Consider the following 41,898-nt stretch of genomic DNA (forward strand, 5'->3'; position numbering starts at 1 on the left):
TTACCTGAAAAAATTCGGGTACGAGGATTAGATATGAGATTTGAGACGTGAGATATGAGAACAATAAAATTGATTAATTATCTCCACATCAAAACTCAAAACTATAAATTGGATGCGGATTTTGATTTGTGCAGTTCGGTCTCACATCTCAAATCTCACATCTCAAATCTAAACAAAATGAGCAATATAGTAGCCATAGTAGGCAGGCCGAATGTAGGCAAGTCGACCTTATATAACCGTTTAACCGAAACCCGCAAGGCCATTGTGGATGACTTTAGCGGCGTTACACGCGACCGTCATTATGGTGTTGCCGAGTGGATCAACAAGCCATTCACGGTGATTGATACCGGTGGTTATGTGGCTAACTCTGAAGATGTATTCGAGGCTGCCATACGCGAGCAGGTGATTATAGCCATTGAAGAAGCTACTGTGATCCTTTTCCTGGTGGATGTAACTACCGGGATTACCGATCTGGATGACGAAATAGCAGCCTTGTTACGTCGCAGCAAGAAACCAGTATATGTAGTAGTGAATAAAGTGGATAATAATGCGCTTCAATCAGATGCTACCGTGTTTTACAGTCTTGGTCTAGGCGATATCTACAATATTTCATCTATGACGGGTTCTGGAACCGGTGAATTATTGGATGAAGTGGTGACGAATTTTACCGATGAGCCACTGGAAGAAAATACATTGCCAAAATTTGCCATTGTTGGTCGACCTAATGTGGGTAAATCATCCATCATCAACGCTTTTGTGGGTAAGGAAAGAAATATTGTTACTCCAATAGCCGGTACTACACGGGATTCAATTCATATTCATTACAACCAGTACGGGCATGATTTTATGCTGATCGATACTGCCGGATTGCGTAAAAAGACCAAGGTTAAAGAGAATATCGAGTTCTACTCTGTGATGCGTACCATCAAAGCTCTGGAAGAAGCTGATGTTGTGATATTGATGATCGATGCGGTTGAAGGTATTGAGTCGCAGGATATCAATATTTTTCACCTGGCCGAAAAGAATAAGAAGGGTATTGTGATCGTGGTGAATAAGTGGGATTTGATCGAAAAGAATAATAAAACCAGCAAGGTTTTCGAGGAAATGATCCGTAACAAGATCGCGCCATTTACAGATATCCCGGTTGTGTTTACTTCAGTTACCGAAAAGCAGAGAGTATTGAAAGTAATTGAAATGGCTGAAAAGGTGTATGAAAACCGCCGCAAAAAAATATCTACCTCAAAACTGAACGAGGTGATGCTGCCGATCATCGAAAGCTATCCGCCGCCATCAATCAAAGGCAAATACGTCAAAATAAAATACATTACCCAGCTGAACGGTATTGCCCCTATGTTTGCATTCTTTTGTAACCTGCCGCAGTATATTAAGGAGCCTTATCAGCGTTTTCTGGAAAACAAGCTTCGCGAAAATTTTGATTTTACGGGTGTGCCGGTACAGATATTCTTCAGACAGAAATAATTTGATGTGCAAATGTGAGGATGTGCAGATATGCAAATTAGAAGATGTGCAAATGCGAGAATATGCGGATGTGCAGATTGCTTTAAAATTACTCATCTGCAAATTTACTCATTTGCATATCTGCACATCAAAGACATCTGCACATTCACGCATCTGCACATTTGCATATCAGTTAATGGTTGCAATGGCTTTTTTCAGCGTTTCGTCATCTTTGTTCAATGCCTGGTAATAGGCGCCATCACCCCATTTAAAGCGGGCTGCAAAAGCTTTTAGGTATAATTTGATATCGGCTTTTGAGGTCTTTATCTCTTTGGAGTCCATCTCCTTTAGTGTTTTGGAGGCATAAAGGATAAAGTCATCAAACTGGTTATCGCTTACGGTATAATTGCTCAAAAAACTGTCATCGTTTTTATAACTGTTTAGTATGCCTTGCATTTTATCGATCACAAAAGCATTGAATAGCTGTTGATTGCCCAACTCCTGTATCAGCATAGTATTGCCGGTAGTATCTGCCGGAACAAAAACATCAGGCATAATGCCGCCACCACTAAACACTTTGCGACCCGATGAGGTATGATAAACTGCTGCCTTTTTAAATGCGCTGTCTTTTAAATAATTCTCTTCTGAGAATAACTCCCCTTTTTGTACCCGTTCATTTACCTCATTGCGGTAATTTTCGGCACCGTCTTTATAGGATTTTTGAATTGACCGTCCTGACGGAGTATAATATCTTGCCACAGTAAGGTTCACCGCAGACCCGTCATTAAAAGTAAACTGCTGCTGAACTAATCCTTTGCCAAATGAACGCCTGCCTACAATTGTCGCACGGTCAAAATCCTGTAATGCCCCGGCTAATATTTCGCTTGCTGATGCAGAATACTCATCTATCAAAACAGCCAACTTGCCAGTTTTAAATAGGCCCGAATCTGTTGCCAGGTACTCAGCACGTGGTTCATGGACACCTTTGGTGTATACAATTAGTTTGCCTTTTTCAAGGAACTCGCTGGCCAGTTCGGTAGCTGCGCTCAGGTAACCGCCTCCGTTTCCGCGCAGGTCGATCACAAGCTTCTGCATACCTTTTGCCTTCAGTTTTTTAAGCGCATCACGAAAATCAGGATCGGTAGTTGCAGCAAATTTGCTGATCTTGATATAACCGGTCGAAGGTGTAACCATATAAGATGCATCCAAACTGCTCAGGTCGACGTGGCCGCGTTTGAGGTGATAAACTTTGATGGAGTTATTGCCAGGCGTTAATACGGAAAGTGATATTTGAGAATCTTTATCGCCTTTGAAAGCCTTATTTACTATTGAAGGAGTGAGATTAGTGCCCGAGAATTTCTTATTGTTCACTTCGATCACTCTATCGCCGTCCGTGATACCCGCCTTTTCGGCTGGTCCGTCACCATAAACCTGTGTGATTATTAAAGTGTCGCGAAGTATCTGGTATTCAATACCGATGCCATTAAAGCCGCCATCCAGTTTTTCATTAATAGATTCTGCCTGTTGCGGTGGCAAATAAAGCGAATGCGGGTCGAGGTTTTGAAGCAGGTTGTTTACGGCAACACCCTCAATGCTGTCTACATTCACCGAGTCTACATAATTATGGTGCACCAACTGCAATACCCTGGATATTTTGCTGGTACCCGGAAAAGTGAAACCACGACGCGGACTTTCGGCCAGGTATAAACCAATGGCTATACCTAACAGAAGGAGAATCGTTGACCTGAAAATAATCTGCGCCGCTCTTTTCATACCGTAATCACAAAGTTAATCAATTGAAAGTTAAGGCAAATAATTATATACCCGCTTTACTTACATTTAATGATTTTTAACGAATTTTGTTAAAATAAGATATACCAAATGGAACGGACTACCGAAAAAGACTCTCACTACAACAACCTGGAGCAAATGCCGGTGTCTGAGATACTTAAAAACATTAATCAGGAAGACCATACCGTGCCCGATGCCGTAGCCAAGGCATTGCCGCAGATCGAGAAGCTGGTTGAAATTACGGCTGAAAGAATGAGAAACGGCGGACGCCTTTTTTACATCGGGGCCGGAACCAGCGGTCGCCTTGGGGTGGTTGATGCCTCCGAATGCCCGCCAACATTTGGTGTACCATTTGATATGGTTGTCGGACTGATAGCGGGCGGCGATGGCGCGATACGCAAGGCAGTAGAATTTGCCGAGGATGACAGGGAACAAGCCTGGAAAGACTTATCAGCTTACGATATCACTGATCATGACGTGGTGGTGGGCATTGCTGCATCGGGCACTACACCTTATGTGATCGGCGGTTTGCGGATGGCTAACGAAAGAAACATTACGACAGGCTGTATTGTATGCAATACAGGCAGCCCGGTGGCAGCCGAAGCGAAATATCCTGTTGAGGTGATAACCGGTCCTGAATTTGTGACAGGCTCTACCCGTATGAAAGCCGGAACGGCACAAAAGTTGGTGCTGAATATGTTGAGCACAGCGGTAATGATCCAGCTGGGCCGGGTAAAAGGAAACAAAATGGTGGATATGCAGCTGACCAACCACAAGCTGGTCGACCGCGGCACACGTATGGTAATGAACTATACCGGGCTGGGTGAAGCAGCAGCAACTGAGCTATTGTTGAAGTACGGAAGCGTGCGCAGAGCCGTGGAAGTGCACATGCAAGGAGAGTAGTGGATGTGCGGATATGCAAATGAGTAAATGTGCAGATGTCTTTGATGTGCAAATATGCAAATGAGTAAATTTGCAGATGAGTAATTTTAAAGCAATCTGCACATCCGCATACTCTCGCATTTGCACATCTTTTAATTTGCACATCTGCATATCCGCACATTTGCACATTAAAATTTTAAGAAGGACAGGAATATGCACGATATAGAGCCATATTACAAATGGAGGGACGACTACATCGCGTCAGAAGATGAGTTTTCACCTTTTTATGCGACGGAGTATAGCGAGTTTGAGTTTGATAAGCAGGTGTATAACTATTTGCTGCATCCGCAGTGGGATTCTTTCGGCTCTAATACCTTATACCTGAAAGTGCTTTTTGTCGATTATGAGCGTGGGTATGCCATCATAGAGTTTATTGGCGAATGGAACGATGCCATCAGTAACGACATTATGCTTCTGAAGCGTGAGCTACTGGAGTTGATGATGGATAATGGTATCAATAAATTCGTTTTGATTGGAGAGAATGTCCTTAATTTCCATTCGTCGGATGATTGTTATTATGAGGAATGGTTCCAGGAAGTGGAAGATGGCTGGATAGCAGGAATCAACTTCCGCCAGCACGTGATCGACGAATTTAAACAGAACAATATCGACTACTACATCAACTTTGGCGGCGAACTTGACGATATGGTCTGGCGCAATCTGAAGCCGCTGCAGTTCTTCAAAAAGGTAGAGGAGCAGCTGGTTAAGCGGCTAAACTGATGTGCAGATGGTTGAATGTGCAGATATGCAGATGGGTAGATGTGCAGATGATTTTAACTACTTATTTGCTCATCCTCCAATCAAAAAATAATCTGCACATCTGCATATTTTCACATCTGCACATTTTTTTCAGTACTTTCGTATAAATAAAAAATCAATTTTTTAGAAAAATGGAAAATCAAAACCCGGATTACACTTATCAGAATGTAGTCCAGATAGAAGACGCGGACCAATCGCGCAAATTTATAGCGGGTGTATTTTCGTGGATGTTTGTAGCATTAGGTATTTCCTCAATTGCTGCTTATTTATTTGCTAATACCCCATCTTTATTACAATTATTATTTGATCAGGCTACCGGACAGGCCACAATTTTATTTTACGTAGCTATGTTTTCACCATTGGCATTCGTACTGATCATGAGCTTTGGTGTTAACCGTATATCTTATTTAGGGCTATCGCTGTTATACATCGCTTATTCAATAGCTACAGGTATAAGCTTAAGTTTTATCCTGTTAGTATATACTTCATCGTCAGTATCGGGTGTGTTTATAACCTCGTCGGTAGTATTTGGCATTATGGCTATTGCCGGCTATACTACGAAAACCGACTTAACCAAATTCGGATCATTAATGATGATGTTGCTGGTAGGCATTATAGTTGCCAGCATAGTGAATTTCTTTTTGCACAGCTCAGGATTGAGCATGCTGATCAGCTATATCGGTGTAGCGGTATTTGTGGGCCTTACAGCTTACGATGTACAAAAGTTGAAAAGAATTGGCGCTGGTTTAGAGTATGGCGACGCATCAGCCAGGAAGATGGCATTGATAGGCGGTTTAACGCTTTACCTTGATTTTGTGAACCTGTTCTTATTCCTGCTGCGCATTTTTGGCAGAAGAAGATAAACGATATATCAAGAAGATTAATAAATCCCGGTTATGTATAATGGTCGGGATTTTTTGTTGGAATTTATATAATTCATAGCGAGGTGCTTATTAAATAATATCACCTATATTTAAATCATATTTAACCTTAAAACCCATGAAGAAAATTTTGTTAATCTGCTGTTTGGTTATCGGAATAACGGCAGCACGCGCCCAGGGAACTCACCCAAATGTTGGCACCCCGGAAGAAAAAGCCAAAGGTTTACAGAAAGAGTTAAAACTGACCGATAAGCAGACCGAAAAAATTCAGGCCATTTACAAAGAATCGTCTGAGAAATTTGAAAAGATCAAAAAAGAAGAGCATGGTAATACGGATAAAATGGTAGTAGCTGTACGCCCATTGCGCGAGGCTACTGTAAAGAAAATAAAGGCAGTATTAACTCCTGCACAGGCAGTTAAATACGACAAAATGGTAAAAGATACCAAAGGCGGCGGCAATGGCTGGAGTGATGGGTGGAGCGCTACGAATTAACAAAAATTAATATATAAAGAAAATGCCCCGAAAGGGGCATTTTTATTTCTTGTCAGTTTGCTGCTTCTTTAGTTTAGATAACCTGATAATAATTAGTACAACCGGTATGATCATAATAACCGATGATCCGGCAGCGATCGCAATGCGCCAGGTCTTATGTTCTTCAATACCACTGATAATGCTGTTTACATTCACGATCATCATCCCAACGAAGATGACCATGATGAGTATAAATAATGTCTTTGGCGATCCCATATAAATCTTAATATCAAAACAATCATGTCATTTCGAAACAACGGCGATAGGCGGCGTCTGAGGGTTGGTGAGAAATCTTATGCGCTTTGTAAGTCGAACCTGCATGGTGTATAAGTTTTCTCCTCGCCCAGGCACGCTAACCCCTTTCAGCTCGTCGAAATGACATAGTTTTTTATATTCTAATATACAAAAACAAAACCCCGATTAATTTCATCGGGGCTGTAATATTTTCTCAACTCCCTCTCCCCTGGAGAGGGCCGGGGTGAGGCTACTTCGTAATGTACATCACCTCTTTTACCGCTTTGATCACGCGCTCTGCATTTGGCAGGTATTCCTGTATCAAAGTTGGAGCATAAGGAAGCGGAACATCGCCGCCCATAATGCGCAGGATAGGAGCATCTAAATAATCAAATGCATCTTTCTGAACTTTGAAAGCAACTTCAGTAGCGATTGAACCTAATGGCCAGCTTTCTTCAACAAAAACCATACGGTTTGTTTTCTTAACCGAGTTGATCACCGTATCGTAGTCTATAGGGCGAACAGTACGCAGATCGATCACTTCAGCATGGATGCCTTCTTTTTCCAACTCGGCAGCAGCAGCATTTACCACTTTCATTATCTTACCGAAACCAACGAGGGTAACATCAGAACCTTCTTTAGTTACGTGGGCTTTACCCAGCGGGATATAATAAGTTTCTTCAGGAACTTCGCCTTTATCGCCATACATCAATTCTGATTCCATGAAGATCACCGGGTCAGGATCAAGGATAGAAGATTTTAATAAGCCCTTCGCATCATATGGATTCGATGGAACAACCACTTTCAGGCCCGGACAGTTGGCATACCAGTTTTCAAAACACTGGCTGTGTTGTGAACTCAACATACCTGCGTTACCGGTAGGGCCACGGAACACGATTGGCACAGAAAACTGGCCACCGCTCATCGACATGATCTTGGCAGCGCCGTTAATGATCTGGTCGATAGCCACCAGCGAGAAGTTGAAGGTCATGAACTCGATGATCGGGCGCAGACCGTTCATTGCTGAACCGATGCCGATACCGGCAAAACCTAATTCAGAGATCGGGGTGTCAATAACGCGTTTGGCGCCAAATTCATCCAGCATACCCTGGCTTACTTTATAGGCACCGTTATACTCGGCCACTTCCTCACCCATCAGGTATATTTTATCGTCCTTGCGCATCTCTTCGCTCATAGCTTCACGAAGCGCTTCTCTGAATTGTATTTCTCTCATTATTATTTTAAATGAATTTTTGCGAACGCAAATATAATCACTAATGTCTTAATTGCAATTGAGCATGCTGACCGTACAATTTTTTTACAATTAACAGTAAAAAGACTGCCAACTGCCACTGCAAACTGTCAACTACTTCCGCTCACCTTTCATCTTCGACGCGATCTCCAAAGCCAACCGTGCATTCACAATGCCTCCAGTTTTACAAAGCGTAGTAAAGTCAACCTTTTCTTTTGTTCCTGGCTTTAATACCATCACACCTTTTAGCGGAGTGGCAGATTCCATAATGGCTTGCTTCACTTGTTTAGCACTTAATGAAGGATAATATTCCAGAATCAACGATGCAATACCAGTAACTATAGGCGCAGAAAAGCTGGTACCATCTTCAGTATTGGTTTCAGCATCGCTGTCTATCGAGGTCACTTTTACGCCCGGAGCAAACACATCAACATTCTTTAGGCCATAATTACTGAAGCTGGCAGCAAGACTATCACCCAGTTTTAAACCTGACGCACCCACATTAATCACGTTATCCATATCAGTAACTGAACCATCAGCAAATGTGTCGTTCGGATAATCGGGTTTTACATCTACGTCCTGGTTATCGTTACCTGCTGCCTGTACCAATAATACGTCGTGGTCTGCTGCGTATTTAAAAGCTTCATCAAGCCAGGCTTTATGCGGAGATATTTTCTTGCCAAAGCTCATATTGATGATCTTCGCACCATTATCAACTGCGTAGTGGATGGCATTCACCTCATCCTTGTCATATTCGTCGCCATTAGGTACGGCTTTCAGGATCATCAGCCTCACGTTATCGGCAACACCGTCAATACCATAACCATTATTGCGGATAGCACCAACCAGACCTGCTACTCCTGTACCATGTGAAGCATCACTAAACTTCAGTTTATTATTACCATAAGGTTTGTGATCCAATACATCCGGATCATCGCCAACAATACGTTTACGGGCATCCAGATCAGGGTTTAATGAATTGTTGAGCTTAGTCATATATTCGCTCAGCTCTTTAAGCACTTTTACATTGGTGGCGGTCGATACATCTTCGCTGAAGGCGATCATCCACAGATTCTTTACTTCGGCAAGTGTATCGTTGGCTGCCTGCATGCGTTCCACATCAGCTTTAGTAAAAGTCTGGTTCGATTTCAGGTTTAAAGCATGCCTTACATAACCGCTGGTTTCAACCAATGCATTCAGGATGGGTGATAATTGATTACTTTCATTGCGTGCTTTGGTTACTGTGGAATCATACTCCATTTTCACCTTTGTCCAGTAAGCAAATTCCTTTTTATCAGTTGCTGTGGCTTCAGTTAAGGATAAATACTTTTCTTTCAGGCGTTGATATTCCCTTACTTCCTCTTCGGTTTCATTGAAATCGCATTTGCCGCTTGCTCCACCAAGAAAATCCCATCCGTGAATGTCATCTACGTAACCATTATGGTCATCATCTTTTCCGTTTCCGGCTTTTTCTTTGGGGTTGGTCCATAAAACGCCTTGCAGGTCTTTTTGCAGGGTATCCGCACCGCTATCGATAATACCTACAATTACAGGTTTGCTTTTCTGACCGTTAATGAATTGATAGGCCTGTTTAAGACTAACGCCAAAATAACCATCAGTTTTTTGGTCGAGTGCAAACCAATCCTTTGGAGGATCGGGTTGTGATGGCGGTAATGTTTGCGCCGAAGTACTGAAACCAGTAAATAAACAAGCTAATAACGTGCAGCTTATCAGGAATTTTTGGGGTATACGCATCTATTTATTAAGTATATAAGCTACAGGTCGAATTTAATGCCTTGCGCCAGTGGTAATTTAGTTGAATAATTGATTGTGTTGGTTTGCCTTCTCATATAAACTTTCCATGCATCCGAGCCTGATTCGCGGCCTCCCCCTGTTTCCTTCTCCCCGCCAAATGCGCCGCCTATTTCGGCACCGGATGTACCTATGTTTACGTTGGCAATGCCACAGTCAGAACCAGCAGATGACAAAAATTGTTCTGCCTCGCGCAAATTATTCGTCATAATGGCCGATGAAAGCCCCTGAGGAACTGCATTTTGCATTTCGATCGCATCCTCTAATGAACTGTATTTTATTAAATATAGTATAGGAGCAAAAGTTTCGTGCTGAACTATTTTGTAATGATTCTCTACTTCAGCGATGCAAGGTTTTACATAACAGCCTGATGCATAATCACCGCCTTCCAGCTTTCCGCCTTCAACAACAAACTTTCCGCCTTCGGCTTGGCATTTTTCAATAGCATCCAGGTAAAGTTTTACAGCGTCGGTATCGATCAGGGGTCCCATATGATTATGCTCATCCAACGGATTACCAATACGAATCTGTCCATAAGCTTTCACTATTTTTTGTTTGAACTGATCGTAAACACTCTCATGTATAATGAGCCTGCGGGTAGAAGTACAACGCTGACCCGCAGTACCCACGGCACCAAATACAGCACCGATTAACACCGTATCCAAATCAGCATGCTGACTTACGATAATGGCATTGTTTCCGCCAAGCTCCAGTAAGCTTCTACCTAAACGTGCACCTACTGCAGCACCCACTGCCTTACCCATACGGGTTGAACCCGTAGCGGATACCAGAGGAACACGAGTATCATTCGACATTAATTCGCCAACCACTCTGTCGCCGATAACCAGGCAGGATACACCTTCAGGCACATCGTTTTTAGCAAATACTTCCTGGGCAATATGCTGACAGGCAATAGCCGTTAAAGGGGTTTTCTCAGATGGTTTCCAAACGCACACATCGCCGCAAACCCAGGCCAGCATAGCATTCCAGCTCCAAACGGCTACCGGGAAATTGAAGGCCGATATAATACCCACAATTCCCAATGGATGATACTGCTCATACATGCGGTGCTCAGCACGTTCCGACTGCATGGTGAGGCCGTATAACTGTCTGCTTAAGCCTACAGCAAAATCACAGATATCGATCATCTCCTGCACTTCGCCATAGCCTTCCTGCAAACTTTTTCCCATTTCGTAGGATACCAAAGCGCCTAATTCCTGTTTTTTGGCACGCAATTCTTCGCCAACCTGGCGTACAATTTCTCCGCGTTTTGGGGCGGGTATGCTACGCCATTTTTTAAATGCTTCAGTTGCTTTCGCAATCACTTTATTATAGTCTTCCTCCGTAGCCAGCTTCACCGAAGCTATCTTTTTACCATCTACAGGTGAGGTAATAACCTTCACATCAGCCCCGGCGCTGCTACCCCATTGACTGCCTGTACTATAGGCATCATTATTGTCGTTGATATGTAAATGATTAAGGATCTCTGAAATATTAAGGCTCATAAATCGTAAATTTGTCAAAGGTAAAATCTTTAGGGCAATTTATTTCACTCATCTTTTGCCAGGCTAACAGCGCCAAAAATGTTTGTCATTTACTATCAGGCACTTGTAAATAACCTTGTTAAGAATGTTTGAATGTTGAAAACTTGATACTATGAAGGATGGTTACTAATCGTAATTTGATCTCAGCAAAGGCTAATTAGACCTAAAAACCCCGATGACGTCGGGTAGATCAATGGCAGCTGGCGTTCTTAAAAATATTATTGAATGGAAGAAGAATTTGAATTTGGATTCACTGAGGACCCCAAGTTCTCAGTGGAGCGTTACGAAGAAATGATTCGTAATCATGACCAGTATTTTTTTGATGCGCAGGCGTTTGAAAACATTATCGACTACTACATCGAAAAGAATGACCCGGCGAAAGCCCTGCAAGTGGTAGAGTACGCGTGTAACCAACATCCATTTGCAGCAGTATTTTTGATCAAGCAAGCCCAACTTTTTGTTGTCACCAATCGTGTCAGCGATGCATTCGTGTCGCTGGAGAAGGCGGCCATGCTCGAAGCTTCGGATGCGGATATCTACATTATCCGCGGTAATCTGTACGAAAGCATGGAACGCTACTCAGAAGCGCTGGAGAACTATGAAAAGGCCCTCGAGCTTGCTGATGATACCGACGAAATTTTGCTGCACCTGGCTTACGTGTACCAAAACATGGGCGACTATGACACTGCCATCAATTACCTGAAGCAGTGTCTGCAGCAGAACATGGAAAACCAGGATGCCCTTTACGAACTGGCTTTTTGCTACGACGTAATGGACAACCAGGAGGAAAGCGTGCAGTTCTACATGCAGTACATTGACAGTGAGCCCTACAGCTATGCTGCCTGGTACAACTTAGGAAATGCATACACCAAGCTTGGTTTATTTGAAAAGGCCATTGATGCGTACGACTATGCTATTTTAATTAAGGACAGCTTTGCATCGGCCTATTTTAATAAGGGCAATGCTTTGGTGAACCTGGAAAAGTATGCTGAAGCGATAGAAGTATACCGCCAGACATTTGAGTACGAACAGCCTAATGCTGATACTTATTGCGCCATTGGTGAATGCTACGAAAAGCTGGAGCAAATGGACGATGCGCGTGCTTTCTACAAAAAGGCTGTTAAAATGGACTCCAAATTAGCTGATGGCTGGTTCGGTATAGGCGTAACACTTGATTTTGAGGAACGCTATTTTGAAGCATTACACTTCTACAAAAAAGCACTCGATCTGGATATTGCCAATGCCGACTATTGGTTTGCTATTGCTGATGCCGAGTACAAGCTTGGACACATAGCCGAAGCAGAGCAGGCTTATGAAAAAGTTGTGGAGTTGAACCCGGTTGACATAGATGCATGGCTGGATTATTCGTCTGTTTTGTATGAGCAAAGCAAGCTTGCAGAAGCCATCGAAGTGATGTCGCAGGCGATAAAGAATAACCCTGATGCTGCTGAATTGTACTACCGAATGGTGGCTTATTTGTTCGCTTCGGGTAATTATAACGAAGCATTAAACTTCCTGGAATCAGCTTTAGCGGCTGATCCGGAAAAACATTATATACTATTCGATTATCTGCCGCAGTTGCAGAAAAACAAGGTGATACTCGATATCATCAATAGATACTGCAAGTAGATGTGCAAATTTTTTGATGTGCAGATGAGAAGATGTGCAAATATGCAGATGTGTGAATGTGCAAATTAGCTTTGCATATTTACTCATCTGCATTTAATTCATTTAATCATTTGACCCAATCATTTGCACATCTGCATATCCCCACATCTGCATATCTACTCATCTGCACATCCTCGTATTTGCACATCTGCACATCTGAATTCGCATCTGCACATTCGCATATCATTGTAAAAAATCCGTTTCCTAAGTAATTCGCACATCCGCACATTTGCACATCTGCGCATTTATTCTGACCTTTGCGGCGTTAAAACTTTTTGTTATAGTCTATAACTAAAATAAATAATGATGAATTACCCTTTGAATAATATTCCGGAACGCACTGTTAAACCCCGAAACAGTGGCATTACGATGGTAATGGATAAGGGGTTAAGTTTGCGCCAGGTTGAGGATTTTATAGAAGTAGCCGGTCCCTATACGGATATAGTGAAGCTGGGTTGGGCAACATCGTTTGTTACACCGAACCTGGATGAAAAGTTGAAACTCTATCGCGCAGCAGGTATCCCTGTTTATTTTGGCGGGACTTTGTTTGAAGCATTTGTTATACGCAACCAGTTTGACGACTATCGCCGAACACTGGATAAATACCAGATGGAACATGCCGAGGTATCTGACGGCTCAATAGAGATTGAACACGAAGTAAAATGCGATTACATCCGCAAACTGAGTGAGCAGGTAACAGTGATTTCAGAAGTAGGCTCTAAGGATGTAACAAAAATATTTGCTCCTTATAAATGGATCAAACTGATGGATGCCGAAATTCAGGCTGGATCATGGAAGGTGATAGCTGAAGCACGTGAGAGTGGTAACGTAGGTATTTACCGCGATTCGGGAGAAGTAAGACAGGGTTTGGTGGATGAGATATTGACACAAATACCCGAAGAAAGAATTATTTGGGAAGCCCCGCAAAAGGCACAACAGGTGTGGTTTATTAAGTTGATAGGCGCCAATGTGAGTTTGGGTAATATCGCTCCTGCAGAAGTGATCCCGCTGGAAACACTTCGTTTAGGTATCCGCAGCGATACTTTCGATCATTTTTTGAACCTATAAATACATCTGCATATGTTAGCGAGGCCTTCGGATTTTCTGGGGGCTTTTTTGTTTTTATATAAAAATTAACGTCATGCCGAATTTATTTCGGCACCCCACAGGACATTCGGATATGCTTAGTCTGCAGTTAGCGAATCGCAAACCAAGCAAGCGCATACCTTTATGATGGGATGACCGAAATAAATTCGGCATGACCTGCCTTTATTGTTTTTGCTATCTTCGGACATAAATTATGACCACGTCCAAGCTCATCAATTCCGATATAGACGATTTTTATTCAAACACTTCCGAAGAAGGACGACTGCAATTGGGCCTCGGTCCACTGGAGTTTGAGCGGAATAAGGAATTGATAAGTCGCTATCTTCCTAAAAAGGGAACCGTAATAGACGTCGGTGGTGGACCCGGAGTTTATTCTGAATGGTTGGCCGGCTTAGGGCATGAAGTAATCCTGATCGATCCGGTAGAAAAGCATATCCGCCAGGCAACTAAACGATCGAATAAGTTAAAGAAGCCTTTTAAAAGTCTATTAGGCGAAGCGCAAAAACTGGAGCTGGCAGATAATATTGCAGATGTAGTGATCCTGCACGGACCGCTTTATCATCTTCAATCTAAAGTAGATAGAATCCGCGCAATAAGCGAAGCAAAAAGAATTGTAAAGCCTAAAGGAGTTGTATTAGGCTTTACAATCAATTATACCGCCTCAACAATTGCAGCTTTGTTAAATGGCTTTATCCATGCACCTGAGATATTTGATATGTGCATGAAAGAATTAAAAAGCGGCATCCATACGCCGCCTAAAAATATGCCGGGCGTATTGCCATCAGCTTATTTTCATCGCCCTGATGAGCTGAAAGCTGAATTTGAAGAAGCTGGTTTAACCTACCTGGATACTTTTGCTGTTGAAGGCTTGATCTGGATGGACAAAAACTATTTTGAAACGCGTTCGGATTCAAAAAAGAAGGAAAAGATAATGCAACTGATGAAAGTTACCGAAAGCGATCCGGGATTACTTTCATTAAGTCCGCATATGATGATAGCCGGGAGGAAGTAAGTTATGTATAAGGCCTTATATTTTATCGCTCTGCTGTGGCTGACAACCAGCTTTACTTACAAAAATGATCAGGAGGTGAGAAACTATTATAGTATCCCCGAAATATTGACATTTGGTAATGTTCAATACAAGCTTATGGCGAGCTATCACCCTAATGACATGTATTATAAGCAGGAATATATTCCGGCTGGTGAATCTATCGATCACTTCAACAGGATGATTTTTATCGACATTGCCATTGTTGATGCGACCCCCCGCGAGATGCTCGATATAAAAGCAAACGAATTGCAGGACCGCAAAAAAACCGACCCCATCGTGAACTATGAGATCCTGGAAAATAAGGATAAAGCAGAATGCATGCTGGATTTTATCCTGAGTGATGGGGCAGGAAATAAAACTACCGTGGTTGAGCGCAATGTTTATCGCTATAAAAGCTATTCAGATAAATCAGGCCACAGAGGGGTATTATTATTTTCCATTTCTCAGCGAGGTTATGATAAGGACATTCCTTCGTTTCTAAAGAACCTTAAAACTACCCGGGTTGATGATCTTAACAAAGTGGGCCAGTACAATCTTCCTGATATCGGGATCAAATAAACAATCCGACATTATTTTTACTTATTCCGTTTCTTTGTATAATATTACAGCATAAAAGTATCTCATATCTCAATACTCAAATCTCATATCTAAAAATGAAACTGTACGGGCTAATAGGCTTTCCGCTTTCTCATTCGTTTTCCAAGAAGTTCTTCACTTCAAAATTTGAAAATGAAGGTATAACCGACAGCAAATACGAACTTTTCCCTATACAGCACATCACGGAGCTGCCTGCTTTATTGAAAAATAACCCTGATCTGTGCGGCTTGAATGTGACTGTTCCTCATAAAATACATGTGCTTAAATACCTCGACTGGATCGAGCACGATGCCCGTACGGCAGGCGCAGTAAATTGTATACGCATTACGGCTGAAAGTCCGGTAACAGCCGCCTTTACCGGTGAGATTGGCGTAAAAGGACATGATTTTAAGTTAGAGGGCTTTAATACCGATATCTATGGTTTTGAGCACTCACTGAAACCCTTGCTAAAACGCCGGCATGACGAAGCGTTGGTTTTAGGCGACGGCGGCGCAGCCCAGGCAGTTAAATGCGTGCTGGACAACCTGGGTATCGCCTTTAAAGTAGTTACCCGCAAACCTGCACCCGGACACATTTTATTCAGTGACTTAAAGCCACATCATATCAAACAGTATAAGCTGATCATCAATACAACTCCCATCGGCATGTCGCCAAACGTGGATGAATGCCCGCCGATACGATATGAGGCAATTACGGATGACCATTTGCTTTATGATCTGATCTATAATCCTGAGGAAACCTTATTTTTGAAAAAAGGGGCCGAAATGGGCGCTACTACAAAAAATGGATATGAAATGTTAGTATTGCAGGCTGAAAGATCCTGGGAGATATGGAATTCAAAAAAGATATATCCATGAAGAAATTATTATGGCTCCTGCCTGTTTTAATGCTGATGGCTGCCTGCGATGGCAATCACGACTATTCACCAAAGCCGCGTGGCTATTTCCGTATCATATTTCCTGAAAAGGCCTATCAGCAATATAACAGTCAATATCCGTTTACCTTTATTTATCCAAAATATGCGGTAATAGAAAAGGATACCAATGTTGCACCAGAAAGAAAGGATAAGAAGCTGTACAATATGAAGTACTTGCTCAATATGCAGTTCCCGCAGTTTAATGGCACCCTTCACCTGAGTTATGAAAGCATCACCTCAAAAAAGGTATTCGATGAGCTGACTGAAGATGCCCGGAATTTTGCTTTCAAACATACAGTAAAAGCCACGTCGATTGACCAGGCTATCATACACAATCCTGACCGCAAAGTTTATGGTATTTATTATACCATTGATGGAAATGCTGCATCCTCAATACAGTTTTTTATCACCGATAGTGTAAAAAACTATATGCGTGGAGCGCTTTATTTCAATAGTACCCCCCGCCTGGATTCAATACAACCTGTATTGAAGTTTGTGAAGAAAGATATCGATACGATGATTAAAACGTTCAAATGGAAGTGAGCTGATTTCGGAATTCGGAATTTGGATTTCGGATTCTGATATTTGCCATGGCATCGAAACAATTTTAAAATATTTTATTCGGTTTAAATCCGAAATCGAAAATCCCAAATCCGAAATCAAATGATCCGAAGTTTCATAAATAATCCTTACCAGGAGAATACATACATATTATTTGATGAAACCCGTGAGTGCGCGATCATCGATCCGGGAATGTACACGGCTTCGGAGCAGAATGCTGTGGTGAATTTCATCAAGGATAACCAATTAAAACCTGTTCTGTTGCTCAATACCCACTGCCATATCGACCATGTGCTGGGCAATAAATTCATCTTCGATCAATACGGGTTAAAACCTCAGTTTAATGAGGGCGAATCCTATGTATTGGCCTCTGTTCCTGCCTATGCGCCGCAGATGGGTTTTCAGTATGAACTATCTCCGTTGCCGGATCATTATTTGCCTGAAACCGGAACGGTCTCTTTTGGCAATACCGAGCTTCAATTAATTTTCGCTCCTGGCCATTCACCCGCACACCTTTGCTTTTATGACGAACCAGCTAACATACTGGTAGGCGGCGATGTATTATTCAGGGGAAGCATTGGCCGCACTGATCTGCCCGGCGGAAATTATGATCAGCTAATCACCAATATCCGCGAAAAACTCTTCACCCTGCCAGAGAACTGCGTGGTTTACCCAGGACATGGTCCTGAAACTACTATCGGCTTTGAGAAAAAGCATAACCCATTTTTTTAAGTTATACGTTTGAAGTTAGACGTTTTACGTAGTTTAGCCCCTAAACGCACCACGTTCTACGTATAACCCAATGAATACTGCGATCTACATAGCCAAACGGTATCTTTTTTCAACCAAGAAGATTCATGCTATCAACATACTTTCGGGTATATCGATGCTGGGTGTGTTTATCGGAAGCGCCGCGTTGGTAATCATTCTGTCGGTATATAACGGGTTTGAAAAAGTGATCCTTAATCTGTACAGCAACTTTACGCCCGAATTAAAGATCGAACCCAAACAGGGCAAAACTTTCAATCCGAATACCGCCTACTTTAATTCCTTGCACCACGATCCCAAACTGTTTTCCTATACCGAAGTGCTGGAAGAAAAGGCATTGATCCGTTATGGCACTACAGGCCAGTTTATCGGTACCGTAATGGGTGTGAGCGATGAATTTCTCAATAATAAGCAACTGGATAGCACTGTAGAGAAGGGCTCATTTACGCTTAAGGATAACGGACATTCGTATGCGGTAATAGGGGCCACGGTACAGGGTAAATTATCTGTTAATATTCATGATCAGCTTTCACCTTTACAGATATATACCCCGCGTCGGGATGCAGCCAGTGGAGCCGACCCATTAAGTGCTTTTGAGGTACGGTATATTTACCCATCAGGCATATTCAATATCCAGCAGGACTTTAATGGGCTAATCATTACACCTATCGATTTTATGCGCGACCTGCTGAATGAGCCAACCAACGTTTCGCATATCGACCTGAATTATAAAAAAGGTACCGACCTGGAAACGGTTCAAAGTAACATTAAGGATAAAATAGGCGACAAATTCACCGTTAAAAATCGCTATGAGCAAGACGCAGATCTGTACAAAACTTTAAGATACGAACGCTTATTTATTTTCATGATCCTGGTGTTTGTGATGATCATCGCCATATTCAATATTATTGGCTCGCTGACCATGTTGGTGATCGATAAGCAAAAAGACATCGCCATATTAACCAGCCTGGGTGCCGATAAAAAACTGATACAAAGCATCTTCTTTTTTGAAGGAATGATGATATCCATCATTGGTTGTATTGCAGGCATGGTTATGGGTTTGATCTTTTGTATTTTGCAGGAACAGTTCGGCTTTATCAAGTTTGGCGATAACCTGACTGCAATTGATGCATACCCTGTCGCGATGAAATTCATGGACTTTATTCTGGTGTTTTTAACTGTAACTGCCATTGCTGCAATAGCATCCGGAATTAGTGCACGATTAAGTGTTAAAAGACTCGGAGAGATCAAAGAGGAATTGTAGATTTGGGTGGCGCACGGCGCAAGACGGTTGGCGGGTGTAAAACAGAATAAGCGATTTAGAGTTTAGTATTTAGAATTTAAGGTTTAGGGTTTAATTCAAAAAACATGGAATCGAAACGTCAGCAGAAATTTGCAGGAGTAATACAACAGGATTTGGCAGCTATATTTCAGCGCGAAGGCTTGAACCTTTTGCCAAATGTATTGATCACCATCACCAAAGTAAGGGTGACACCCGATCTGGCGATCGCACGTGTTTTTTTAAGCTTTTTTAATACCAGCGATACCAAACTGGCACTGAATACCATAAAGGCGCATGCATCTGAGATCCGCTACAAACTTGGCGCCCGCATAAAAGACCAGGCAAGAATAATCCCTCAACTCGAATTTTTTGTAGACGATACCAGCGAGTACGTTGAGCGTATGGATAAGATTTTCGATAAGATCAGCAGGGAAGAAAGACAGCCCGATACAGAGTAAAGCAAGTCGCTGTCATAACAAGACTGTTCAAAGTGCGGATTAGCAGCTTATTATCAGGTAACTCCTATGGAGTTTAACTTTTCACTTATATTTTTCTATAAACAGGTAGCTCCTATGGAGCTGCATTTTATATAATAAAGTCCCGTAGGGACTTTATTATATAAAATGTACAAAACAGATTCGAGCTCCATGGGAGCTTCCTAACTATCAAAGGGATATATTGAATCACATTAATGGATAAGCATGTTCTCTTATCAAACTATATCCAAGCACATCCCGACAGGATAGGCAAAGTAGTTAATTATAGTCCCGAAACAGACCGATTTTTTCAATTCGATTTTACTTCGTCAAATGCCGAATTAAGTCCGGAAGATGTGTTGGATACAGAGAAATTCAGTGCTTGGGTAAATTTCAAATTGGCGAAGAGTAATTGTCGCTATGGTATTGGTGGTTATATGGAGCACCGTACGCTGTACGCTCGCAGCGAATTATTCAATACCGAAGAGGAACCCCGCCGTTTACATTTAGGTGTCGATATCTGGGCTGATGCAGGTACACCCGTTTATACACCAATCGACGGTATTGTACACAGCTTCCGGGACAATGATCATTTTGGTGATTATGGTCCGACTATTATATTGCAACACGACTTAGATGGACTCACTTTATACACCCTTTATGGTCACTTAAACCGCGAAAGCCTTGTCGGATTAACAGTCGGGAAAGCCATCGCAAAAAATGAACAAATAGCCGTTTTTGGCAATCAGGAGGTGAATGGGCATTGGCCGCCACATTTACATTTTCAGTTGATGTTTGATATGGAAGGTAAGCAGGGTGATTATCCAGGAGTAGGTTATTATTCAGAAAAAGAGAATTACTTGAGGAATATTCCGAATCCCAATTTGATCCTGAAATTTCAAACCAAATAAAAAAGGGATGAATTTCTTCACCCCTTTTTAAATATTATCATTTGAGATTATTGTTGATCGGAAGGACCGTCATCAGGTGTGCCGACAATTTTGTAAACTTTTTGATTGTTATTGTCGCGTGCTTCCTGGTAGTAGTAACCGTCTTCGGATACGTAATATTTTTCACCGTTCAGGCTGATCTTTCTGCAGTTCGGAGGCAATGCCTGAACAATATCACCGATCTGCGGCATTTGCTGATCCATATCGCCATTTGGATTGTTGGTGTTCAATTCACCGTCTTTACCGGCGATCTGGTAGCTGGTGCTGCCATCATCTTTAGTGATTGGCTGATAATAAACGCCATTGGCTTCATAATACTGTTCGCCATTGATCATGATAGATTGTGCATTTGATGGCAGACTGGTTACTTCTGCACCAACCGGTGGCTCTACCACGGTATATTCATTATTGTCGTATTGATAGAACAAACCACCGCTATAGAAGAATTCGGCGTCATCGTAGTAGAACGGATAGTATCCATAAGGTAAAAATCCGATGCTGAAACCTAAACGCGGCGCGTAGTAAGTGCCATAGTAGCCATGATTATAGTGGTAATAACCACGGGTTCTCCAATAAGACGGGCCATAAAAACCATGACCGCCGACACCTACCGAAGCACGGCCGCCTTCGCCAATATAACCGCGAGTACCTACATAGCTACGTGCTGTGGTAGCACCGCCATAAGCGGTTACGCCCGGGTTTACAATACCTACCCTATGAGTAGGGGCTGTAATACCATACCCTGGATTTGCAAAACGTTGAGGAGCTATAGCCACACGGCTATTTGGGTTAACTCCGGGTCTTGCATACCCGACACCTGACGGCCTGTAACCAACAGACGGCCTGTTAACACCGCTTACAGATGGTCTGAAACCGCCATTTGATGGTCGCTGCACAAAGCCACCGTTTGACGGACGAAAACCACTGTTTCCTGAACTGCTTGCAGATGGCCGGAAACTTGATCCACCACCTGACGAACCGCTGCTACGTGAACCGCCGCTGGACGAAGAACCGCCTCCGCCATCCCTGTGCTGGGCATCGGCTGAAAGGGCTATAAATGAACATAATAAGCCATTCACAGCCAGGGTAACCAAATATTTATATGTCTTTTTCATGATTTTGAGTAATGATTATCGTTTTGATAACTGCGCTGGGGTTTGGCTTAGTTATTAGTATGACTAAGTTTAAAATAAAAGGTTTAATGTGTCAGTTAAAAAAATCAGCAAATGTGGCCTTTTACAATAATTAAGTTTTACCCCAAATTTTGTAAAACGTAAATATACTAAACAAGTTGGAATTCTTTTTGATTTACGTGAAAACAATGATTTTGATTTAACAAATTACTGCGAATAAGGGAAATATTGTCAGATCTTTTCGGCAATAAACAAAAAAGGCGTTTCATCAAACCGCAGGCTGAAAAAGCCATCCTGTGTAGTAGTAAATTGATGGCTGCCAAGAGATTCCAGTCCACTATATCGGACCTCATGCGTATGTGTCAAAATTTCGATTTTATCGCCAGCGGGTTTCCACTTGCTAAAACCTGAGTGAACAGGATAAATCTTCTGATCATTATGAAATATCACCAGGTTGATCTTATCAGCAAAAAACAGATAATCCTTTAGTTGCAGATCATCGCAAATGACATTTACTGCCGGATAGTTGTGTGTAACCAGGTATTTTAAAGCCGCCTCGGCGGGAGTATCATTGCCGACGGGCATAAACTTTACATCCGATTGAAGGCGACTATAAGGCTTATCGGTAATCACCCAGTCGATCTTAATACCAAAATCGATCAACTGCTGCGCTGTCTCCCTGGTGGTGATCACAGTAGGGTTCCATTCCAGCAATTGCCCGAGCATCTCCGCCGGAAAAGTATCCAGGCCCAGCACCAACAGTGCAGGTTCCTGTTTTTCGCGGACGATGTGATGGGATGACACTTTTTGGGTGATTAATTGATCAGTGATTAGCGACTAGTTTTTCAACCGAAAATTAAGCAAATAGTTTGGTATTAGAGGTTAGTTGATTATTATAAAAACTAAAATCCCCCTCCGAGCAGGAGAGGGATTTGAAATTATTTTAATGCCTCTGTGATCGGTTTGCCGATACATCCGTTTGGTGCCTGTATGTGCAGCAGGGCTGCAACTGTAGCCGCAATATCCGTCATATGAGTTTCGCGATTCAAATGACCATGCGGAATACCCCAGCCCATAAATACCAGCGGAATGTGTGCGTCATAAGGGTTCCAGGTGCCGTGTGTGGTACCGGTTTTACTGTAGGCATCAAACCATCCCGGTTTCAGGATAATCTGTATTACACCACTATGCTCGATATTATAACCATTGATGATACGGGTGCGTAGCTCTTCAGGTATGTTAGCGGTTTGCGCTTTCGCCATATCGACCGCAAAGGCAACACCTTCCTGCTTGCTTAAAAAGTCGATACAATCTTTTTTGATCGCTTCTTCATCCAGGTGTATATATTTAATAGCATAATTATTCAGGTTAACCTGGTAGTTCGTGAAACTGAGAACCACATTCTCAATCTTATATTTAGTTTGTAAATATTTGTTTAGTTCGGATCTCACAGCATTACCATCCCACATCCCGGCGGGAATATTATGGTCGAGTAAGAAATTTGGATTATGTGCCGCACCATGGTCAGCAGTTAAGAATACAGTGTAGTTACCTTTCCCCAATTTCGCATCCAAAAATGTAAAGAATGAAGCAAAATCACGATCGAGTTTAAGATAAGTATCCTCTATCTCAACAGAATTCGGCCCGAACTGGTGACCAACATAATCAGTAGACGAAAAGCTTACCGCCAGGAAATCGGTCACATCACCCTGCCCCAATTTTTCGCCATTGATGGCAGCAATGGCCATATCCAGTGTTAAGGTATTTCCATACGGGGTTGATCTGATCAGGCCTAAGTTGTTTTTATATAGCGCCGACGTTTTTACCGGTAGACTTGGCGTATCGGTACCTTTGAATTTACCTTCATATCGGTTAATATCAGGTGTACTTTGTGTATATGAATCTATCGGATAGGCAGGTGTCCAATCCTGTTTTAAATAGGTTTCAGGCAGTTTCTGATCATTAAAATCTTTCACCCATTGCGGTAGATCCTCCATGTAATAAGTGCTGGTGATCCAGTTGCCAGATTTATCCTCGAACCAATAGGCTGCATTGGCAGTGTGACCAGCCGGTAAAATGCCACCACGGTCTTTCAATGCGATGCCAATTACTTTTGACCTGAAATTAGTTGCCAAGCGGAGCTCATCAGTGACAGTGGTGGTCAACAGGTTGCGTGGTGAATTTTGTCCTTCCACAGCAGGAGGGCAGCCTACAGCTTTAACTGACGTATCGCGTGTGCAATAAAGCGATTGCCCGGTAGCCTGAACGATAAAATCGTTTCCGGCAATGCCATGCAAGGCAGGCACCGATCCGGTGTAAACACAGCTATGACCGGCAGCGGTTACGGTAGGAATATAGTCGATCAGCGTATTTTCACAGGTAAAGCCTTCATTCAGCAAACGCTTAAAACCATTATCCTGGTAACGGTCGTAATAACGATATAAAAAATCCCAGCGCATCTGGTCAACTACGATACCGACTACCAGTTTTGGATGGGGTATGCTGGTTGCAGGCGCAGTGGCAGCTGCAGTAACAGTAGTAGGCGTAGGAACGGGTTTGGCTGTGGTTTTCTTTTTTGTGGTTTGTGCCGAAAGATTTATCGAAGCAGCTGCAAGAGGTATTAAAAATAGATGTTTTAGCTTCATCTGTGATCAGTTTAATGAAACGCAAATATCAGCAAAGCAATAAAAATTCAATGTGATATTTGCGTTACGCCAACTTAAAATTAATGAAAAGCTGAAAGCCCAAAGCTAAAAGCTTAATCTAATGTTATGATGTCAAAAACGTGAGCAGTGAATGCTGGCTAGCAGTGTGAATATCGCGCCAGGTTTTATTGATCTCCGATTCAGGGTTGGCAGCCTGTAAACCACAATAAGGATAAAGCTGATCAACACATTCCCGGGCTGTTTTGGCAAGTTTTCGGCTTGTTGAACTGACGGCTTGCAAAGCTTGGTCATTGTCATCATCCCATGAACGGTCAACGGCGATATAAAATTCCAATCTTGCCATCTCCAGCTCATCGTGCGATCGTGTCAGGGTTTCCTTTAAGATATTTTTTTGAGCTTCAGAATATTTGTCCTGACTCAATTTCTCCTTGAATATTTCCGGGCAAAGATCCATAAAATGAATCGCGATGCCCGAAATATTGGCCGCCAGTATCGCCTCTGCCAACTGTAGAAATGGATATTGATATAAAGTACCATTTACAACTGCTGCCATAGGATCGATCTTAAAACAGCAATCGGCATTCACAGAAAGGTTAGTCACTTTAAAAGCATCGCTGCCTGTTCCCATCATCCCGACATATTTCCATGCGGGGAAAACTTCAACATCCTTACTATTAAATATAAAAGGCAGGATTAAAGGACCACCGTCTTCACCCATTAGGGTTTCATCGCCTTTTTTAATGATGCAATTGGCAGTAAAGTAAGTAGCATGATGCGCGCCGCTTGCATATTTCCAGGTGCCGTTGATGATATAGCCATTTTCACTGATTGTTGCGGTTCCAGTCGCAGCGCCACTTCCTGCAAGGCAGACTCTTGGATTGCTGAAAACTGCCTTTGCCTTTTCCGGATCCAAAAATCCGCCAAACCAGCCTGCACCGCAACAAAGCGTAACAACCCAGCCTACGCTTCCATCGGCCCAGCTGATGCTTTCTTCCAGGCGAATCAGTTCCGGAAGGGGCAGTTCGCGACCGGAGTACAAAGCAGGTACCAATATCTTAAACCAACCCTGTTCGTAAATAATGGCCAATTGATCCGGATGGAGCTGGGCCATGCTTTCTGCTTCAGCTGATCTGTCCCGGATGATCTTAACCCAGTCAGGCTGTAAATAACAGGAAGGATGTTTGATTTCCATTTTATGCTGATATTACAGGGTGAGCAAATAAAGTTGATTTCTCTTTTTTAAGAATATTCTTCCATTCAAAGAATCCCCAAAAGGCAACAACAAACAAGAACAAGGTCAGCACAGCGAACATCGGCAGCCCTTTATAGAAAAGTAAAGGAATGGCGAACAGGTTGGAAACATTTAAAAATATCCAGTTCTCAATCTTTCTCCTTGCTAATAACCACATGCCTGCCCATGCAGTTGACGATACCCATGCATCCCAAACCGGAACGTTGGATGGCGTAAAGTTTTTGAGCAGAAGATATAAAACGAGCCAACCCACGAATGTTATAGCAAAACTGATCGTCCATTCCCTGCCATTGCACCAGGTGATTTTCACCGGCGGTTCGTTTTTCCTTTTTACCCAGTAGACCCAACCATAAACACTCATCACAAGGTAATATAGGTTAAGGACGGACTCGGCATATAACTGTACCATCAATAACAAATAAATGGAGATCAGGATACCTGCTATTCCGGTTGGATATAACCAGATATTATTCACACGCGCAAACAATACCTCAGCTACACCAAGTAAAACTGCTGCCCACTGTAACCATGTAGTCTCCCTTATCTGTTCTTCAAAAAGCGATATCCAATATTGCATGACCGTTAAAATTTAAGGTTCAGCGAAGCCAGGAAATTGATCGGCGCCTGCGGGAAGAAATAGTTATAGTTTACCACCTTGCCGCCTTCTATATCAGGGTAGGTAGCACCGTCCGACTCATATTTTTTGCTAAAAATATTGTTAACCAATAATCCTATTCCCACATTCTTAATGCCTTTTATGCTGAAGTTGTAATTCAGACGCACATCGTTTACAAAGTAACCATCTAGTGATCGGCTTTCAGTGGAGGTATTATCCAAATATTGCCTGCTCACATATTTGCTGATAAAAGCGATTTCGGCATTTTTTACAGGACGATAGCTGATTGTGCTTGATCCTACAAAATCAGGTGAATAGGCAATATCTGTCTTTTTGTACTGAACTAAGTCCACATTCCCGGTATCATAGTTTTGAAGATACTGCGGGAAATTCTTCACCTTATTGGTGCTTACAGTAGCATTTACTGACCAACTTAGCGGTTCAGCAATTTTCACCCGTGCGCTTGCTTCAATACCTGCCCGGTAGCTGTCTTTGATATTAGTACGAATGGCTTCGCCTACTGTATCCAGTTTACCAGTCAGTACCAACTGATTTTTATAAAGCATATAAAAGCCATTGATACTGGCGCTGAAGGTCGGTTCGCTATAACGATAGCCAATCTCCAGGTCTTTCAGGTTTTCTGGTTTTGGACGGTCCTGCGGTGATGATCCGGTGTAATCACTTCGGTTAGGTTCGTGATTGCCCACAGCAATTGACGCATAAACATTGCTATGCTGATCGATCTCATAAGTAACACCCGCCTTCGGGTTAAAGAAATTCAACTCAACCGATTGCTGAGCACTATTCAAAGCTGCATCGAAACCCAAGAAAGAATAGTAAATATGCCTGTACTGCAAATCACCATAAAACAGCACTTTGCCCACATGATATTCAGCACGACCAAAAATGTTGAAGTCAGTTTTCTTAGCGTTGTCCCGTTCATATTCATAATCCGGCGGAACATTGGTGCTTTCCTGCGTCCATTCCAGGTTGTTATAGTGTGCACCCTTGTACTCGTTATAAGCACCGCCGAGGGTCATGTTTAGCTTATCGTCGGGCTTATAGTTTAAATTGTAGGTTGCCCCGTAAAAATCATTGCTCAGCCATAAACGACGTACCAGATCAGTTGCTTCTATTGTAGTTCCGCCAACGGTAACGGGCGTGATGCCATAATTTTTTAACGAATCGGCATTCTTATATTCTTCATAATAGCCTGAGCCTTTGGTATAATGCAATGCCCCGCTAAATGACAGCTTGCTGCTGATCTGCTGATCATAAAGCAACTGGTAATAGTTTTGAGTGTAATTGTCGGTCTGATTTTTATAATAGCTATTGCTTGAGGCAATATAACCCAGTTCGTTATATCTGCGGTTGCCGGCTTTTATGCTATCCTCAGGCACGCCATCCCAAGCCTGGTAAGTTTGTTCATAACCGGAGAATATATTCAGGCGCAGCACACTATTTTTACCATAATATGCACCGCTTAAAAAGTAAGATTTAAGATGAGAAAACGCCCGGTCGATATAGCCGTCCGAATTGGTTCTTGATAATCGTCCGTCAAAACTAAAATGACCGCCAAGCAAGCCTGTGCCTACATTGACTGTGTTTTTAACCGTTCCGTATGACCCCGCAGAGTTATTCAGCTCAGCATAAGCCGTATCATGGCGGGTTGTAGTTTGAATGTTTATACTTGCTCCGAAGGCTCCCGCACCATTGGTGGATGTACCCACACCACGCTGAACCTGTATATTATCAACCGACGAAGCCAAATCTGGCAGATCGACAAAATATACACCCTGGTCTTCTGCATCATTCATCGGGATGCCATTCAGGGTAACGTTTGTCCGGGTAGCATCTGAGCCGCGTATGCGGATACTGGTATAGCCAACACCCGCGCCTGCATTTGAGGTAACCACTGTAGATGGTGTTTGCTCCAACAGGTATTCGAAGCCTCTGCCTGAATTGTTTTTATCAATATCCTTTTTACTCAAATTGGTAAACGCTGTCGGCGAGTTGTTTGAGGCCCGGGTAGCACTTACAGTAACTTCTTCCGTTAACCGACTGCTCGTGTTTAGCGCAATGTTCAACGTCAAATCATAAGTTAATCCAATCGGCTTTTCAACTGTTTGGTAGCCGATATAGCTTACTTTAAGCACATAATTACCGTTTGGTAGATTGCTGAACTTGTAAATGCCTTGAGCATCTGAAACGGTGGTCAGTGCCGGGTTGATGGAAATAGTTGCTCCGGGCAGCGTGACCCCGGTTTGCTGGTCGGTGATTTTTCCTGAAATGGAAAACTGAGCCGAAGCCAAAACAGGCATCAGCAGGGCGAATAACGCCACAAATAAATTTTTCAAAATGTAAACAAATAGTAGTTAAACCATCTTCGCATCAGGGTTAACGCGAAGTACACTTAACTTTTATACCTCTCCCTACGCCGGCATTACCCGGATCAGGTGTATGTTGGTCATTGGTCAGTAGTCAATGGTCATTAGTTTCGTCAAACTTATTCACCACTCACTATTCACAATTCACAACAATGGGTTTGATCTCAGCCCGTCTTTCAGTTTGATCGCTCAAAGCAAGGCACCCCTTGAGAATTAATATTACGGCAAAGTTAAGTTTTGATTTCATATTTCGGATGTTTAATTGTGAATTTAATCGGATTGCCAAACCTTTCTCCTTTTACCTTTCAGCTTTTAGCTTAAAAATGTAAGTTTGCAAACTTTCATAAAATACACGATATGCTACGGACACATACCTGCGGAGAATTAAATATCAGCCATTTGGGCCAGCAAGTTACTTTATGCGGATGGGTGCAAAAATCGCGCGACCTTGGTGCACTCACTTTTATTGATGTGCGCGACCGCTATGGTTTAACTCAATTGGTATTTAATGCCGACAGTGATGGTGCATTGCGTGACAAAAGCCGCTCACTTGGCCGTGAATTTGTGATCCAGGTAACCGGCAAAGTAATAGAACGTGCAAGTAAGAATACACGTATCCCTACAGGTGAGATCGAAATAGAAGTATCGGAACTGCAAGTATTGAACGCTGCTAAAATCCCGCCGTTCCTGATCGAGGATGAAACAGATGGCGGTGAGGAATTACGCGCCAAATACCGTTATTTGGATTTACGTCGTAACCCGATCCGTAACAATATGGTGCTTCGCCACAAAATGGCGCAGGAAGTACGTAAATATCTGGATGGGTTGAACTTTATCGAGGTAGAAACCCCGGTACTGATCAAATCAACCCCTGAAGGTGCGCGCGACTTTGTGGTGCCGAGCCGTATGAACCCGGGTGAGTTTTATGCCCTGCCGCAATCGCCGCAAACCTTTAAGCAATTGCTGATGGTAAGCGGTTTCGACCGTTATTTCCAGATCGTAAAATGTTTCAGGGACGAGGATTTACGTGCCGACCGTCAGCCTGAGTTTACACAGATAGACTGTGAGCTGTCTTTCATCACGCAGGAAGATATCCTGAATATTTTTGAAGGACTGACCCGTCACTTGTTCAAAACGGTAAAGAATATCAATCTTGATAAATTCCCGCGCATGCAATATGCTGATGCGATGCGTTTGTATGGTTCCGACAAACCGGACATCCGTTTCGGGATGCAGTTTGTTGAACTGAATGATATTGTAAAAGGCAAAGGCTTTGGCGTATTTGATAACGCCGAATTGGTGGTTGGTATTAATGCAAAAGGCTGTGCGGGTTATACGCGTAAGCAAATAGATGAATTAACCGAATGGCTGAAGCGCCCGCAAATAGGTGCTACAGGCTTGATCTACTGTCGTTACAATACTGATGGTACGTTGAAGTCGTCAGTAGATAAATTCTACAGCGAAGATGAGTTAACCAATTGGGCAGCAGCTTTTGAGGCAGAACAAGGCGACTTAATGCTGATTCTTGCCGGGCAAACTGATAAGGTTCGCAAGCAAATGAACGAGCTTCGCCTGGAAATGGGTAACCAATTAGGTCTGCGTAAAAAAGATGAGTTTGCTACTCTTTGGGTTCTCGACTTCCCGTTGCTGGAATGGGACGAAGAAACCGGTCGTTTCCATGCTATGCACCATCCATTCACTTCGCCGAAACCAGAAGATATTCCTTTATTGGATACTGATCCGAAGAATGTACGCGCCAATGCATACGACTTGGTGATCAACGGTACCGAAATAGGCGGCGGCTCCATCCGTATACACGACCGTGAATTGCAGGCCCTGATGTTCAAACATCTTGGTTTCAGCAAGGAAGAAGCTCAAAAACAATTTGGCTTCCTGATGGATGCATTTGAATACGGTGCTCCTCCGCATGGTGGTATTGCATTCGGGTTTGACCGCTTGTGCTCCATCTTTGCAGGACTGGATTCAATCCGTGATGTTATCGCTTTCCCTAAGAACAATTCGGGCCGCGATATCATGATCGATTCACCTTCGACCATCGCTGATGAGCAGTTGAATGAGTTGAAAATTCGGACGACTGTATAATTTTATTCCAGTGTGGAAGATGGCAACTAATAATAAACCCATTAATCAGAAAGATATTGAAGATTTCGCCATGGCTAAGGCTATAATGGAAGGTGAAACTGGTGAAATAGTTGATACGTCGGAGTTTTTGAAATCAATAGAAGAATCAGTAAAGAGCTGAAAAATCTATTCACGCATAATTTTCTCCGAAAAAGTAAGTTATCAATCAAAAACATTACGAATGAAGAAATATTTACTACTGCTTGCGGTATTTGTTGCCGCATTCTCGTCCTGCTCAAAAGATAGCTATGATCCTACTAAGCAGGCTGCCAAAGATGATGCTGCCATTCAATCTTATATTGCAGCAAACAACATCACTGCTACCAAAGATGCCTCTGGAGTTTATTACCAGGTGATTACGCCCGGAACGGGTGCTTATCCTACAGCCAGTTCGCTGGTCACTGTAAACTACACAGGTAAATTGCTAAATGGTACAGTATTCGATTCCGGATCTATTCAAAGCACTGCTCTAAATACGCTGATACAAGGCTGGCAAAAGGGCCTGCCCCATATTAATACTGGCGGGCGTATATTGTTGCTGATACCGTCTGCACTGGGTTATGGGAATTCGGCGCAAGGAAGTATTCCCGCCAACTCGGTATTGGTATTTACTATTGACCTGACGGGCTTCAGCAATTAAATTCCAAAATCCTTTATTAAGTAAAATAAAACCACTACCTTACTTTTACTTTTAAGGCCAAACCTTATGCGAAGAATTTTATTCTTATTTGTCCTCTTTTCAGTTTCCTGTAAGGCTTTCTCTCAGGATATATTTGATGCAATAACCACTAAAAACTATGAACAATTAGAAGGTTTTGCGCAATCTAAGACCGGTATTAATGACATTAAAAATAATGTTACTCCGCTAATCAAAGCAGTTAGCCTGAATGATTTTAAGGCAGTAAAGATATTAATAGAAAATGGTGCCGATGTCACACTTACCGGAAAGGCTCACTGGACGCCTTTAATGGTTGCCTGTCAGCAATCGGATTTTGAAATGACCAAATACCTTATTGAAAAAGGTAGTGATATTAATGCTAAAGACGAGCATAATTGGAATCCACTAATTATAGCATCCAGAAACGGGAAAACCGAGGCAGTGAGATTACTTGTTGAAAAAGTCCCTACAGTTAATTGTGTTGCGCTCGATAATTCTTCGCCATTGATTATCGCTGCTTATAAAGGGCATTTTGAGATTGTAAAAATTTTACTCGAAAAAGGTGCAGACCCTAATATTGTTGATCGTGATAGTGAAACCGCATTATTCCTGGCCGCCAAATATGGCAGAACTGAGATCGTAAAATTATTGATCCAGCATAAGGCGGATAAGGGCTTTGTAAATAAAGATGGGATCAGCATATGCAATGCTGCAAAAAACAATGGATACAGCAACATATGTGATTTGTTGTGAAGCGTCCTTTTATTTAATTTGTAACGAACAAAAGACGATTGATTTAATCGTCTTTTATTGTTTATATTGGTAAAACTTTTTTACTGCGATGAAGAAATTTTACCTGTTTTTGCTTTCGCTAGCTTCGGTTCAGGCGTTTGCCCAATCGCCCGACCTGAAAAAAATTGCGGCTGAAAAAGCCGACTCCCTCTTTAACCAGATAGTAACCTGGCGCCGAGATTTTCATGAACATCCCGAATTAGGTAATCACGAAACGCGCACTTCGGGTATTATCGCGGCATATCTGAAATCATTGGGTTTAGAAGTAAAAACAGGTATTGCCACAACAGGCGTGGTAGGAATACTGAAAGGCAGCAAACCCGGTCCTGTAGTTGCCCTTCGCGCCGATATGGACGCCTTACCGGTTACCGAACGTACCCCCGTTCCATTCGCCTCAAAAGTTACGTCAACTTATAATGGTCAGCCGGTAGGTGTGATGCATGCCTGCGGGCACGATTCGCACATGGCTATGCTGATGGCCGCCGCCAAAATACTCACTTCCATGAAAAGCGAACTGCATGGTACAGTGAAGTTCATTTTCCAGCCTGCTGAGGAAGGCGTTCAGGCAGGTGAAACAGGAGGCGGTGAAGAAATGGTGAAAGAGGGTGTGCTTGAGAACCCTAAGGTAGATGTTATATTCGGTTTACATATATTCTCTTATATCCCGGTCGGAACGCTCAGGTATCATTCCGGAGGCGTGATGGCCAGTGTGAATGATATGAAAATAACAATCAAAGGTAAATCGGCACATGGTGCTTATCCATGGTTTAGTGTCGATCCTATTGTTACTTCAGCGCAGATCATCACCGACCTGCAAACCATCGTGAGCCGCAATATAAATGTTACTGAAAACCCTGCCGTTGTGACCATCGGCGCAATAAACGGCGGCACCAGGCACAATATCATCCCCGAAAAGGTAGAAATGGTGGGCACACTTCGTGCCTTGAGTAATAGCGATGAACAGTTGCTGATCACAAGGGTAAAGCAGATCGTCACTAAAATTGCCGAAGCAAACGGAGCAGAAGCCGACGTAAAGATCCCTTATAGTGTGCATTATCCGGTTACTTACAACAATCCTGAGCTAACAGCAAAAATGCTTCCTACTTTACAGGAAACTGCGGGAGCATCGAACACTATAGCCGGTCCGGCTGTTACAGGTGGTGAGGATTTTAGCTTTTACCAGGAGAAAGTACCCGGACTTTTTGTGTTCCTGGGCGGTATGCCAAAAGGTGCCGATCCGAAGACAGTCGCGCCAAACCATACGCCCGATTTTTATATTGATGAGAGCGCTTTTCCGCTTGGGGTTAAAACCCTCTGTAACTTAACTTTAGATTATATGGCTTCAAAACAGTAAAATTGATACCTTTGCCAATCAACCCACTATGAACAAGCAATTTTTTACTTTTTTCATATCCTGCCTGGTATCAGTACTGATGTTGCAAACTGCACAGGGCGCTATTATACCGCACATTCATACCAAAGCAACTGCCGATTCCGCATCGAACCGGAATGAGGTGATAAAGATCATCAATACGGTGATCAATGCGTCCAGTTCCTTTGATGTAAATGCTGTTAACGAACTTTATACTCCAAATGCTGTGGTTGCTGATGAAGAACCACCATTTTCGTGGAATGGTCCTACAGCCGGCGTGCAATGGATCAGCACCGTGGAGAAAACCTGCAAGGACTTAAAGATGAAAAACTTCCACGCCAAAATTCGTGACATAAGTGTTTACCTGCAAACCGAAGAAAGTATATATGTAGTAGTGCCGGTTGATTATACCGGGCAAATCAAAAATGACTATTTTGATGAGGAGGGTGCATTTACCTTCATTTTCCGTTTGGTAAATGGCCATTGGCTCATTAAAAGCCAGGTTTGGGTTGCCAGGAAGGGAATGTGAGTTTGAGTCTTGAGTTCTGAGTAGTAAGTCAGCTCATGCAATAGTTTTTTGAACCTTATCAATTTTATATGAGAAAACTTATCATCCTGGCGTTTTTAACATTTCTTTTCAATCGTGCTATTTCGCAGGAAATTAATTTGAATAGAATTGCTGACAGTATTGAATCAGAAGGAAAGACGCTTTATCGTTCTGAGTTCGCATCCTGGTATGTACCGATGTTTTTAATGCTAATTGCAAAGTTCAACTACAAAAGGCCGGAGGTTACCTTTCATATGACACCGAATCCGGAATAAATAACATATTCTTCTCAAAAGGCGCAGTGCCGGTAGTTTTAGCCACAATTTCATTCAGCGAAGACCTTAACCCTAACAATTACAAGTTAGATACTCTCGTAAGGCAATTGTCTGGTAAGGAAAATGAACTCTATACAATAAGACAGAAGGCCTTAGCAGATATAAATAAGGATACTTTGTTTAAACTATATAAGAACACGAGTTTAAACCTGATTCCTATAGTAACAAACAATGCTAAACGGGTATATGTAATAACCGGTCCCCAGATAAATGGAGTAGTGCTTTTTGGCAACGATTATTTATTTGAATTCGATTCGGATAATAACATAAGCGACACGAGAAAATTACATAAAGGGCTTATATCAGTTAATAGCGAGAAGGACACAGCTAAGACTGTTCTGGCTTCAATGCACTCCATTTACCCGAATACAGTCAGTTTATTACAGCTACAGATGTGTGCACGACGATGTTGTATGAAAAATTCACGACATGGAACCAGAGTATAGTTGTGTCAAAAGATTATGTCTCTATTTGGGATTGCAAAAAGAATAAGTTGCTGATATTAACAGCTAAAGCCTGGGAAAAGATGAACCCGGCTAAAAATGCGTTAGAAAACTCGCACTAAGGAACGATAAATTTCTTATATGAAAGCTAATCCGGCGTTTGTAGTGCTTTGCGTCTTCCTTTTCGCTTGTCATGGCCCCCAAAAGCAGCAGGCCGACTCCAATAAAATGGCATCTGCACTTAAATCTGATTCGACGAATAAGGAATATCTTGACAGGGATAGCGTTAAGTTTAATGGTGAAATATCTATGATAAACAGTTTTAAGGCTACTACTATTAAGCTTGGAAAGCCTGACAGCATAATTACCCCAGATTCTAGTAATGTAAGCCAGAGCTATAAAGAGGGTGAATTCAAATATTGTCATTTCAAAGGTGTACTGTTTGAAAAATATCAGGATAGTCTTGTGTTCAGAAGTATCGACCTTCCGAAATCACCTGAATGGTATCTTTCTTATAAACGAAGCAAGTTTAATAGTAACACAACTATCGAGGATTTTAAGAAGCTTTTCCCAAATTCAGTTGAGAATAATGAGCTTCACGGCACTAGTATGGATAAAAACCAATGGATAAGAATAGCGGCTTCATCAGATTTATCCGATGCAGCATGGGTATTTTTATTTGACAGGAATAGTGGCAAGCTAAAAAGTATTGAATATTGGATTGATGATTGATAATATGCCTAATCTCCTTTTCATTTGCAGTAAAAATCAATGGCGCAGCCCAACTGCGGAGCTATTGTTTAAACATCATCCTATTCATAAAGCCCGCTCAGCCGGGACAAACAACAATGCCCGTATACGTGTTAATCAGAAGATGATCGACTGGGCCGATGTGCTGTTTGTAATGGAGCGTAAGCATCGTGATATTATCAGAGAACGTTTTAACATTTCAGATCAGCCGGTTATTGTACTGGAAATCCCTGACGATTTCCAATTTGGAGATACTGAATTAATAGAGATTTTGAAGGTTAGCTTAGCTGATTACCTGTAAATAAACCTCTGTAAATTTGATAATCTCCGTTCTTTTTTCGTTAAATTTGAGTATAAACCGTCTATTATGAGTCTAGTTAGTGAAATAAAATGCCCTCACTGTGGGGCATGGAGTCCGTCGACTGGAATGGTTGACGCCAGGTGTGTAAAATGTAATTCATATCTCGAACCAGAGCGCAATGCGCATTACGAGGATGTAAAGTTTGCAGAAGCCCATAGGCAAGGTTATTATTTAACGATAAGTGAAAATGATGAACAGCTCACGCAGATATACAAGATTTTTGTAAACGCCGTGCGCTGGAGTGCATATTACTCGGTAATGCTGTTTTTCATATTTGTTGCAGCTATAATTTTCATTATCGGTCTGATCGCTCTATAATTCTCCGATCTCAAAAACATACGCCCGGTTTTCTGCAGCTTTAGCTTAGCGGACGGTATTTTTGTTGCTTAGTTATTGAATCAAATGAGCCAGGTTTGCGAAATCAAATGCCCTCATTGCGGCCAATGGACGCTTTGGAAAGGCGACGTAGATGACAGGTGCCTCTATTGCGACTCCTTCCTGGAACCACAGCGTTTTTCGCGCGAAATAGAAAAGAAGATCGTTACCCAGGTAAAAAAGGAGAACGACTACTTTGCCCTGAAGCCTACAGATAGCAAATTCAAGCGCGAGGTTAAGCTTTTCTTTAATTCATTCCGTTGGCTGGTTTATTATTTCCAGATCGCGTTTTTTATTTTCATCACCACTTTGCTGGTATTACTCAGCTTTATGGCCGCCTGAATGAAGACATTACTCAACAAATGGTTTATTGCCGGGTGTTTGATATGGCTTGTTGTAACCATAATGCGACGAAGCGGGCATCCTTTGCCCGTATTAAACGGATATATCGACGATTTGCTGGCTATTCCGGTAATAGCTAACCTGGGTTTATGGTTTCAACGGGTATTTGTGATCCGGAATCATTATTATGTGTTATCGCCCTGGCATGTTGTATTTATTGTTGTATATGTTTCAGTATTATTTGAGCTCATACTTCCTTATTATTCAAAAACTTATACAGGAGATTGGCTGGACGTGATCTTGTACTTTGCCGGAGGTTTATTTTTTTACAAAATAATAAACAGCCCCATTAGCCCTGAAAAGCGGCAAATTATTCATAACTAATTTATTATTAGTTAGAAATGAAAAAAATATTTGTGTTCGCACACGCAAGGGCTTGAAAAACAAATATTTTTTTTCGTACCTTTGTTGCTACAAAGTAACATCATTGTTACAATGTGATAAGGTTTAGGTAAAAGTCCCCAATCAGCGAGTGAGAGGGGGCTTTTTTTATTCCACCTTTTTAAAGTCATATGGGTCGTATTCCACAAAGTCGGCCACTTTTACGCGTACTCCGGTCACTTTACCATTAACCACAGTAAAAGGGAAGATCGCTTTACCTAATACCGGGTCAGAAAAAGTTACATAAAAACGGTTGCCGCCAAGTGGCTGCAAATGCGCATACATTTTTGGGTGATGTTCAAAGCGCATTTCCAAATCGTTGCCCATGCCTTGTGTAACGGTCATGCTGCCATACAATTCATTTACGTATTTACCGGTATACTGAGCGGCAGGCAAAGCAGGCAAACGGTTTAATGCTACGCTATCACGAAGTTTTTTATCCTCAGCGCTTTCTTTTTGCTGATTGGCTTTAAAACGGGTCAGGTATCTGTCATTATAATCCCTGAAAGGCTGCTTTAAATAAGCATCGATGATGTCCCATTTCATCGCCTCATAAAAGCTATTGACATCGGTATTGGTCAGAATGACAATGCCCAAATGTTCTTTAGGCACCAGCGTGACGGATGATACATAACCATTTACACCACCTGTGTGAGATACGATTTGCCGGTTGTCATAAGTTTGCAGAAACCAGCCTAGTCCGTATAATTCATAGCTCATTTCTCCGCTCGCGTAAGTTACGCTGCCCACATAGTCCTGTGGTTGCCGTGTCACCTCAATGGCCGATGCCGGAATCACCTGTCTTTGGCCCACCTTACCATCATTAAGCTGGGCAAGCACCCATTTGCTCATATCATTAACCGATGAACTGATGGAGCCGCATGGAGCCATGCCATCTATCTGGCAATAAGGTATCGCAGTAAGCTGTCCGTTCACAAAAGTATGAGGAACAGAACGGTTTAACGACTTGGTAATGTCTGCGCTTAATGCAAGGGTATTCATCATACCTAGCGGTGCGAATATATTTTCTCTTAAATAAATTTCCCACGGCTTGCCCGTAACTTTTGGTATGATCTGCCCTGCGGTTAAAAATGCAGAGTTGGTGTATCCCCATTTGGTACGGAACGGATAGGCAGCTTTAACCAGGCTCATTTTCTGGATCACCTGTTCGCGGGTCAGATCCGTATTGTAAAAAGTGAAATCGCCCTGGAAGGTACGGAAGCCTATCCGGTGGCAAAGCAGGTCGCGGATAATGGCTTCTTCGCCGGCAAATTTGTTCTCCAGTTTAAACTCAGGCAGGTATTTGGTCACCTTATCATCTAATGAAAGCTTTCCTTGAGTTTGAAGCATAGCCAATGCAGTTGCTGTAAAAGCTTTGGTATTGCTGCCGATCATGAACAGGGTATTTTCATCTACTTTATTGTTCAGGCCTAATTCCTTAATGCCATAACCCTTCATCAAAACAATCTTGTTATCCTTAACAATGCAAACGGCTGCTCCTGGTATGCGCCAGTTGGTAAGTGCCCGGTTGATGTAGTTGTCCAGGCTGTCAGAAATAAACTTGCTGCGGTCAATCTTTTGCGCCTGGGCGACAGACGTAACGATTATGAGACCTGTTAGTAGCAGATAGAACTTTTTCATAAGGAATTATTAATTTGCGGGGCAATCTTCGTGCTAAAATAACGCAAAAGTTAACGATTGAGTGCAAATTCTCAAATTACTGAACACTAAAATTGATTAAATGAAAACCAGGTTTTACTACTCGGGGTTTGCTGTCCTGACCATTTTTTTATTGCTTTCCTTCCAGGGAAAAGTAAATGCGCAGCGCAGGGGAACCATTTGGGCCAAAGACGGCTACCAATATTACAAAGTCAACGCAGGCGGTATCGATGAACTTGATGCCCGCGACGCCAGCAAAAAAACAGTTATTGTAACTAAGGAAATGCTTACGCCGCAAGGTAAGTCTCCATTGACAATAAGCGGTTTTTCTTTCTCTGAGGATGGTAATAAAGTATTGATCTTTACCAATACCAAGCGTGTATGGCGTTACAATACCCGTGGCGATTACTGGGTGTATGATATAGCAGCCAAAAGTCTGAAACAACTGGGTCATGGCAAACCTGAATCATCCCTGATGTTTGCAAAAATTTCTCCTGATGGCACAAAAGCAGCTTATGTAAGCGGTCATAACATTTATGTAGAGGACCTGGCCAGCGGTGATATCAAACCGATGACTACTGATGGCACTACCAGGCTGATCAACGGTACTTTCGACTGGGCTTATGAAGAAGAATTTGATTGCCGCGACGGTTTCCGCTGGTCGCCGGATAGTAAGCTGATCGCTTACTGGCAGATCGATGCGCGCAAGATCAAGAATTACCTGATGCTGAACACCACGGATTCTATCTATCCATTCACCATCCCGGTTGAATACCCTGTTGCCGGTGAGGACCCAAGCTCATGCAAGATAGGTGTGGTGAACATTGGCGATGCAAAAACAACATGGATTGATGTTCCGGGAGATAATGTGCAGCACTACATCCCGCGTATGGAGTGGACAACCAACTCAAACGAGGTCATTTTAGAGCAATTGAACCGCGCACAAAACGAGAGCAAAATATTTGTGGGTAACGTGTTTAACGGTACTACTCACGTAATTCATACCGAAACTGATAAAGCCTGGATTGACGGCAAAGCCCGTTGGAACGAAGGCAACCCTGTTGGATGGGACTGGCTGAAAAATGGCAAAGAATTTATCTGGGTGAGTGAAAAAGATGGATGGCGCCATATTTACCGCATATCGGAAGACGGCAAAGAAACGCTGATCACAAAAGGCAATTATGATATGATCAGGCTGAATTGCATTGACGAGGAACATGGCTATGTTTACTTTACTGCATCACCTGACAATGCTACCCAGAAATACCTTTTCCGCGTGAAGCTGAATGGATCAAGCAAAAAGCCTGAGCGTTTAACACCTAATGATCTGCCGGGCACGCATAGTTATGATATTTCACCAAGTGCAAAGATCGCTATACATAATTTCTCGAACAGCTATACCCAACCGCAAAGTGAAACCATTACGCTGCCAGATAACAAACACATCAGCGGCGCTACTTTGGCGGTAAACAAAGAAGCCAAGAACAAACCTGAGTTCTTTAAAGTAAAAACTGCTGACGGAATTGAGATGGATGGATGGATGGTAAAACCAACCAACTTTGATCCGAATAAAAAATACCCTGTTGTATTTACTGTTTATGCTGAACCTGCGGGTCAAACGGTAACTGATAGTTATGGCACCGGTCATAACGGTTTATACATAGGCAATATGGCTGATGACGGTTATATCTACATGTCGGTTGAAGGACGCGGTGCACCTGCACCAAAAGGCGCGGCATGGCGCAAAGCTATTTACAAAAATATCGGTATCATCAACATCCGCGACCAGGCAATGGCGGCAAAAGAGATCCTGAAATGGCCTTTTGTTGATTCAACCCGCATTGCGGTACATGGCTGGAGCGGCGGTGGTTCAACAACCCTTAACCTGCTGTTCCAATATCCTGATATTTATAAAACCGGTATTGCTGTAGCAGCTGTGGGATGGCAATTATCCTACGATAACATCTACCAGGAGCGCTACATGGGCGTACCGACTGATGAAGCAGGCAGAGAGCCATTCATCAAAGGATCGCCGGTTACTTACGCTAAAAACCTGCGTGGTAATTTATTGTATATCCACGGTACAGGCGATGATAATGTGCATTACCGTAACGCTGAGTTACTGATCAACGAACTGATCAAATACAACAGGCAGTTTCAGTTAATGTCGTATCCAAACCGCTCTCACGGGATATTTGAAGGCGAGGGCACTAGTTTACACTTGCGTACGTTGTTTACAAAATATCTGAAAGAGCATTGTCCGCCGGGAGGAAGATAATTTAGTGAATAGTGAATAGTGAATGGTGAATAGTGAATGTTGTTCAGATAATCTCATCAATTATTGACCACTCACTATTCACCATTGACACTCAGTGTTCGATATTATAGAAACGACAAAAGCCTCTGATAACTATCAAGAGGCTTTGTTTTTTATAAGTCTTAGGTTTGGTTTAAAAGGGAAGATCGTCAGGAGCGCCGTCGCCGTTAAAGGTATTAGCACCCGGGGCGCTTTTGCCTTGTTGACGAGACCCGTTATCCTCAAAGTCGCTTTTGCGGCCAAGCATGGTAAAATTTTCAGCCACTATTTCGGTAGTATATTTTTTTATACCTTCTTTATCTTCAAAAGACCTGGTTCTTAACTTTCCTTCGATGTAGACCAGTTTGCCTTTTTGCAAAAATTTGCCGGCCACATCGGCCAAACCACGCCACATTACAATGTTGTGCCATTCAGTTTGTTCCATCTTCTGACCATCCTTATTAAATGTTTCTGAAGTTGCCAAAGGGAAGCTTGTTACAGATACGCCCCCTTCAAGATAGCGCATTTCGGGATCCTTGCCTAAGTGGCCGATCAAAATTACTTTGTTAATACCAGACATAGTTTAAACTAAACAGAAATTTTATTTACAAATTAAATAATTTATTTATAAATATAAAAATGATTTTTGGCATAGCAATATTTTTTAAATTATTTACGTCTATGTAAAACCATTTTTGTTCTAATATAATTGGCTTATTGCTGATATGGATAAATTGAGCATGTAAGTGC

At 42.4% G+C, this 41,898-nt stretch carries 41 protein-coding genes (1 of these 41 running past the window's edge); 28 read left to right on the forward strand and 13 right to left on the reverse strand.

The genetic code is table 11. The features are described from left to right. Both era and der read left to right on the forward strand, forming a co-directional pair. Positions 1–31, forward strand: partial view of a GTPase Era gene (era, locus tag VIM89_RS11600; protein WP_488156314.1) — the 3' end only. The gene continues 848 nt to the left of window position 1, outside the view; 31 of the gene's 879 nt are visible here — the last part of the coding sequence; its start codon lies off the left edge, out of view; the stop codon is at positions 29–31. 146 nt (positions 32–177) lie between these two features. Beyond that, the gene (gene der / locus VIM89_RS11605) at positions 178–1,479 is read left to right on the forward strand and encodes a ribosome biogenesis GTPase Der (protein ID WP_488156315.1); all 1,302 of its coding nucleotides are present in this window, start codon (positions 178–180) and stop codon (positions 1,477–1,479) included. Between the two features lie 168 nt (positions 1,480–1,647). Here der and VIM89_RS11610 read toward each other — a convergent pair whose 3' ends face one another. Further along, positions 1,648–3,231 carry a S41 family peptidase gene (locus VIM89_RS11610; protein ID WP_488156316.1) on the reverse strand — a complete coding sequence of 528 codons (1,584 nt, stop codon included), beginning with the start codon at positions 3,229–3,231 and terminating at the stop codon, positions 1,648–1,650. 108 nt (positions 3,232–3,339) lie between these two features. Here VIM89_RS11610 and murQ point away from each other — a divergent pair, with 108 nt between their 5' ends. The 4 genes from murQ (at position 3,340) to VIM89_RS11630 (ending at position 6,324) form a co-directional block, all read left to right on the forward strand. Then, the gene (murQ, locus tag VIM89_RS11615) at positions 3,340–4,152 is read left to right on the forward strand and encodes an N-acetylmuramic acid 6-phosphate etherase (protein ID WP_488156317.1); all 813 of its coding nucleotides are present in this window, start codon (positions 3,340–3,342) and stop codon (positions 4,150–4,152) included. Between the two features lie 192 nt (positions 4,153–4,344). After that, a complete protein-coding gene (locus VIM89_RS11620) occupies positions 4,345–4,911 on the forward strand; it encodes a hypothetical protein (protein WP_488156318.1) in 567 nt (188 codons plus the stop codon). Positions 4,912–5,081: 170 nt separating this feature from the next. Further along, entirely contained in the window at positions 5,082–5,813 is a 732-nt protein-coding gene (locus VIM89_RS11625; RefSeq protein WP_488156319.1) for a Bax inhibitor-1/YccA family protein, read from the forward strand. Positions 5,814–5,949: 136 nt separating this feature from the next. Further along, positions 5,950–6,324, forward strand: coding sequence for a hypothetical protein (locus VIM89_RS11630; RefSeq protein WP_488156320.1), 375 nt, complete (start codon positions 5,950–5,952; stop codon positions 6,322–6,324). A gap of 42 nt (positions 6,325–6,366) precedes the next feature. On the opposite strand, the gene VIM89_RS11635 is transcribed toward VIM89_RS11630, so the two are convergent. The 4 genes from VIM89_RS11635 to amaB form a co-directional block, all read right to left on the reverse strand. Next, a complete protein-coding gene (locus VIM89_RS11635; protein WP_488156321.1) occupies positions 6,367–6,579 on the reverse strand; it encodes a hypothetical protein in 213 nt (70 codons plus the stop codon). Positions 6,580–6,847: 268 nt separating this feature from the next. Beyond that, the gene (locus tag VIM89_RS11640) at positions 6,848–7,831 is read right to left on the reverse strand and encodes a pyruvate dehydrogenase complex E1 component subunit beta (RefSeq protein ID WP_488156322.1); all 984 of its coding nucleotides are present in this window, start codon (positions 7,829–7,831) and stop codon (positions 6,848–6,850) included. 132 nt (positions 7,832–7,963) lie between these two features. Continuing rightward, a complete protein-coding gene (locus tag VIM89_RS11645; RefSeq protein WP_488156323.1) occupies positions 7,964–9,604 on the reverse strand; it encodes a S8 family serine peptidase in 1,641 nt (546 codons plus the stop codon). Positions 9,605–9,624: 20 nt separating this feature from the next. Further along, positions 9,625–11,166 (reverse strand): L-piperidine-6-carboxylate dehydrogenase, encoded by a 1,542-nt coding sequence (gene amaB / locus VIM89_RS11650; RefSeq protein ID WP_488156324.1) that lies wholly within the window; start codon positions 11,164–11,166, stop codon positions 9,625–9,627. Positions 11,167–11,430: 264 nt separating this feature from the next. Between amaB and VIM89_RS11655 the strand changes: the two genes are divergently transcribed. From VIM89_RS11655 to VIM89_RS11700, 10 genes are all read left to right on the forward strand, one after another. Beyond that, the gene (locus VIM89_RS11655; protein WP_488156325.1) at positions 11,431–12,834 is read left to right on the forward strand and encodes a tetratricopeptide repeat protein; all 1,404 of its coding nucleotides are present in this window, start codon (positions 11,431–11,433) and stop codon (positions 12,832–12,834) included. Between the two features lie 345 nt (positions 12,835–13,179). Next, on the forward strand, positions 13,180–13,941 hold the full coding sequence (locus VIM89_RS11660; protein ID WP_488156356.1) for a phosphosulfolactate synthase: 762 nt from the start codon (positions 13,180–13,182) through the stop codon (positions 13,939–13,941). 232 nt (positions 13,942–14,173) lie between these two features. Next, positions 14,174–14,992: a class I SAM-dependent methyltransferase gene (locus VIM89_RS11665; protein ID WP_488156326.1), complete on the forward strand. Its 819-nt coding sequence runs from the start codon at positions 14,174–14,176 to the stop codon at positions 14,990–14,992. Between the two features lie 3 nt (positions 14,993–14,995). Beyond that, a complete protein-coding gene (locus tag VIM89_RS11670) occupies positions 14,996–15,589 on the forward strand; it encodes a hypothetical protein (protein ID WP_488156327.1) in 594 nt (197 codons plus the stop codon). 95 nt (positions 15,590–15,684) lie between these two features. Further along, complete coding sequence (locus VIM89_RS11675; protein ID WP_488156328.1) at positions 15,685–16,485, forward strand: shikimate dehydrogenase family protein; 801 nt, start codon at positions 15,685–15,687, stop codon at positions 16,483–16,485. Further along, positions 16,482–17,087, forward strand: coding sequence for a gliding motility lipoprotein GldD (gldD, locus tag VIM89_RS11680; RefSeq protein WP_488156329.1), 606 nt, complete (start codon positions 16,482–16,484; stop codon positions 17,085–17,087). Before VIM89_RS11675 ends, gldD begins: the two co-directional genes overlap by 4 nt. A 120-nt stretch (positions 17,088–17,207) precedes the next feature. After that, positions 17,208–17,837, forward strand: a complete 630-nt coding sequence (locus VIM89_RS11685; RefSeq protein ID WP_488156330.1) for an MBL fold metallo-hydrolase — start codon at positions 17,208–17,210, stop codon at positions 17,835–17,837. 70 nt (positions 17,838–17,907) lie between these two features. Beyond that, the gene (locus tag VIM89_RS11690) at positions 17,908–19,137 is read left to right on the forward strand and encodes an ABC transporter permease (RefSeq protein ID WP_488156331.1); all 1,230 of its coding nucleotides are present in this window, start codon (positions 17,908–17,910) and stop codon (positions 19,135–19,137) included. A gap of 104 nt (positions 19,138–19,241) precedes the next feature. After that, positions 19,242–19,613 carry a 30S ribosome-binding factor RbfA gene (gene rbfA / locus VIM89_RS11695; RefSeq protein ID WP_488156332.1) on the forward strand — a complete coding sequence of 124 codons (372 nt, stop codon included), beginning with the start codon at positions 19,242–19,244 and terminating at the stop codon, positions 19,611–19,613. 233 nt (positions 19,614–19,846) lie between these two features. Next, the gene (locus VIM89_RS11700) at positions 19,847–20,542 is read left to right on the forward strand and encodes a peptidoglycan DD-metalloendopeptidase family protein (protein ID WP_488156333.1); all 696 of its coding nucleotides are present in this window, start codon (positions 19,847–19,849) and stop codon (positions 20,540–20,542) included. A 47-nt stretch (positions 20,543–20,589) separates the two neighbouring features. Here the strand turns inward: VIM89_RS11700 and VIM89_RS11705 are convergent, their stop codons facing one another. The 6 genes from VIM89_RS11705 to VIM89_RS11730 form a co-directional block, all read right to left on the reverse strand. Then, on the reverse strand, positions 20,590–21,696 hold the full coding sequence (locus VIM89_RS11705; protein ID WP_488156334.1) for a DUF6515 family protein: 1,107 nt from the start codon (positions 21,694–21,696) through the stop codon (positions 20,590–20,592). A gap of 249 nt (positions 21,697–21,945) precedes the next feature. Beyond that, a complete protein-coding gene (locus VIM89_RS11710; protein ID WP_488156335.1) occupies positions 21,946–22,518 on the reverse strand; it encodes a thiamine diphosphokinase in 573 nt (190 codons plus the stop codon). A gap of 134 nt (positions 22,519–22,652) precedes the next feature. Further along, on the reverse strand, positions 22,653–24,359 hold the full coding sequence (gene pafA, locus VIM89_RS11715) for an alkaline phosphatase PafA (RefSeq protein WP_488156336.1): 1,707 nt from the start codon (positions 24,357–24,359) through the stop codon (positions 22,653–22,655). Positions 24,360–24,483: 124 nt separating this feature from the next. Then, complete coding sequence (locus VIM89_RS11720; RefSeq protein ID WP_488156337.1) at positions 24,484–25,572, reverse strand: acyl-CoA dehydrogenase family protein; 1,089 nt, start codon at positions 25,570–25,572, stop codon at positions 24,484–24,486. A gap of 1 nt (position 25,573) precedes the next feature. Next, on the reverse strand, positions 25,574–26,209 hold the full coding sequence (gene pnuC, locus VIM89_RS11725; protein WP_488156338.1) for a nicotinamide riboside transporter PnuC: 636 nt from the start codon (positions 26,207–26,209) through the stop codon (positions 25,574–25,576). 5 nt (positions 26,210–26,214) lie between these two features. Next, entirely contained in the window at positions 26,215–28,605 is a 2,391-nt protein-coding gene (locus tag VIM89_RS11730; RefSeq protein WP_488156339.1) for a TonB-dependent receptor, read from the reverse strand. Between the two features lie 387 nt (positions 28,606–28,992). Between VIM89_RS11730 and aspS the strand changes: the two genes are divergently transcribed. From aspS to VIM89_RS11785, 11 genes are all read left to right on the forward strand, one after another. Then, positions 28,993–30,738, forward strand: a complete 1,746-nt coding sequence (gene aspS, locus VIM89_RS11735) for an aspartate--tRNA ligase (RefSeq protein ID WP_488156340.1) — start codon at positions 28,993–28,995, stop codon at positions 30,736–30,738. 19 nt (positions 30,739–30,757) lie between these two features. After that, positions 30,758–30,898, forward strand: a complete 141-nt coding sequence (locus VIM89_RS11740) for a hypothetical protein (RefSeq protein WP_488156341.1) — start codon at positions 30,758–30,760, stop codon at positions 30,896–30,898. A 60-nt stretch (positions 30,899–30,958) separates the two neighbouring features. Next, complete coding sequence (locus VIM89_RS11745) at positions 30,959–31,417, forward strand: FKBP-type peptidyl-prolyl cis-trans isomerase (protein WP_488156342.1); 459 nt, start codon at positions 30,959–30,961, stop codon at positions 31,415–31,417. Between the two features lie 66 nt (positions 31,418–31,483). After that, on the forward strand, positions 31,484–32,188 hold the full coding sequence (locus VIM89_RS11750) for an ankyrin repeat domain-containing protein (protein ID WP_488156343.1): 705 nt from the start codon (positions 31,484–31,486) through the stop codon (positions 32,186–32,188). 88 nt (positions 32,189–32,276) lie between these two features. Further along, entirely contained in the window at positions 32,277–33,581 is a 1,305-nt protein-coding gene (locus tag VIM89_RS11755) for an amidohydrolase (RefSeq protein ID WP_488156344.1), read from the forward strand. Positions 33,582–33,609: 28 nt separating this feature from the next. Continuing rightward, the gene (locus VIM89_RS11760) at positions 33,610–34,128 is read left to right on the forward strand and encodes a nuclear transport factor 2 family protein (protein WP_488156345.1); all 519 of its coding nucleotides are present in this window, start codon (positions 33,610–33,612) and stop codon (positions 34,126–34,128) included. Between the two features lie 68 nt (positions 34,129–34,196). Beyond that, the gene (locus tag VIM89_RS11765; protein WP_488156346.1) at positions 34,197–34,421 is read left to right on the forward strand and encodes a hypothetical protein; all 225 of its coding nucleotides are present in this window, start codon (positions 34,197–34,199) and stop codon (positions 34,419–34,421) included. 644 nt (positions 34,422–35,065) lie between these two features. Then, complete coding sequence (locus tag VIM89_RS11770; protein WP_488156347.1) at positions 35,066–35,656, forward strand: hypothetical protein; 591 nt, start codon at positions 35,066–35,068, stop codon at positions 35,654–35,656. Positions 35,657–35,660: 4 nt separating this feature from the next. Continuing rightward, positions 35,661–35,975 carry a low molecular weight protein tyrosine phosphatase family protein gene (locus tag VIM89_RS11775; protein WP_488156348.1) on the forward strand — a complete coding sequence of 105 codons (315 nt, stop codon included), beginning with the start codon at positions 35,661–35,663 and terminating at the stop codon, positions 35,973–35,975. 462 nt (positions 35,976–36,437) lie between these two features. Next, entirely contained in the window at positions 36,438–36,752 is a 315-nt protein-coding gene (locus VIM89_RS11780; RefSeq protein WP_488156349.1) for a hypothetical protein, read from the forward strand. Next, a complete protein-coding gene (locus VIM89_RS11785; protein WP_488156350.1) occupies positions 36,753–37,136 on the forward strand; it encodes a hypothetical protein in 384 nt (127 codons plus the stop codon). Positions 37,137–37,301: 165 nt separating this feature from the next. Here VIM89_RS11785 and VIM89_RS11790 read toward each other — a convergent pair whose 3' ends face one another. Beyond that, positions 37,302–38,834 carry a serine hydrolase gene (locus VIM89_RS11790; RefSeq protein ID WP_488156351.1) on the reverse strand — a complete coding sequence of 511 codons (1,533 nt, stop codon included), beginning with the start codon at positions 38,832–38,834 and terminating at the stop codon, positions 37,302–37,304. Between the two features lie 100 nt (positions 38,835–38,934). Between VIM89_RS11790 and VIM89_RS11795 the strand changes: the two genes are divergently transcribed. After that, on the forward strand, positions 38,935–41,130 hold the full coding sequence (locus VIM89_RS11795; RefSeq protein ID WP_488156352.1) for a S9 family peptidase: 2,196 nt from the start codon (positions 38,935–38,937) through the stop codon (positions 41,128–41,130). A gap of 172 nt (positions 41,131–41,302) precedes the next feature. Here VIM89_RS11795 and VIM89_RS11800 read toward each other — a convergent pair whose 3' ends face one another. Next, positions 41,303–41,728: a single-stranded DNA-binding protein gene (locus VIM89_RS11800; RefSeq protein WP_488156353.1), complete on the reverse strand. Its 426-nt coding sequence runs from the start codon at positions 41,726–41,728 to the stop codon at positions 41,303–41,305. Between the last annotated feature and the right edge of the window lie 170 nt (positions 41,729–41,898).

The organism is Mucilaginibacter sp., from assembly GCF_036568825.1.
Classification (GTDB): Bacteria; Bacteroidota; Bacteroidia; order Sphingobacteriales; family Sphingobacteriaceae; genus Mucilaginibacter.

Excerpts from the sequence above, each read along its gene's own strand:
- der (WP_488156315.1), top strand. The coding sequence starts at position 178 with ATGAGCAATATAGTAGCCATAGTAGGCAGGCCGAATGTAGGCAAGTCG.
- pafA (WP_488156336.1), bottom strand. The coding sequence starts at position 24,359 with ATGAAGCTAAAACATCTATTTTTAATACCTCTTGCAGCTGCTTCGATA.
- VIM89_RS11685 (WP_488156330.1), top strand. The coding sequence starts at position 17,208 with ATGATCCGAAGTTTCATAAATAATCCTTACCAGGAGAATACATACATA.
- VIM89_RS11630 (WP_488156320.1), top strand. The coding sequence starts at position 5,950 with ATGAAGAAAATTTTGTTAATCTGCTGTTTGGTTATCGGAATAACGGCA.
- VIM89_RS11640 (WP_488156322.1), bottom strand. The coding sequence starts at position 7,831 with ATGAGAGAAATACAATTCAGAGAAGCGCTTCGTGAAGCTATGAGCGAA.
- VIM89_RS11670 (WP_488156327.1), top strand. The coding sequence starts at position 14,996 with ATGTATAAGGCCTTATATTTTATCGCTCTGCTGTGGCTGACAACCAGC.
- VIM89_RS11635 (WP_488156321.1), bottom strand. The coding sequence starts at position 6,579 with ATGGGATCGCCAAAGACATTATTTATACTCATCATGGTCATCTTCGTT.
- VIM89_RS11675 (WP_488156328.1), top strand. The coding sequence starts at position 15,685 with ATGAAACTGTACGGGCTAATAGGCTTTCCGCTTTCTCATTCGTTTTCC.
- VIM89_RS11660 (WP_488156356.1), top strand. The coding sequence starts at position 13,180 with ATGAATTACCCTTTGAATAATATTCCGGAACGCACTGTTAAACCCCGA.
- VIM89_RS11770 (WP_488156347.1), top strand. The coding sequence starts at position 35,066 with ATGAAAGCTAATCCGGCGTTTGTAGTGCTTTGCGTCTTCCTTTTCGCT.
- VIM89_RS11765 (WP_488156346.1), top strand. The coding sequence starts at position 34,197 with ATGAGAAAACTTATCATCCTGGCGTTTTTAACATTTCTTTTCAATCGT.
- VIM89_RS11740 (WP_488156341.1), top strand. The coding sequence starts at position 30,758 with ATGGCAACTAATAATAAACCCATTAATCAGAAAGATATTGAAGATTTC.
- amaB (WP_488156324.1), bottom strand. The coding sequence starts at position 11,166 with ATGAGCCTTAATATTTCAGAGATCCTTAATCATTTACATATCAACGAC.
- VIM89_RS11745 (WP_488156342.1), top strand. The coding sequence starts at position 30,959 with ATGAAGAAATATTTACTACTGCTTGCGGTATTTGTTGCCGCATTCTCG.
- VIM89_RS11760 (WP_488156345.1), top strand. The coding sequence starts at position 33,610 with ATGAACAAGCAATTTTTTACTTTTTTCATATCCTGCCTGGTATCAGTA.
- VIM89_RS11690 (WP_488156331.1), top strand. The coding sequence starts at position 17,908 with ATGAATACTGCGATCTACATAGCCAAACGGTATCTTTTTTCAACCAAG.
- rbfA (WP_488156332.1), top strand. The coding sequence starts at position 19,242 with ATGGAATCGAAACGTCAGCAGAAATTTGCAGGAGTAATACAACAGGAT.
- VIM89_RS11800 (WP_488156353.1), bottom strand. The coding sequence starts at position 41,728 with ATGTCTGGTATTAACAAAGTAATTTTGATCGGCCACTTAGGCAAGGAT.
- VIM89_RS11775 (WP_488156348.1), top strand. The coding sequence starts at position 35,661 with ATGCCTAATCTCCTTTTCATTTGCAGTAAAAATCAATGGCGCAGCCCA.
- VIM89_RS11720 (WP_488156337.1), bottom strand. The coding sequence starts at position 25,572 with ATGGAAATCAAACATCCTTCCTGTTATTTACAGCCTGACTGGGTTAAG.
- VIM89_RS11700 (WP_488156333.1), top strand. The coding sequence starts at position 19,847 with ATGGATAAGCATGTTCTCTTATCAAACTATATCCAAGCACATCCCGAC.
- VIM89_RS11655 (WP_488156325.1), top strand. The coding sequence starts at position 11,431 with ATGGAAGAAGAATTTGAATTTGGATTCACTGAGGACCCCAAGTTCTCA.
- VIM89_RS11610 (WP_488156316.1), bottom strand. The coding sequence starts at position 3,231 with ATGAAAAGAGCGGCGCAGATTATTTTCAGGTCAACGATTCTCCTTCTG.
- VIM89_RS11795 (WP_488156352.1), top strand. The coding sequence starts at position 38,935 with ATGAAAACCAGGTTTTACTACTCGGGGTTTGCTGTCCTGACCATTTTT.
- VIM89_RS11620 (WP_488156318.1), top strand. The coding sequence starts at position 4,345 with ATGCACGATATAGAGCCATATTACAAATGGAGGGACGACTACATCGCG.
- VIM89_RS11750 (WP_488156343.1), top strand. The coding sequence starts at position 31,484 with ATGCGAAGAATTTTATTCTTATTTGTCCTCTTTTCAGTTTCCTGTAAG.
- VIM89_RS11645 (WP_488156323.1), bottom strand. The coding sequence starts at position 9,604 with ATGCGTATACCCCAAAAATTCCTGATAAGCTGCACGTTATTAGCTTGT.
- VIM89_RS11780 (WP_488156349.1), top strand. The coding sequence starts at position 36,438 with ATGAGCCAGGTTTGCGAAATCAAATGCCCTCATTGCGGCCAATGGACG.
- aspS (WP_488156340.1), top strand. The coding sequence starts at position 28,993 with ATGCTACGGACACATACCTGCGGAGAATTAAATATCAGCCATTTGGGC.
- VIM89_RS11625 (WP_488156319.1), top strand. The coding sequence starts at position 5,082 with ATGGAAAATCAAAACCCGGATTACACTTATCAGAATGTAGTCCAGATA.
- VIM89_RS11705 (WP_488156334.1), bottom strand. The coding sequence starts at position 21,696 with ATGAAAAAGACATATAAATATTTGGTTACCCTGGCTGTGAATGGCTTA.
- VIM89_RS11665 (WP_488156326.1), top strand. The coding sequence starts at position 14,174 with ATGACCACGTCCAAGCTCATCAATTCCGATATAGACGATTTTTATTCA.
- VIM89_RS11785 (WP_488156350.1), top strand. The coding sequence starts at position 36,753 with ATGAAGACATTACTCAACAAATGGTTTATTGCCGGGTGTTTGATATGG.
- pnuC (WP_488156338.1), bottom strand. The coding sequence starts at position 26,209 with ATGCAATATTGGATATCGCTTTTTGAAGAACAGATAAGGGAGACTACA.
- VIM89_RS11755 (WP_488156344.1), top strand. The coding sequence starts at position 32,277 with ATGAAGAAATTTTACCTGTTTTTGCTTTCGCTAGCTTCGGTTCAGGCG.
- VIM89_RS11790 (WP_488156351.1), bottom strand. The coding sequence starts at position 38,834 with ATGAAAAAGTTCTATCTGCTACTAACAGGTCTCATAATCGTTACGTCT.
- gldD (WP_488156329.1), top strand. The coding sequence starts at position 16,482 with ATGAAGAAATTATTATGGCTCCTGCCTGTTTTAATGCTGATGGCTGCC.
- murQ (WP_488156317.1), top strand. The coding sequence starts at position 3,340 with ATGGAACGGACTACCGAAAAAGACTCTCACTACAACAACCTGGAGCAA.